Annotated in this window: 48 protein-coding genes (1 of these 48 cut by a window edge); 22 read left to right on the plus strand and 26 right to left on the minus strand. The window is 60.3% G+C overall.

Annotation, left to right across the window (positions count from 1 at the left end; genetic code table 11):
* A protein-coding gene (locus JQ609_RS11255) for a TCAD7 domain-containing protein (RefSeq protein ID WP_212273461.1) crosses the window boundary here: on the plus strand, positions 1-737 show its 3' portion. 1432 nt of this gene lie to the left of the window's left edge; 737 of the gene's 2169 nt are visible here — the last part of the coding sequence; its start codon lies beyond the left edge, outside the window; the stop codon is at positions 735-737.
* A gap of 13 nt (positions 738-750) precedes the next feature.
* A complete protein-coding gene (locus tag JQ609_RS11260; RefSeq protein ID WP_212273462.1) occupies positions 751-2268 on the plus strand; it encodes a triacylglycerol lipase in 1518 nt (505 codons plus the stop codon).
* A gap of 1240 nt (positions 2269-3508) precedes the next feature.
* On the opposite strand, the gene JQ609_RS11265 is transcribed toward JQ609_RS11260, so the two are convergent.
* Positions 3509-3871 (minus strand): nuclear transport factor 2 family protein, encoded by a 363-nt coding sequence (locus JQ609_RS11265; RefSeq protein WP_212273463.1) that lies wholly within the window; start codon positions 3869-3871, stop codon positions 3509-3511.
* A 181-nt stretch (positions 3872-4052) separates the two neighbouring features.
* Between JQ609_RS11265 and JQ609_RS11270 the strand changes: the two genes are divergently transcribed.
* On the plus strand, positions 4053-4448 hold the full coding sequence (locus tag JQ609_RS11270) for a response regulator (RefSeq protein WP_312014837.1): 396 nt from the start codon (positions 4053-4055) through the stop codon (positions 4446-4448).
* Positions 4448-4816: a response regulator gene (locus JQ609_RS11275; RefSeq protein WP_212273465.1), complete on the plus strand. Its 369-nt coding sequence runs from the start codon at positions 4448-4450 to the stop codon at positions 4814-4816. The genes JQ609_RS11270 and JQ609_RS11275 overlap by 1 nt, the downstream gene beginning before the upstream one ends.
* Positions 4817-5178: 362 nt before the next feature.
* On the opposite strand, the gene JQ609_RS35750 is transcribed toward JQ609_RS11275, so the two are convergent.
* Positions 5179-6864 (minus strand): caspase family protein, encoded by a 1686-nt coding sequence (locus JQ609_RS35750; protein WP_212273466.1) that lies wholly within the window; start codon positions 6862-6864, stop codon positions 5179-5181.
* Entirely contained in the window at positions 6861-7379 is a 519-nt protein-coding gene (locus JQ609_RS11285; RefSeq protein ID WP_212273467.1) for a DUF3592 domain-containing protein, read from the minus strand. The genes JQ609_RS35750 and JQ609_RS11285 overlap by 4 nt, the downstream gene beginning before the upstream one ends.
* A gap of 444 nt (positions 7380-7823) precedes the next feature.
* On the opposite strand from JQ609_RS11285, the gene JQ609_RS11290 reads away from it, so the two are divergent.
* The 3 genes from JQ609_RS11290 to JQ609_RS11300 all read left to right on the plus strand — a co-directional run bounded on the left by JQ609_RS11290 (position 7824) and on the right by JQ609_RS11300 (position 11594).
* Positions 7824-8807: an ABC transporter substrate-binding protein gene (locus tag JQ609_RS11290; RefSeq protein WP_212273468.1), complete on the plus strand. Its 984-nt coding sequence runs from the start codon at positions 7824-7826 to the stop codon at positions 8805-8807.
* Between the two features lie 536 nt (positions 8808-9343).
* Entirely contained in the window at positions 9344-10564 is a 1221-nt protein-coding gene (locus JQ609_RS11295; RefSeq protein ID WP_212273469.1) for a vanadium-dependent haloperoxidase, read from the plus strand.
* Between the two features lie 4 nt (positions 10565-10568).
* Positions 10569-11594 (plus strand): hypothetical protein, encoded by a 1026-nt coding sequence (locus tag JQ609_RS11300; protein ID WP_212273470.1) that lies wholly within the window; start codon positions 10569-10571, stop codon positions 11592-11594.
* Positions 11595-11829: 235 nt separating this feature from the next.
* On the opposite strand, the gene JQ609_RS11305 is transcribed toward JQ609_RS11300, so the two are convergent.
* The 4 genes from JQ609_RS11305 to JQ609_RS11320 form a co-directional block, all read right to left on the minus strand.
* Positions 11830-13125, minus strand: coding sequence for a cation:proton antiporter (locus JQ609_RS11305; protein WP_249127866.1), 1296 nt, complete (start codon positions 13123-13125; stop codon positions 11830-11832).
* A gap of 509 nt (positions 13126-13634) precedes the next feature.
* Positions 13635-14609, minus strand: a complete 975-nt coding sequence (locus JQ609_RS11310) for a L,D-transpeptidase (protein ID WP_249127888.1) — start codon at positions 14607-14609, stop codon at positions 13635-13637.
* A gap of 11 nt (positions 14610-14620) precedes the next feature.
* Positions 14621-15694: a glycosyltransferase family 4 protein gene (locus JQ609_RS11315; RefSeq protein WP_212273472.1), complete on the minus strand. Its 1074-nt coding sequence runs from the start codon at positions 15692-15694 to the stop codon at positions 14621-14623.
* 621 nt (positions 15695-16315) lie between these two features.
* On the minus strand, positions 16316-16543 hold the full coding sequence (locus tag JQ609_RS11320) for a hypothetical protein (protein ID WP_212273473.1): 228 nt from the start codon (positions 16541-16543) through the stop codon (positions 16316-16318).
* Between the two features lie 799 nt (positions 16544-17342).
* Here JQ609_RS11320 and JQ609_RS11325 point away from each other — a divergent pair.
* Positions 17343-17873 carry a PRC-barrel domain-containing protein gene (locus JQ609_RS11325; protein WP_212273474.1) on the plus strand — a complete coding sequence of 177 codons (531 nt, stop codon included), beginning with the start codon at positions 17343-17345 and terminating at the stop codon, positions 17871-17873.
* 84 nt (positions 17874-17957) lie between these two features.
* On the opposite strand, the gene JQ609_RS11330 is transcribed toward JQ609_RS11325, so the two are convergent.
* Together JQ609_RS11330 and JQ609_RS35020 are read right to left on the minus strand one after the other, a co-directional pair.
* Positions 17958-18923 carry a lytic transglycosylase domain-containing protein gene (locus JQ609_RS11330; protein WP_212273556.1) on the minus strand — a complete coding sequence of 322 codons (966 nt, stop codon included), beginning with the start codon at positions 18921-18923 and terminating at the stop codon, positions 17958-17960.
* Between the two features lie 390 nt (positions 18924-19313).
* Positions 19314-19781 (minus strand): hypothetical protein, encoded by a 468-nt coding sequence (locus JQ609_RS35020; protein ID WP_249127869.1) that lies wholly within the window; start codon positions 19779-19781, stop codon positions 19314-19316.
* Between the two features lie 438 nt (positions 19782-20219).
* Between JQ609_RS35020 and JQ609_RS11335 the strand changes: the two genes are divergently transcribed.
* The gene (locus JQ609_RS11335) at positions 20220-21284 is read left to right on the plus strand and encodes an AI-2E family transporter (RefSeq protein WP_212273475.1); all 1065 of its coding nucleotides are present in this window, start codon (positions 20220-20222) and stop codon (positions 21282-21284) included.
* A 940-nt stretch (positions 21285-22224) separates the two neighbouring features.
* Here JQ609_RS11335 and JQ609_RS11340 read toward each other — a convergent pair.
* From JQ609_RS11340 to JQ609_RS11355, 4 genes are all read right to left on the minus strand, one after another.
* Complete coding sequence (locus tag JQ609_RS11340) at positions 22225-23901, minus strand: primase-helicase family protein (protein ID WP_212273476.1); 1677 nt, start codon at positions 23899-23901, stop codon at positions 22225-22227.
* 38 nt (positions 23902-23939) lie between these two features.
* Positions 23940-24188, minus strand: coding sequence for an AlpA family phage regulatory protein (locus tag JQ609_RS35885; protein ID WP_212273477.1), 249 nt, complete (start codon positions 24186-24188; stop codon positions 23940-23942).
* A gap of 276 nt (positions 24189-24464) precedes the next feature.
* The gene (locus JQ609_RS11350) at positions 24465-25256 is read right to left on the minus strand and encodes a hypothetical protein (RefSeq protein WP_212273478.1); all 792 of its coding nucleotides are present in this window, start codon (positions 25254-25256) and stop codon (positions 24465-24467) included.
* Positions 25253-26521: a site-specific integrase gene (locus JQ609_RS11355; protein WP_212273479.1), complete on the minus strand. Its 1269-nt coding sequence runs from the start codon at positions 26519-26521 to the stop codon at positions 25253-25255. The genes JQ609_RS11350 and JQ609_RS11355 overlap by 4 nt, the downstream gene beginning before the upstream one ends.
* 390 nt (positions 26522-26911) lie before the next feature.
* Between JQ609_RS11355 and JQ609_RS11360 the strand changes: the two genes are divergently transcribed.
* The 5 genes from JQ609_RS11360 to JQ609_RS11380 all read left to right on the plus strand — a co-directional run bounded on the left by JQ609_RS11360 (position 26912) and on the right by JQ609_RS11380 (position 33579).
* The gene (locus tag JQ609_RS11360) at positions 26912-28198 is read left to right on the plus strand and encodes a DUF2157 domain-containing protein (RefSeq protein ID WP_212273480.1); all 1287 of its coding nucleotides are present in this window, start codon (positions 26912-26914) and stop codon (positions 28196-28198) included.
* Positions 28198-28809, plus strand: coding sequence for a GDYXXLXY domain-containing protein (locus tag JQ609_RS11365; RefSeq protein WP_212273481.1), 612 nt, complete (start codon positions 28198-28200; stop codon positions 28807-28809). The genes JQ609_RS11360 and JQ609_RS11365 overlap by 1 nt, the downstream gene beginning before the upstream one ends.
* A gap of 107 nt (positions 28810-28916) precedes the next feature.
* A complete protein-coding gene (locus JQ609_RS11370; RefSeq protein WP_212273482.1) occupies positions 28917-31244 on the plus strand; it encodes a DUF2235 domain-containing protein in 2328 nt (775 codons plus the stop codon).
* A gap of 320 nt (positions 31245-31564) precedes the next feature.
* On the plus strand, positions 31565-32827 hold the full coding sequence (locus tag JQ609_RS11375; RefSeq protein ID WP_212273483.1) for a sorbosone dehydrogenase family protein: 1263 nt from the start codon (positions 31565-31567) through the stop codon (positions 32825-32827).
* A 173-nt stretch (positions 32828-33000) separates the two neighbouring features.
* On the plus strand, positions 33001-33579 hold the full coding sequence (locus JQ609_RS11380) for a c-type cytochrome (RefSeq protein ID WP_249127871.1): 579 nt from the start codon (positions 33001-33003) through the stop codon (positions 33577-33579).
* Positions 33580-33638: 59 nt separating this feature from the next.
* Here JQ609_RS11380 and panE read toward each other — a convergent pair whose 3' ends face one another.
* The 4 genes from panE to JQ609_RS11400 form a co-directional block, all read right to left on the minus strand.
* Positions 33639-34559, minus strand: a complete 921-nt coding sequence (panE, locus tag JQ609_RS11385; protein WP_212273485.1) for a 2-dehydropantoate 2-reductase — start codon at positions 34557-34559, stop codon at positions 33639-33641.
* Positions 34560-34652: 93 nt separating this feature from the next.
* Positions 34653-35390: an SDR family oxidoreductase gene (locus JQ609_RS11390; protein ID WP_212273486.1), complete on the minus strand. Its 738-nt coding sequence runs from the start codon at positions 35388-35390 to the stop codon at positions 34653-34655.
* Positions 35391-35524: 134 nt separating this feature from the next.
* Entirely contained in the window at positions 35525-36130 is a 606-nt protein-coding gene (locus JQ609_RS11395) for a 2-hydroxychromene-2-carboxylate isomerase (RefSeq protein WP_212273487.1), read from the minus strand.
* Positions 36131-36253: 123 nt separating this feature from the next.
* Positions 36254-36844, minus strand: coding sequence for a DUF2239 family protein (locus JQ609_RS11400; protein ID WP_212273488.1), 591 nt, complete (start codon positions 36842-36844; stop codon positions 36254-36256).
* 180 nt (positions 36845-37024) lie between these two features.
* On the opposite strand from JQ609_RS11400, the gene JQ609_RS11405 reads away from it, so the two are divergent.
* Positions 37025-37690: a glutathione S-transferase family protein gene (locus JQ609_RS11405; RefSeq protein WP_212273489.1), complete on the plus strand. Its 666-nt coding sequence runs from the start codon at positions 37025-37027 to the stop codon at positions 37688-37690.
* A 93-nt stretch (positions 37691-37783) separates the two neighbouring features.
* On the opposite strand, the gene JQ609_RS11410 is transcribed toward JQ609_RS11405, so the two are convergent.
* From JQ609_RS11410 to ggt, 3 genes are all read right to left on the minus strand, one after another.
* Entirely contained in the window at positions 37784-39154 is a 1371-nt protein-coding gene (locus JQ609_RS11410; protein ID WP_312014839.1) for a serine hydrolase, read from the minus strand.
* Positions 39155-39185: 31 nt separating this feature from the next.
* A complete protein-coding gene (locus JQ609_RS11415) occupies positions 39186-40076 on the minus strand; it encodes an NAD(P)-dependent oxidoreductase (RefSeq protein WP_212273490.1) in 891 nt (296 codons plus the stop codon).
* Positions 40077-40306: 230 nt separating this feature from the next.
* A complete protein-coding gene (ggt, locus tag JQ609_RS11420) occupies positions 40307-42055 on the minus strand; it encodes a gamma-glutamyltransferase (protein WP_212273491.1) in 1749 nt (582 codons plus the stop codon).
* 128 nt (positions 42056-42183) lie between these two features.
* On the opposite strand from ggt, the gene JQ609_RS11425 reads away from it, so the two are divergent.
* Entirely contained in the window at positions 42184-43572 is a 1389-nt protein-coding gene (locus tag JQ609_RS11425; RefSeq protein ID WP_212273492.1) for an MFS transporter, read from the plus strand.
* Between the two features lie 69 nt (positions 43573-43641).
* On the opposite strand, the gene purH is transcribed toward JQ609_RS11425, so the two are convergent.
* The 4 genes from purH to JQ609_RS11445 all read right to left on the minus strand — a co-directional run bounded on the left by purH (position 43642) and on the right by JQ609_RS11445 (position 48662).
* Positions 43642-45234, minus strand: coding sequence for a bifunctional phosphoribosylaminoimidazolecarboxamide formyltransferase/IMP cyclohydrolase (gene purH / locus JQ609_RS11430; RefSeq protein WP_212273493.1), 1593 nt, complete (start codon positions 45232-45234; stop codon positions 43642-43644).
* On the minus strand, positions 45227-45376 hold the full coding sequence (locus JQ609_RS11435) for a hypothetical protein (protein ID WP_212273494.1): 150 nt from the start codon (positions 45374-45376) through the stop codon (positions 45227-45229). The genes purH and JQ609_RS11435 overlap by 8 nt, the downstream gene beginning before the upstream one ends.
* 67 nt (positions 45377-45443) lie before the next feature.
* Entirely contained in the window at positions 45444-47198 is a 1755-nt protein-coding gene (locus JQ609_RS11440; RefSeq protein WP_312014840.1) for a heparinase II/III family protein, read from the minus strand.
* A gap of 117 nt (positions 47199-47315) precedes the next feature.
* Positions 47316-48662, minus strand: a complete 1347-nt coding sequence (locus tag JQ609_RS11445; RefSeq protein ID WP_212210285.1) for an RsmB/NOP family class I SAM-dependent RNA methyltransferase — start codon at positions 48660-48662, stop codon at positions 47316-47318.
* A gap of 205 nt (positions 48663-48867) precedes the next feature.
* On the opposite strand from JQ609_RS11445, the gene JQ609_RS11450 reads away from it, so the two are divergent.
* From JQ609_RS11450 to JQ609_RS11465, 4 genes are all read left to right on the plus strand, one after another.
* Positions 48868-49092, plus strand: a complete 225-nt coding sequence (locus tag JQ609_RS11450) for a DUF1674 domain-containing protein (protein ID WP_212273496.1) — start codon at positions 48868-48870, stop codon at positions 49090-49092.
* Between the two features lie 599 nt (positions 49093-49691).
* On the plus strand, positions 49692-49904 hold the full coding sequence (locus JQ609_RS11455; protein ID WP_212273497.1) for a hypothetical protein: 213 nt from the start codon (positions 49692-49694) through the stop codon (positions 49902-49904).
* 177 nt (positions 49905-50081) lie between these two features.
* Positions 50082-50807, plus strand: coding sequence for a DUF3800 domain-containing protein (locus JQ609_RS11460; protein WP_212273498.1), 726 nt, complete (start codon positions 50082-50084; stop codon positions 50805-50807).
* 272 nt (positions 50808-51079) lie between these two features.
* Positions 51080-51661 carry a thermonuclease family protein gene (locus tag JQ609_RS11465; RefSeq protein WP_212273499.1) on the plus strand — a complete coding sequence of 194 codons (582 nt, stop codon included), beginning with the start codon at positions 51080-51082 and terminating at the stop codon, positions 51659-51661.
* A gap of 160 nt (positions 51662-51821) precedes the next feature.
* Here the strand turns inward: JQ609_RS11465 and JQ609_RS11470 are convergent, their stop codons facing one another.
* Positions 51822-52334, minus strand: coding sequence for a L,D-transpeptidase (locus JQ609_RS11470; RefSeq protein WP_212273500.1), 513 nt, complete (start codon positions 52332-52334; stop codon positions 51822-51824).
* 425 nt (positions 52335-52759) lie between these two features.
* Between JQ609_RS11470 and JQ609_RS11475 the strand changes: the two genes are divergently transcribed.
* Positions 52760-53593: a DUF6600 domain-containing protein gene (locus JQ609_RS11475; protein WP_212273501.1), complete on the plus strand. Its 834-nt coding sequence runs from the start codon at positions 52760-52762 to the stop codon at positions 53591-53593.
* A 13-nt stretch (positions 53594-53606) separates the two neighbouring features.
* A complete protein-coding gene (locus JQ609_RS11480; protein ID WP_212273502.1) occupies positions 53607-55139 on the plus strand; it encodes a DUF6600 domain-containing protein in 1533 nt (510 codons plus the stop codon).
* A gap of 243 nt (positions 55140-55382) precedes the next feature.
* Here JQ609_RS11480 and acs read toward each other — a convergent pair whose 3' ends face one another.
* The gene (gene acs / locus JQ609_RS11485) at positions 55383-57335 is read right to left on the minus strand and encodes an acetate--CoA ligase (protein ID WP_212273503.1); all 1953 of its coding nucleotides are present in this window, start codon (positions 57333-57335) and stop codon (positions 55383-55385) included.
* Positions 57336-57671 lie beyond the last annotated feature (336 nt).

Raw genomic sequence — 57671 nt, forward strand, 5'->3', positions numbered from 1 at the left:
CAACCCCCCCGACCATCATTGACGGATCCGCAATCATTCGCATCGAAAAGCCGCCCGCGCAACCACCCGGGTCAATCGATGTGCGCGATATGGCTGTGATGGCTGGCTTTTACAAAGCCGAATCCGGCTTAAAGCGGCTACCTGCAGCCGAAGATGAGGCTGCTAAGCTCGTTGCGAACTACGATGCCATACCATTGGCCGCATCGGCACAGGCATTGAGCCAGCTGCTTGGGAAGAAGCTCGAGCACAGTTTCAGGCAGATTGGTGGAGTTGGCGCGGTGCACTTCGCCGGCCATGGTGAATTCAATCCGACTCTTCCCGATTCATCTGTGCTTTTCCTTAGCGATGGACATCCGCTGTCTTCCTTGGTTTTCCGAAGCGCAAAGTATGGCGGTGCGGAGCAGCCGCTGTTGTTTCTGAATGCTTGCATGATTGGCATCGGCGGAACACTACTCGGTGACATGGGCGGCTTTCCGGGAAACTGCTTGCGAGGAGGCTTTGGCGGCATATTGGGCGCGCTATGGGAGGTAGATGACGTCGTCGCCGCTAAAGTAGCGCTCGAATTTTGGCGGCGTGCGTTACCCTTGGACGGTACCGACGGGGAGCCGGTGGGACGTATTTTGCGTGACTTGCGCGCAAACTTCTCCGGCAATGGCACTACTGGTCCGATTCCGACCTGTTTGTCCTATGTCTATTATGGTCATCCCCTTTTAAGGCTTCGTCGTCAAATAGCCTGAGGATCATGCAAATATGTCTCAACTCACAGGCTCATCACAGGCGATCTCGCTTGGCCAAGGCTACGCTATTCGAAGCCCCGGTATTCGCGGCACGGCCGACCTTGTCATTCCGCGCAGTGCTGCTGACCGCAGCCGCAGCCGCCTTCCAGAGGATGGCACACAAGCACTCGATACAGCCCTGGCGGCGACAAACGTCACAGAGGTACGGACTGTCGAATTACGCCTGGTGTCAACGTCCCCGCTCGACGCCGCGCGTGCCCTACGCGGGATGGATGGCGAGGAAACAGTCGAACTTGAGGTGCCAGACTTGGGCCCAGAAGCAGGACAAGTTGTCCTGTCTTGTGATGAAACAGGGGTGCTCAGATGGCACCTTCCGGTGGATGAGCGACTGCGACTGCAAAGCGCCGTAACGCGCGGTGCCGGGGGGGTCAAACGGTTTCGCATTCCCGCCAGCCAACCGCGACCGGCTTCTGCCACCGACCCAGCCAAGCGTAGTCTGCTCGGAGTTATTGGGAGAAAGCTGCTGAAAATTCTCGTCTACCCAATAACCGATCCAGTGATCGGAGCGATCAGCGAGTCTTTCGCAGAGCGATGGGAAGATAAGTACAGGCCCTACGGTTTACGCAGTTTCGCACCCGAGGGAAGAAGAACAGCGAATGTCGGCGCGCTCATTCCCGCTGACTGGGATCGATTACGCGACGGACGCGCGCTCCTTTTTATTCACGGCACGTTTAGCACGTCCCATGCCGCCTTTGCGCAGATCCCAGATGCAACATTCGCCACACTCTATGAGCGATATCATGGCCGCGTATTCGCCTTCGATCACTTTACGATGTCTCACGATCCAAAGCGCAACGCCGAGTGGCTGCTTAGTCATCTTCCGCAGGGGCGCTCGCTAGAGATCGACATCGTTTGTCACAGCCGCGGGGGGCTCGTTGCCCGCACTCTCGCTGAGAGTCCGTCAGCGTTCGGGCTAGACTGCAAGAATATCTCGGTACGTCGCGTTGTCTTCGTCGCCGCACCGAACCACGGCACCGCTCTCGCTAACGCGGACCACATGGTGAGAATGGTCGATCGCCTTACGACGTCCCTCAACCTTTTTTCGAGCGGCCCAGTAAGCGAAACGCTTGAGGCGTTGATCACGGTCGTCAAGGTTATCGGTCATGGCGCATTAAAGGGCTTGGATGGCCTAGCCGCAATGCGGCCGAACGGCGAATTCTTACAAGCCCTTAATCAAGGCGGCCAAGCTTGCGATAGTTACCACGCTGTCGCTTGCGATTACCAGCCGACGAACGAAGGCCTTCGAGCCCTACTTACTGGCGCGGCCAATGCTGTCGTGGACCGCGTATTCGAGAAGGTTCCGAATGACCTGGTCGTGCCCGAAGCAGGCGTTTACGAGGAGAATGGCTGCATGACATTCCCAATACCCGAAATGCGCCTTCTGAAAGTCCCGAGCAGCGCCGGGGTTATCCACACAACCGTGTTTGGCTATCCTCCACTAAGTGGAAAAATCACCGAGTGGCTCACCTGAATAACTGGATACGCAACGCCAACGACCGACCGAGCCGTCGGCGATCAGGGCTGTTGATCGACATCCGATCGAGAGCGTGCGCGACCCAAGAAGGTCCGCTGTTAGGCGGATGGTGTTGCAAAAGTCTTTTGCGGCATGCGACTCAAATTCCTTAGAGCCATAGGCGCGACGATCGAATAATAACGTGGGGGGCCATCGCTCAAGACAACGGGCCTGAGGCTGCATTGACCGGCGATTGTCGCTTATTTCGTTCTTTCGCGAAAAATTAGCCGCGTGTCCTTTTGGGTCTTTTGCAACACTATCAGGCGCGAAGCGGACGTTAATGAGCTTAATGCAGAGCTCAACCTATGCAGGGTTGAGGTTGCTGCACGAAGTTCGGCTCATTCTGCTGGTTTTGACTTTCGACGCGTCATTCGGGGAGCGCCAGGGGAGTACAGGCATCCTTTGCGTCAGAGCACATTGATCGGTACGTCAGCATCGTTGGATGTCTGGAAATAGGCGACTGGCGGCTTGCGTTTCGGCTGCTGTTATATCACAACGTGCTTGTCCGTTCTGTCATTAGCGTCGCTTGACCGCGTGCTCCAGCCTGATCCCCAAAGCAGACGAAGCACATGAGGGCCGCCGCTTCCTCGGAAGTCCACATCGCTCTTGAGAATTCGCGCGACATATGATGCCTGCTTGAGCGTCCGATTCGTTCTCGCCGCGAGTGGTCACGTTGCTGGCGTCATCATCCACCCGCCCGCAACAAACGGAGCCACTGGGTGATGATGACCTTGGCTGCGAATCGAAAGTTGGTTAGGAGCTGCAGACGAGAAAGCCGGAAGCTGTGGCCCGACTGGGATTCCTGGATGAAGCGGCATTCGAGCGGGAGGACTCCTGCCCCGGTGCAGGCCGGCAGCGCGAGCTATCACATCATCGAGCCAGCGCCCGGTCGTTACGTGAAGCAAAAATCAAACTGATTCGATCGGTTGCTGTCAGCGCTCTGTGCGAGTCTAGTTCAAACCGGCACATTCAATTTCACCTGCGCGCCCGACAAGCAAAATGGGCTGGCTGACTAACGTATCGCGCACCGGAGTGCCACTGGTCCGGTCAAACCGACGCGGCCTAAATGGCCACACATTAACTCGACACCATCAGATCAAAGTTGCGGGATGCCGGGCCACGCAGTTGAGCCTTTCGCCTTCGCGCGCCGGCAACCGCGCCGTATGCCGTGTCTGGGAACGCCAGCGCAAAATGACGTTCAGGCCGCGCAACGTTGGTTAATCGCGGCGCACTCGGTGTGGAGTATCTCTCCTGAGGCTGTAAACCGGAACAGCGAGCGCTCTAGTTTGCCTTCGTAGTTGCGATAGTCGAGGCAAACGCCGTCGGCTGTAAGCGTCAGGTCATTCATTGCGAATGCTGCCGTAGACGCCATCGCAAGCTTGGGTGCCCAGTAAGCAGCGATCGATGCCCGTCCGATTAAGGTCACCCTATCGCAGCTGCATTCAAGCGTCGCCCGCTCGTCGTACATATCGACCAAGGCGTGGAGATCGCCGAGCCGACAGGCATCGAGCCAGTCAACGACGATGGCGAAAGGATCGAACTCATGCGGTGGTATCGGCATCGGTGCCCATCCTGTCCCTCATGCCTCCCGGCGCAAGCTCATATAGGTTTCATCGTGAATGGGGTTGAATGGAGCTACCGTAAGAATACGGACTATCCGGTATGTTCACTTTTGTACTTTCATGCGGAACTACCCGGTCCCGGCGACGTTTGTGCATGGAACTTTCGATGGGCGGGAAAAAGTGGCAAATTCAGAGCTTCCTGTCGTCCTCATCGTCGAGGACGACCCTACAATACAAGTGATCGTTGAGGACGCTTTGAAAGAAGCTGGCTTTGAAACGGCAATTGCACCGTCGGCCGAAGAAGCCGTGACCCTGCTCAAGGGGAAAGTGATGAACTACCGGGCGCTGGTCACCGATATCAATTTGAAGGGGCGCATGAACGGCTGGGAAGCCGCGAAGCAGGCCCGGCATATCGAACCTGAGTTTCCGATCGTATATATGACGGGTGCTGCCGCCGGTGACTGGGCGTCTCACGGTGTGCCCCACAGTATCCTCCTTGAAAAGCCATTCGCGCCCGCACAACTAGTGACCGCGGTCTCTCAGCTTCTCAACGCGGCTTCGCCAGGACAAAGCTGATGCAGGGCGCCTCGGTGTTTTTAGTCGAAGACGAGGCCCTAATACGAATGATGATAGTCGAAATGCTCGAAGAGCTCGGGCATCGAGTGACCGCCGAAGCCGGCAGTGTTGCGATTGCCGAGCCGCTTGCTCGGACGTCCGCATTCGACTTAGGGGTTTTCGATATCAATGTCGCGGGCTTCAATATTAGTCCAATAGCCCAGATCGTTGCTGCGCGCGGTCTCCCGTTCATATTTGTCAGCGGCTACGGTCCCGAAGGACGGCCTGAAATGTTCACTCACAAACCAGTGCTGCGCAAACCGTTCTTGATTTCCGATCTTGCGACAATGATCGATTCGGCTTTGAGCGAGAACGGGCGGCACGACTGACAGCAGGCCCATGAAAGCCGGGTTGCCCGGAGAAGCACAGACGCTCGCCCGTTGCCGGACATCGTGCCGCAATTATCGCCTGCTATCGAGCGCGCCGAACTCCGGCGCGGGTCGCCAATGCGGATGCCAGGAAAGCGTGGGCCCAGCCGGCGTAGGGGAAAAAAGCCCGCATTTCTGCGGGCTTTTTGTGAAGCGCCTCATCCGAGCCTGCGCGGATCATATCAAGCCCAGCGTTTTCACACAGCCAAGGTCAAAGCTCCCCCTCGACAGCCCCTCAACGGCGCTTACGCTTTCGTGTGCGGTCCGGCAGCGTCTAACGCTTTCTTCCGTTTCATCCGCCCGGCACCCTTCAATCCCCGGCCTTACCGGTTGGCCGTTGCCGCACTGCGGAAGTAGAAGGGCTCGCTCGGCAGCGAGCCATACACGAACGGTTCCTGCTGGCGCCCGGTCGCAGCCATCACGTCGTCGCGAACGAAGCGGAATAGCATCGATATCTCTAAACCCGGCTGCTTCAATCGCTTGAGCAGCGCCTTCATGAACGGACTGTTACCGTCGTCCCCATCATGCGCCACCTGGCCGGCTTTCGCAGCATAAGCGATCATGGTACCACCTTCGGGCTCGACGCGCGCCAGGCCTGCCCCCAGCGAACGCGTGCTGTTGGTGAACCGCATCTGCGGTGCGAATGGATTATTGCGACAGGCGTCCAGCACGATCAGCCGCAAGCCCCGCACGCCCTCGATCGCGGCGCTTAACTCATCGATCGACACCGCTTCAAGGCGAACATCGCGATCGGTCTTGAATTGCGCATCTACAGGGGCGAGCCAATTGACGCCTCCCATCTCGAGCCCATGGCCGGCAAAATAGATCACAGCCCAGTCGGCTGTTTCGGCGTCCGCTGCGAATGCTCTCAGCGCCGCGAACATCTGTGCGCGCGAGAGGTCGCGCAGGAGCGTCACCTTGCGGAAGCCAAGCGCATCGAATTCTGCCGCGAGCGCTTCCGCGTCACGGCCGGCATTCGTGAGCGGTGCAACGTTCTGATAGGTGGTATTGCCGATGATGAGCGCGACCCGGTTGCTCCGCTCTCGCGCCGGCTCCGCGGAATTCTCAAGACGCGGCGCCATCGCGCTGTCTAGTTCGCGCACCAGTTGCTCCGCCTCGCGGAACACACCGGCGGCGTCCGGACTGGACAGCGGCAGCCGTCGCGCGGTGGCCAGCGCATCCCGCGCGGCACCCACATTGTTGGTGCGGGCCAGTGCCACGCTCTTGAGGGCATGCGCTTCGGCGTTGTTCGCGTCGATCCTCAGCAGCGCAGCCAACACAGGTAGAGCTTCCGCATAGCGCTTCAGCTCGACCAGGGCTTTACCGTTCAGCAGGCCAATGTCAGCGTGCATCTTCTGCTGTGAAAAGGTCGTGGTGACCCGGGTGGCGCGTGCCCGCGCAATTTGATGAAGGGCCTCATCGGGGCGGCCGACCTGCAGCAGGAAGTCTGCCCGGTTGATAAAGTTGTAGACATCACCCGATTGCAGCCTCGCCGCCTGATCGAGATCGGCCTGACTCTCGGCAATTTTGCCACGCCGGACAAAGGCCGCAGCGCGGTTACGCAGCGCCCCGGCGCGATCCGAATTGGTGTTCGCCAGAGCGAGCGCGCGGGTCGCGTCCTTAATGGCGAGATCGAATTGGCCAAACCCGCTGCGTATCGTGCTCCGGTTCAGCCAAGCGTCGACGAGGGATGGATTGTCTTCAAGTGACCTGTCGCAGCTCGCCAGTGCATTCCGATAGTCGTGCCTTAGGATGTAGTGGTAGCAACGCGTGTAGTGGGCGGCGGCGCGTTCACCCATCGGTATACCCCGCGTGTTGATGATCGCCAAGCAGGCGCCGAGCGCGGCCTCGCCGTCTTTGTTGCGGCATGCCTCCCACAGCGTCGACCTCTCGCTAGGAGCCGCGATCGCGTTAAGGGTGGGCAGCGAAAGCAGGAACGCCAGCAGGAACGTCATGCCGCGGGCCGGCAGCAACACGCGCCGATGCGCAATCTGCCGGAGTGCGATCACGGAGTGGTCCTGCCGAAAGCTGCACTCGCTTCCGATGCGGGCCGGGGGACGGCAGCCGTCTGCTGGTCGAAAACCCGCGATGCCCAGCTACACATCACGATCATAAATATCCCGATGGCGCCGAAAATCGTTCCGATGAAGCTCAGAATGATTGGCATCAACCAGAGTGACAGCAGGCTTCTGATCATGGCCGCGTCAGGTACCGCCGGGTCATAGACCACCGAGACGACCTCGCCGGTCCGGTAGGCTGGCGGATAGGTCCGAAGGCCGGACTGAAACTGGTGAGTTCCGCCGTCCGCCGTCTCAAAACGCACAATCGGTGAGAATACGTAGCCCTTATCGTCGCTGTCGCGCATGCGCACCATCTCGACGACCACGCCCTCCACTTCGAGGGTGCGCGCAAGCCAGCTCTTCGTACTCCAGACGGACCAAGCGGCTGCGACAAACAGCAGCAGGCCAATCGGTATCAGCACGAACTTGCCAAGCCGGTTCAGAAAAGTCGTCGGGTCTTCCATGGACTGGTCCTGCGGCAGGTACGGGGCGAACGTTTAACTGCATCTGTCTGAAGGGACGCCGAAAGGTTCAATGCGCAGCCCAGTAGCTCGGAGTGGTTTTGCCTCTTCCAGGTATCCGCGAGTCGCGTGGTTAGCGATCAACGCGATCGTGGCTGACCCCTGGAACCGCGCGCCACGGCCGGATGGCGGTGGCCATTCCATTTCGAAGGTGTTGCTTCGAAAATCGGCACCTCAACAGGCCCAGTCTCCTCGGCAAATTCACGTCGGGCCGCCGCAAGCGGCTTGGGTGTTCTCGCTGCATCTACAAGCGGGCCCGAAACCGGGCGTTTTGAACCGCATCGGTCCTGCTGCCATGAAGGCGCCAGCGGGGTATTGCCTTGCAATATGTTAGATTCTGGCACCCATTGGTGTACGCTGTCACCGTCCATGGGATGGAGACTCGATATGCTGCGACGAGTTTTCATCGCAGGAGTAGCGGCCACTGGTGCTTTGTCGTCATTTTCGCTGCGCACAAATGCGCAACAGCCGGCGGCGAGTCGCCCCCGCATTGGCGTGCTGATCTATGGCTCGCTAGAGCGCAATCCGAATACACAAGCACTTCTGGAGGGCCTCCGGCAGGACGGCTATGTCGACGGCCAAAACATCACCATCGAGTACCGGTATGCTCAGGGGCGGGCGGAGCGACTTCCCGCACTCGCCGCGGAGCTGGTCCAGAGCAAGCCCGCTGTCATAATTGCCTTGGGTGGCGATGTTGTGCCACATGTTACGAAGGCGACGCAGTCTATCCCCATCATCTACGCCATGAGTGCCGATCCGGTTCAACTCGGCATTGCCAGGAGTTTAGCAGGGCCTGGGGGGAATGCGACCGGCGTCACATTTTTGTCGGACCATCTCGCAGCCAAACGGCTCGAAATCCTCAAGGAGGCGGCTCCCCGGATTGCGCGCGTTGCACTCGTCCGCGATCCAGGCCACCGCGACAACGAGCTGCCGGTGGCAGAGCGCGCAGCAAAGTCGCTTGATCTCGATCTCATGCCGGTCGACATCCGCGATCCATCCGAGCTTGACCGGACACTTGAAACGGCGAGGAAAGCCGACATCGACAGTCTCTATGTCGTTTCTTCGCGGCACACGGATGCCAACGCGCCACGGATCGTCGAGTTTGCTAACCGGCATCGTCTTCCGATGGTAGCTGGATGGGGTGCATGGGTTCAGGCCGGTGGCTTGATCTCGTATGGACCCAATGTTGGGGAAATGGTCCGTCAGGCGTCGCGTTACCTCGAGCCTGTGCTTAAAGGAGCAAATCCCGGAGAACTTCCCGTGCAGCAACCGACACGGTTTGAGTTGTTCGTGAATTTGAGGACGGCCAAAGCGCTCGGCCTTAACATTTCGGAGGCGTTTTTACTTCGTGCCGACAAGGTGGTCGAGTAATGACCCAGATGCCTTTAGCAGTGGCAGACCCACTCCTTGAAGGACAAGTGTCGCCTTGCCGAATAGACGAATGGGTCTCAAGGCAGGGGCCCACCGCCGACGCAATCGCTCCAAGACAGTTTGCTCACGGCTGTTGAGCCGCGCGTGTGACGTTGCGCGATCATCCATTACCGTTTTGTCTGATAATGTCCGATTAAAGCAGACAGTCACTGCCACGCCAACTTCTAGGGACGCAGTAATTTGAATTGGGACACCTTCGTTGTCCAATCTGTGCATTTGCGCGATCCATCCTTGTTTTCATTACTGTTGAACCTTCGCGCGGGTCCGCCTGACCCACCCTAAGGGACTTTTGAAGAACCGGAGTAGGTTCTCATGGTGAAGCCATCGGACGATTACCAGGTTCGTGGCTGTCGCAACCGTGCGGTCGCCTTCGGTTTGGGCGAACGGGATTGTAGTCTACCGGTACACGATGATTAGGGAGGTACGTTCACACCACATTAGGGCGTTCGAAATTCCAACTTTTGAGGGAGGCAATGATGAACGTACTGAAATCTGCATTCGTCGGCATGGTCCTAATTTCAGCCAATACGATAGCCCGCGCGGACGTGATCGGCGACTGGAACAACACGGCAGTTGACGTGATGAAGGCGGTCAACGTTGGCGGTAATCCGTGGACGCGCAGCATGGCGCTGGTGAATGTATCCATGTCTGACGCGGTCAACTCGGTGCAGAACCGATATTCCCGTTACGTACCAGAGCTTCCAACTGACCCGAACGCCTCGGCGGAGGCCGCGGCCGCCGCCGCTGCCCGCGAAATTCTCATGCGCCAGTACCCCGGCCAGAAGGAGCGAATTGAAGCGGCCTTCGCAGAAACGATGAAAACTATTCCGGACAATCCCGCCCGGGCTGCGGGTATTGATTTAGGTGTGAAAGTTGCGGACGCTGTTTTCACGGAACGGCAGAGCGACGCGACAAACACGCCCGACACATATCGTCCGCTCACGACGCCTGGCGTGTGGGTGCCGACCACGCCGCCGCTCTTTCCTCAGTATGCCACGGCCAAGCCTTGGGGCATGGAAAGCGCGAGTCAGTTCCGCCCGGGTCCGCCTCCGGCACTCAACAGTGCGCTTTATGCGCGCGATTACAACGAAACCAAGGAAATGGGCGGAGTGAAAAGCACGAAGCGCAGCGACACGCAGTCCGACGTCGTGCGCTTCTGGACACAGGCGAACCTTGGGCCCGCATGGTTCCAGGCTGCCAGGCAGGCTTCCGCCCGTCATAACCTCTCCCTGCCAGAAAGTGCGCGAGTATTCGCACTGATGTCGATGGCTCTCGCCAACTGCTTCATCCTCGATTGGGACGCCAAATTCCAATACAACTTTTGGCGGCCGATCACCGCGATCCGCAACGGCGACCAGGACAGCAACGATGCGACTGAACGCGAGGCCGGCTGGCTGCCTCTGAACACCACGCCGATGCATCCGGAATACCCGTCGCAGGCGGGCATCAACGCGGGTGCGGCGCGAACCGTTCTGGAAGCTGTTTTCGGCAACGGGACGGAGGAATTCGTCGCGACCGACATTTCCGACGCCCGCCTTTCGCGCAAATTCACCAGCTTTGCGCAACTGGCCCAGGAGCACAAAGAGGTGCGCATCTGGGGCGGCATTCATTTCCGCAATTCGCTGGACGTCGGAGATGCGATGGGTCGCAAGGTCGCTGATCATCTCGTAGCAAACTACATGAGGTCGACGAGGTAGGCCCATGCTCGGAGCCATCTCAAGGCACCTGCTTACTGGCGGCGCGTTGTTGCTCTCCGTGTTCCTTGCCGCTGATGCGGCGGAGATCGACGACGATCTACCCGATCTTGCGGATCAGATCAAAGCGATGGCCTCGGAGGTCGCACTCGAGTTGCAGGAAATTTGTCCGCCTGCCGCCCCCTCGGATCAGGCAGCCTTCGACCAATGCCGGCGCCGCCTGTTCGGCGACTCCGCGCTGCGGCGGAGCCTCGCGACGAGGCTCCTGTGGGGCCGTCGGAATCAGGACGCCGGGGCATCGCTCAATAACACCAATCTCACGCAATTTGCGCCCGATGTGATTGCCGGCCTCTACCTCCCGCTGTTCATGTTCAGCGGCGAGTACGGCACCGAGTACGTCGAGTGCGAGCGATTGTACCTGATCCGTCTGCGTGCAGGGTTCCGCAACCAGTTGCAGCCTGGGCAGTTTCCGTATCCGTTCTGGCATCAAGAGGCGAAGTGGGGTGTTTATCAGTCCGCCAATTCGGTTCTGCTCTGGGTCAATCCCAAGACCGCGAAGATCGTCATCGGGCAATTTAGCGAGCGGGGCAGCGATAGCCCGGTTGTCTCCAGCGAACCGGTTTGGCCCAAGTTTGACGGCAAATGGATGTGGATGGACAAGGAAGGAAGCATTCAGCCGCGTGTAACGCTCTTCGATGGCTTGTTCCGACAGAACAATCCCCATCTGCCAATGCTCGACTCCACCTACAGGACGCTGGCGCTGCGGATGCGCGACGCGCAATGCGACAATTGTCACGTGCCGAACAACCCCATGCCGATGCGCCGCTTAGTGCTTATGCACACACCGGCCCACGCGGCAGGCGAGATTGCGCGGTTAATGACCGCGGTGCGTGAGGACAGGATGCCGCTGGACGATACCGGCGCCGAACAGCCGCTCGAACCTGCGCTCAAACGTGCGCTGCTCGAAAGCGGCGCAGCTTTCGAAGAGTCGGTGATGGCTGCAAAGGATTGGGAATCGGGGCACCGGGATTGAAAGGCACGCGACAGATCGGTCGCTGAGCTCGTCCGCACGGGATTACGGCGCTGACGTCTACTCATGGCAGATCAAGCTTCCGTCGCGCGGCCTTAACCTTCAGAGGGTTAGGCTGTGTGACAGTTTTCGGCTCTTTAGTAACCTGCTCTTCATCAAAGCGCTGGCTGGGGGAGCGTAAGGGGAGTGGAGCGAACGTTTGGATCGGCAATAGGCCAACAACATCAGAAGCTGTAATCTAATCACTGCTTCGGTCGCGCTGTCGTTTGGCAAGCTTCTTCGATTCCATAGCGGCAATACCGCGCCGTTGGCGTCGATCGATCAGGCGCATCACCGGCGTCACGGTTACGCCATGCAATACAATCGAGATAAGTATTATGAAGGCCGCTGTACTCCAGACCACATCGACCTTGTCAAAATTCTCCTTTTGGAGAGCGTATGCCAGATAGTAGATAGTTCCTAATCCTCGGATGCCGAAGAAGCTGATGACAGCACGTTCGGTCGGCGGACAAGCAGTTCCTGCCAAACACAACCAACCAGCTAATGGACGCACGAGAAAGATTGCGAGCATGGCGTAGCCGACCGAACTCCACGTAAGGGCGTTGAGAAGTCCGCCACTCGAGATGGCTCCCCCGAACCCAACCAGCAAGAGCATCATCAAAAGACGCTCAAGTTGCTCGGAAAAATCATGAAGCGTTTGGTGATATTTATGATTGCGCTCTGCGGCCCTTAGAGCCAAACCCGCAACGAATACTGAAACGAAGCCGTAGCCGTGCAGCGCTTCGGCAATGCCGTAAACGGCAACCGTTATTCCAAGCGCAACAAATCCGTCTCCAGTCCGTGAGAGTTTGGCTCGGTTCGGCATTCGAAAAACAAGCCACCCCAGAGCATACCCCAGCAACACTCCGACCCCAACCCCGATGCCAAGACGCCAAACCACTTCGATGCCGATCCACTGGAGCAGCCAGGGTTCGCGGGTGCGTCCGGCGTGCGCCAAAGCGATGGCGCACATTACGAAGGGGAATGCCAGTCCATCATTCAAGCCGGCTTCGGATGTAAGCGCAAATCGAGCGTCATCCTCCTCCCCGGATTTCGGAGGTCCGACTTGCACATCACTCGCTAGAACTGGATCGGTGGGAGCAAGAGCAGCGCCGAGGAGCAAAGCCGTAGCGGCGCCTAAACCCAACATTGTGTATCCGAGCCACGAGAGTGCAAGAATCGTAACTGGCATGGCTATTGCCAGAAGGCGCCATGTCATCATCCATGACCGCCATCCGATCCTGCGATCGATCTTGAGAGCTGCTCCCATCAAAGAGATCAAGATCACCAGTTCCGTAAGCCGTTCGACGGCCGGCAGTGTGACATCAGGTCGCGGAACGTAGCCAGTTAACGGAGAGGCAAAAACAGCGGCACCGATTCCAACGCAAGCTATTGGCAGCGAGAGAGGCGCTTCACTCAGAACCATCGGCAGCCAGGCAGTCAGAAGCACTAAAGCTCCGAAGCCGATCAGCAACAGGATGTAGGAATCACTCAACTCTGCTCCGCCCATATTTAACGGGAACAACTATTCCCTCGCGGCTGGTAACCTAACGGCACTGGCCTCAGAGGATACCGAGTGCGATCTTGCGATAACGCCTAGGCTCCTTTGATTTGCGAATTGCTTCACGTGAATCCAGCTTTGGTCACGGTCGACCATCCAAGCTTACGAGGTAGGCTAAGAATAGATCGTCGGATGGTTTTGCCGTCTTAGCCGCTTCCCGGTAGGTCTGCACTTCAATCGCGTTTGCCGACCTCACTTTTAAACTTGATCCGCTCGTGTACACGGGTCTTCCGTTCGATTTGAGGAGAACGAGTTCATCAAGGAACCATGCTTCTCTACACAGCTCCCTCGCTTGTCTCTGTCCGCTCGCTTCGAATGCCACGACGGGCGTTCCGCCGATTTCGATAGCAAAGACCGGACGTAGATTAGCCATCGGAAGAAGCCCTTTGACTGATTCAATCGCTTGCCGCTTCTCACCAGGCCGTAGTGTGCTTTGCCTCCGATCAACGCGGTCCGTCTGAGAATGCGACGGTGGTCCCTTTCGTGACGCTGGCCGCGACACGCTCGGCATCCCAGTTAGTTAGACGTACGCAGCCGTGCGACTCGGCCTTGGATATCTTTTCGGGCCAAGGCGTGCCATGAATGCCGTAGCTTTCGGCGGACAGACTGATCCAAACCGTGCCAACGGGATTGTTGGGCCCGCGCTTAATGGTGAAGGGTTTGTCCGAGCGCACCCCCTTGAAGCGGTACTCTGGATTGTAGCGGTATGTCGGGTTGCGACTGATCTCGGTAACTTTCACCGTTCCATCGGGAGACGGCTTCTCCTCACTTCCAACGGTAGCGGGATAGAAGCCGATCATCGTTTTCGATTTGTCGAAAAGCATAAGCGTCTGTCGCTTCTTGTCGACCTCGACCCGGTCAGCTTTGACGGTCGTTTCGGAACCTCCGCCCCCGGTGTCCACGACAACGATGGTATCGCCGGCGCGGTCGAAGCGCTGACCGGGATTGAGCACCACGAGCAGCTGCTCGCTCATGTGAAACTTCTCCGCGAGCCCCTCGCGCGGACTGGTATAGTTGAGTAGTAGAATGTCCTTCATATCTTCCAGCCTGGCCGGGAGCTTGGGCAAGAACGGGCCAGCGACGTCCTTCTCGGTGATAGTGTAGTTGGCGGTCACGGGCCGATCGTCCGCCCGCAGTGACTTCCAGGCGTCATCCATCGGGCTTTCGGCGTTTGGCAGCTGCCTAGCTTCCGCGTAGGCCCGCAACGCCTTCCTGGCGTTCTCTCCAAACTTGCGGTCGATCTCGCCAGGCGAGAAATGGGCCCGGTCGAGCAGGACTTGCAACCTTACGCCCGCCGGGGTGGGCTTCGCGGTGGAAAGGGTTTTCTTTGATGGCTCGGCCGCATTGATTGCCGCTGCGGTCAACTCGGCACCTAGCGCGGAACTAGTCAAGCTCGCGATAACGAGGCCGATTGACATGAGCTTGGCTATCATGATGGGCACAGGCGTAATCCTAGAACGCTCGGGCGTTTGCGCGATCCTCCCGAGATCAGCTTCTGGAACTGACTCTCGTATTCGCCCGCCATGCGGCGGGAGGAGAACCGATCCTCAAAGCGCTGGCGGATCACCTTTCTGTCCAATAGCCCAATTTTGCTCACCGCTGCGACAGCCTCTTCCTCACTCTCGACGATAAAGCCCGTCACCCCGTTTTCGACAACTTCCGGCACGGAGCCGGAGCGATAGGCGATCACGGGCGTTCCGCACGCCATCGCCTCAATCATGACCAGGCCGAAAGGCTCCGGCCAATCGATGGGAAACAACAAGGCGGTCGCATCGGCTAGAAATGGCTGCTTCCTGGCTTCGTCAACTTCTCCGACGAGTTGCACGCTTTTGCCATCGATGTGAGGTTCGAGGCGCTTTCTGAAGTACACCGTCTCAGCGCGCGGTATCTTGGCGGCGATGCGCAACGGCTTTCCGGCGGCGCGTGCGATGCGGATCGCGTCTTCCGGCCCCTTCTCTGACGTCAAGCGCCCGAGAAATGCCAGATAGGATCCCTGTTCGAATGACGGTTGAAACAGGTTAACCGGAAGCCCGTGCTGGATCGTACCAAGCCAGTTCGCTCCCGGAAGCGGCAGTCGTTGATGATCCGAGATCGAGATTAAGCCGGCGTCGGGGAACTCGCGAATGACATCGGGCAGTCCAGGAAGGTCCAGCCGGCCGTGCATGGTCGTGAGAAATGGCACTCCCAGCCGGCCAAGCAACGGAAGGGCAAGCCAGTCGATGTGCGAATGGATCACGTCGAAGTCGGCTGCTCGTTGCGCAACCGCTTCCAGTAGTACAGCGCAAGCTGAATTGGGATCGACACCTTTGCCGCCGAGGCGCAGCGCTCGTGGCCAAACCGGGTGAAGCTCTCCGCGGGTCCTGGAATCGCCGCTTGCGAAGAGGGTCACGTCGTGACCTTGATCAACCAGCTCATCGACCAGCCAAGCAACGACCCTCTCCGTACCACCGTATAGCTTCGGAGGGACGCTCTCTGCCAAAGGTGCCAATTGCGCAATGCGCATCCAAATCAACCTAAGTACCGAAAACTGATCGTAGCCCTATCAAGATCGCCGCAGAAGCAAGCTGTGAAATGGCCAGCAGCGTCCAAGTTGGTCTTGCGGTTTCCTGTGTTATCCCTCTGAGCAGTTTTTGAAATCGGTTCACCACTCATCCTTTGGAAAGCGTTCGAGGTAAGTGAGGCCAGAGCACGTCAGCTCTTCGGCGTTGCTTTGCCTCGCCTCCGACCTTCCTTGCAAATGGCGCTCAAGCAAGCATCGCCTGCCGTCTCGGGCGTCAACGTCACGGTGTCTAGCCAAGTAGACGGTCCAAGCTGCATGTGCAGCCTTCCGGACTTCATCTCCCATCTCGAGCTCCATCAAATGGACGTTGGAAAACAACTCGAATTGTGTTGGAAAGTTGCATATTTTTCCCGAAAGCGAGCGTTCGGCTCTTCGGGGACGCGAAATTGGCTTTAGCCGTACCCTACGCTGAGGATTGAATCTGGGCGATCTCAGGCTGCGACGGACTCCGTGCAAGATAAAACCCTGCCGAGGGAGAGCCTCGACAGGGTCCACGCAGATGAATCGATGGGGGCAAAGCGGGGAGCTTCGCTCCATCGAGGCTCTGCGCACTTTCGACGATTATTAGTCCGTACAAACCTTCATGGTCTTCATGCTGGTTTCGGCTTCGGTTCTGGTCTTGAACACGCCGTTGTCAACGACAGTCGTTGTGGTGGTCGTGGGCTTCTTGTCGACAATGGTGCACTTCTTGGTGCTCGCATCCCTCACCACATAATACTCGGTCGCTGTCTGCGCAAAGGCCGACGTAACCGTAAACGCGACGACAGCGCCTGAAAGCAAAAGCTTCTTCATTGGGAATTCCTCCAGTAGTCTTCCTCTGGATAATTTTAACGCCCCCATTTGCCACTTGTTCCCGCGATCTTAATGACCGTAAAAGCCGCTGCCAGCGCGTTCCGTGGTATCCAGGCCGAACGCCATGATAGGGGCGTCCTCTCGCCCGCGGCGGTGCCGTTGTTCCGTTGCTGCCGAGCGCGAGCTTCGGCTTGGCGCTTTGCTTTTCGCTCCGCGTAGCGGTGCTTCCTGTCGCGCTCTTCAGCTTCGGGCTTCCGGCTGTCTGGCTTTTCGGGGATTGCCCATACTTGCTTAAGGGCTTGCGGTTGTGCCACCTCCGAAGTCGACGACTGCAGTTGGGTGGCTGAGCCGCTTCTGCGGACGTAGGGAGAATGACGCGGACAGGATTTGGAATTTCAGCGCGAGTTTGGTACCCGCCCAGCTCTATCATCAGGCGCTCCCGAAGCCGACGGCGAGAAGGACGAAGGCGGTTCCGGTTCCCGCAAAGAAAGTGCTTGTGCTTTTTCCCTGATGATCACTCCAGTCGGGCAACCAACGATCGCGAGCTTTTGTATTCCTGCGCAGGAAATTGGTGAATGCAGGCTCGCTTTGATTGGGTGTTTGCGAACGGAGGAATCGGAGCGGGAGCGCGGCTCCGCCTGCTATCCCTGGAGGATTATCGAGGCGAAGGCCGCGCCCGGGCCACTGACCTGGCCCGCCAAAGCAGTGGATTGCTGCGACGCTCGTTCCTCGCGGCGTATGGAACTTCCGCCATCGCGTGCCGTTCTGGATTTACCTTAAACCACTGAAGGATGATCCTATGAAGACACTCCTGGCCATCTCCGCGCTGACCACTGCACTCGTGTGTGGTCCGGCACTTGCCCAAAGTCCGCAGCCTACCGATCGCAACGCTCCCGCGGCTACGACGACGACCGACGCTTCCGGGACTAAGCTGTTACTGAAAGACAGTTGGCGGGCATCGAAACTGATGGGCCTCGACGTTTACAACGAGAACAACGAAAAGCTCGGTGATGTAAACGAGATCATCTTGGACCAGAGCGGCAAGGTAACTGCCGTCGTCATCGGGGTTGGCGGCTTTCTGGGCATGGGCGAACACGACATCGCCGTGTCGATGGACAAGCTGAAGTTCGTTGAAGAACCTGTACGCACCTCGACCACGACAACCACCAGAGAAACAACTACGGGAGCCACTACGACGGCACCCGCTAACTCGACTACCACAACGCGCACGACCGCCTCAAACGACTGGATACCGGATCATGCCGTGATGAGTGGTACCAAAGAGCAGCTCAAGGCGCTGCCGCAGTTCAAGTATTCTGACTACAATTAAGTTCGCAAACTGTCGTGGAGGCGATCAATCGTTTCGCCTCCATGGCAGTATCTTGAACATTGGTGCCTTACCCAACTTTGCCGCTCACTGTCGGCTGGCTAGTGCGACCCTTACGTTGCGAGGCCGCTCTGGTTTTGATGCCAAGGGCTTATTACTTGCCAACGTTTTGAAAGCGGTCGTCTTTGATCCTTTCGACGAAAGGACCATCCTCGCCTTTGCGCGCTTAACAAGAGCCGACTTTAACGCTGCTTGTTGCTGCGCCGCTTCTTCTGCTGCGGCTTTTCTTATTGCGTCACTCGTGAGGGGCGCCAACCTTACCGGCATAACGTCAACCCATTTTTCGGACGTTAAGCCGCCCACCCCTTCGCATGGGGCACCACGGGGCAACTGAATTGACAGACTCAGCTCCTTAGATTCGTCTAGCCATTTCTCAGCAACATTTCCTGTTATAATTCGCACATAAGCCCGCGTTTCCTGCGGGAGTGAACCGCGCCGCGCCAACCACTTTTGAATGCGACCGCTACCCGCATTGTATGCGGCAGCGGCAAGACCCAGATTGCCGAACTGATTGTGCAGCTTTCGCAGGAGTTTCGCCGAAGCGGGAAGCGCTTTAAAAGGATCGAAAGGATCGTCTAACCCAACTTCTACGGCTGTAGCAGGCATGAATTGCGCAACGCCCTGCGCGCCCACACGGCTTACAACGTTTGACTGAAATTTGCTCTCTTGCCAGAGCAGGCGAGCAAAAAACGCGACGGGAATACTGCTTGTCTCTGCAGCTTCCCTGAGAGCTTGGCAAAAATCCTTTTTAGAGCCGTCTTGCTCAAGAACTCGCTCTTCTAAATTAGTAATGCCGTCAAAGTAACCACTGGTATGCGCCTCTTTCGCAACTGCTTCCAGGTGTCGTGAACCTTGGCTTTCACTCCTGGTTGGTTCGATGTCCGTAGGTGGAGATTGTAAATTCTGCTGATAATCATGATTGAGTTCAGAACTAGATTCAAAGCTGACAGTCATTGTCACGAACACAATGACGACAGCGACTAAAAATCGCATTTCCAAATTTTCCCGGTTTGGTGAGACCGGTGAGATGCCCGCGGATAGAGACGATTTCTTCGTGTGAATGGGGCGAATAGAAGATTTTCGTGTTCCGGCGACGGAACTACACGCTTAGCGACATCGGTCTTCCCGACGTTTGGCGAGTGTACATGCGGATGCCTTTGCCGACTGTCATCGCGGCCCCAACGAAAGCGAACTGATCGCGATTACTAACACGGATTGCCGAGCTGGCTTGGGTGCTAACGGCAATCCGGATCATGCAAGCGCCGCAGCCGCCGCAGCAAGAACTAGGTCAATTGGATTGAGAGGGTTGCATGAAAATGGCGATCCCACCACAGATAAACGGACACCGCTGCGACGTGAACGACGAACTGTCGTCGACAGAGCTTATTGGCTCAGCGATAAGCTAATGCGGGTCACAACAGCATCCCACTTTCGTTCTTCTGCGGCGGGATAGTTTATCATTACGCAATTCATATATGCGCCTACTCGATTACATCGATTGTACCAAGTGCGCCCGTTCCGAACGCTGGATACTGCGAAAAATCGCGGCGTTACTCGCTTGTACTGAATGTTCGCTGGCGGCCGCCTTTTGGCGAGAAAGGTGGCAGGTGAATCATTGTCGGGGTTCGGGACAGACTGCACCGTCAAATCTGCGCGGCGGTCACTCGTAAAGAAACGGCGCCCAACTCCACCCTCCGGTGGGCCCGCGTCCTCTGTGAAAATATCCACCGGAATGTCCACTTTGGCTCCGGTGCTGGGAATAAGGTATATCTGCCATTCCGCGCTTGCCGCGAGTGCCGGGGTGAAAGTTAAAATAAAAAGCAGAGCCGTCACTGAGCGAATTGGGCACATCACGACTCTCCAACTACAGCACAGGTCTCCGGTACATCTTCCTGAAGCTAAAATCAGGGGCTGTGCATAATGAGAAAGCCGTCGCCGCTCGTCGGTTCCTGGTAAAAATGCTGGGGTATATCAATTCCAGCCCTTCTTTTGGGCCTCGTACCGCCCCCACTCCACCCCTCCGCGCCCAAACTATCCTTCCTGCTGCCTCCAATTCCGAGCCTCATCTGAAGATTGAGCTTCGGCTACTAGGGCATCGGTTAGGAACCGATGCGTTGTCTGTTTGTTGGGCTGCCGTAAGCCACCGGTTAAGAATCCGGCACTGTAGCGCCGCCTCCCGTGGCGGGGCACGCCCAGCATCCGTGCCCATGCACAAATCTAATCCTTCAATTGATTGGGTCTCAGATTTGGGTGGTTGGGGAAGAACGTGGCGTGAGAAGGAGTGCCGGAGTGCACAGGATTGAGCGTCAAGCTTTTCTGCTGCTGCTTATCGCCGTCACCGTTGCCTTTGGATGGATACTCTACCCTTTTTATGGCGCCATCCTCTGGGCGACGGTCATGGCCGTCATCTTTGCGCCTCTGAATCGCCAGCTCCAGAAAAGGATGGGTGAGCGACCGAACCTAGCTGCATCTGTAACGATCCTCATCATCATCGCCATGGTCATTTTGCCGCTGGCCTTGATCGCGGCATCGCTGGCGCGAGAGGGCTCGAGCTTTTACGCCAAGATGAAGGCCGGAGAGTATAATTTCGCCGGCCAGGCCCAGCGGGTGTTTGATGCACTGCCAGGCCCGGCCAGAGCTGTGCTGGATAGCTTCAACATGCCGGATTTCTCGGCCCTTCGCGACTCGATGGCGTCGGGCGCCGTCAAAGGTGGGCAGGTTCTGGTGCCTCAGGCGCTCACAGTAGGCATGAACACCTTCGATTTCCTGATTGGCCTTGGCATCATGTTGTACCTCCTGTTTTTTCTATTGCGTGACGGTCGGGCCCTCGCGCTAAGGCTCACGGCGATGATTCCACTTCCCGGCGATCAGAAGGTCACGTTGTTCACTAGATTTGCCGAGGTGGTCCGCGCAACGGTTAAAGGGAGCATCCTAGTCGCCATTACCCAGGGCGCGCTTGGCGGCCTGGCATTTTGGTTTTTAGGTATTCAAGCGCCCCTCCTATGGGCAGTGTTGATGGCATTCTTTTCCCTGATACCCGCGATCGGAGCCGGCCTGGTGTGGGCGCCCGTCGCAATTTACCTATTGGCGACCGGCGCAGTATGGCAGGGTGTTACTCTTATCCTGTACGGGCTGTTCGTCATTGGTTTGGTGGACAATCTGCTGCGTCCATTCCTCGTCGGGAAGGAAACCAAACTGCCGGACTATGTCGTGTTGGTTTCCACGCTGGGCGGCATTGAGGTGTTCGGTCTAAACGGCTTCGTCCTTGGACCGTTGATTGCAGCCACTTTCATGGTGAGCTGGGAAATTTTCTCGGCTTCGAAGCAACGGCTAGATGGCCGCTCTACCAGTTGACGCAATGCCCGGCCAGGATATCCCCCTCGGCCACATGATCGACAAGGCAATGTGCCGGTTGTCCGCACTTAGCGGACGTCGCCGCGTTACCTAAGTCGCTTCGCGCGCCAGGAGGAGTCATAGGCGCCGGGGGCAACTAAGCGGCCGAAGGGCAAGATACCCTTGCGGCAACTCCTTGATTTTCGGATGGACGCCCGGTCTACTTGCGAATAGGTGAAATCGACCTTCACTCGATTAAGACAAACTTATCAGAAAGCGGAAGCTGCAGCCAATCGCTTTCAGAATCAACAATCCCGCTTCAGACTCACTCCCCCTGCGCTCCCCGGGCTAATCTCGAAGGCAATTTGGCCTCAAATTCAACAAATATTTTGACCGGAGCCCAACCTTGAGAGGAGTGGGCTCGCGCGCGCGCGTGTAGGACTGCAGATGATAGGGGTTGCTCCTCGCGTTGCACTTTCCGTTTGCGCTTATCAGCCGAATATCGTGCTATAAAGTCCCGAAATACCGTGTTTGCAGGCGTCGAGCCCGGTGCGCGCGAATACGATTGGAGATAGAGAGAACCGCCGATCCACAGATAACTTTCAGGCTCTACAGGAATTTCCGGCTAGCGGTTCAATCAGGCGGAGCCCGACAGAGTGACCTCCCTATTCCGCATCGGTGCGGCTTTGATTTTGGCGACTTAAACCCGACTTAAGCGAAATACCCGAGATTTGTTAGCTATTCTGTTTTCCAAGTCGGTTAAGTCTATAAGTCTAAAAGATTATACGATTCAACGACGACCACGGGGCAAGGTGTGAGCAATCGTTATCTAAAAACTTACGCCCAGCCGCCTTATCGACTTTTCGACGCCCAACAGCGGTTGCAACGATTGTGAGACATCCATTCGCCGTCCGCGAGAAACACGACCCAGCGGTCCTCGCGCCTGAGCGTTCAACACGAGCTAAAATGGTGGATCGGTTGGGAGCTCATCGGCTTCGGTCCAGCTAGCAATAACCTCGGGCCATTGAACCGTGCGGCCAAAATGAGCCTCCCAACGCTTACGGCAAACATCGAGAGGGGGCAGCCAGAAACCCCGAGCCTGTCGTCTCGCAGAGCCCTCACCCACGTACTCTCGGACGCCTTTTGCCGCGGGACCAGCGAGCAGCCGAAGGAAATCGCCTATCACTCTCTGATGCTCTATACCCAGCCTATAAGCCTCTACCACCGCTACAGTCGAGACAAAGACCATACCGCGTCCAGAGTCTATCTTATGCAGACCGGGTACATCCCCCTCCCGAAGCATGTTGTAGACGGCCATCTGAGGCTGCGTCAGACTTAGGTCTTTTTGCGTCTGCAGGGCTGCCGTGACCGGGCGCGACCACATCCGAAATTTCTTCTCACCGACACACCGCCCCCAGTAAGCACCGGTAAGCCATCGGAAAAACGCGCGCCGCCCGCCTGTTCTCCATTCATCATGCATGCGGCCGAAATACTCGTGATTCTGATTATTTTCGCCGGCATCAACCCTTAGAACAAGGTTGCGTCGGTCATCACGCTCCGCCTGAATTACGTGCTCATCATTCGACGCCATAACTAATCGGAACTGTTTCGGCGCCCGGAAAGTGTCTACACCTTTCGGCTCGACGAGAAAGTCCGGTCGGGTAATAATCGTTTTTAGCTTCGCCGCATGCTTCTTATTGCCAGCGAAAAAGGCCTCATCAGCAAAAACAAGACTTTTGTTCTGTAAGTGCTTATTGAACTTGCCCGTGAGCTGTTCAGGATCGTCCAGGGTGATCGCGTGATTGCCGAAGAACTCCGTGATGAATTGAACCCATAGAGACTTGCCGGAGCCTTGAGGCCCGATCAGCACTATTGCGGTTTCGCAGGGCCCGGGGTTCCAAAGCGCATCCGCAACCCATCCCAAAAGATACGTGAACACGTCGTCATCGCCGCCGCACATATTATTTAGCATGTGGTCCAAGAAAGTGTCGCAGTAGCCGGAGGGCATGAATGGGCCGTCGAACGGTCCTTGTGTAATTTGAACGGGCCCATCTATTCCGAGCTTGAAATCATCCCAACCCGGCGTCAATCCGCTCGGCCAACCTTGCCACAGGTTGCAAATGTCAGGCATTTCCGACTGGTTAACTCCCAAACGGTAGTCGACCTTGTCAAACCTGCGGGTGAGCGGATGATGAAGCCAATGATCCACAAGCGGTACAAACTTCTTTTTATCACCGTCCGATACGTCCACCACCTTCTCGATATGCGCATTTCGGAATTCCGCAAAGCTCATGGTGACGAGTTCACCAGTCTCATCGAACCAAGCTACACGCGCGTTATGGCCGTAGTCGCGAATAACAAACTTCGGTCCAAGCTCATCTCTATGCCTCTCCCGCATCGCCTCTATGAAATCATTTAATAGGGAGAGCTCTTCACCAGTCAGGCGCACGTGATTCAACCAGTCGCCTAAGTTGGGCTCTTGGCCCAGTAGGCGACAGCGTGTCGAATAAGCTTCGATGGTCAGCCGATTTCGGAGGATCCAGGGATCTCGTCCAACACTTTTGTCGATCTCTTCCGGACCAGGAGGTCGCGTGAAGGCATCCGTATTAACCAAGGCAAGTTCTGAATCGTGTGTCATGCTAGTAACCGCATTTTTTGTTTAGATTACCCGGAGATCTAACCATTTCGGTCGCGTCGCGAGCTGACCGCTCTTTGTGCATGAAGTCGTCGCGAGCTTCCGTCATCCACGCGTTCGATCCGAGCCTGCATCCAAGCGTCAATGTCGGACTCAAGAAAAACAACTTTCCGCGGGCCAAGGGCTATCGGTTTAGGAAAGGTGCCCGAGTTGATTCGTTGGTAAATTTCTGATTTTGACAGACAGATCTTTTGGACCACTGCCTTCCCGTCAATAAACCGCTTAGACATGATATCCTCCTCCTATTGCTTACTCCTGAGTACTACAGCGCTGGATTGACGACGGCGAAGAACGCAATAACGCATGTGGATCGCGCTGTTTGCGTTGCTCGCTGGGCGTGAGACGCCTAGCGGATAGAAATCGTAAGGGATATGGAGGTTGTGCTCGTTGAGCGAAGGAGCGCGTGGAGGGTATCGCGCATCATCTAGAATAGATCTCGGGGCAGCACTGAGTGATCGCTTTAGCGCCCAGGGCCGTTGAGATCTAACCTCCCGACGCCGACGTTCTCAGCCTTTACCGCGGGCCGGGAAGACAAGCTGCGGCCGCAGATATTTGAAAACGCCGATGTTGTCTGGAGGCGCGAGACGAAATTTGTTCGGATCGTAGTTCGCAGATTGTAGGCTCCGCATTATCCTTGCCACATCGAGCTTGGTGTAATCTGTCGTCAGCGATGCAATAGCTTTAAAAACAAATTCGTGTGCAACGCTGAAGGCAAATCTCTTCGCAAAGTCCAAGCCGATGGATTTTCTCATCACCTCATCCCAATGCAATTTGAGTTCATAGGCAAACGCGCGGAGAGCGGACGTAGTCTTTTGGTCCAATCGGTCTTTCTTCTTACCAGCAGGAATAACGAGTTCCGCCTCCGCGCACTTGTCGGCGGTCTTATGCATAACCCGAACTATTCTATCTAGTTTAGCCACGAGCACTTCGACCGGTTGGTGAGGACGGACAGCTAAAAGCTCTTCGTTTTGGCCAAGCTCATCAACGGCCGAAAACCATTCAAATTCGGAGGCAAGATCCTTCTGAGCCAGCTCAGTCATTTGATTCCAAGCTCGAACAACCCCGGAGAAACTTTGTGCGAAGCGCCTTTGTTCCTCGAAAACCGATCTTAAGTTTTTGTAATGCGCTTCGAAGCGCAACTGCTCTAGTGCTTTGAAATAAGCTCGTTCAGCGCGTTGGAGGGCTTCCTGAAGCGCAAGCTTGTCGTCGAAGGGCTGCAAGCTCTGGCGAATGCCGCGAGAAGCCTTGACCCGGATTTCGGCGAGCTCTGATACTATTTCTAGGCCAAACGCGCTCAATTGACTAGCTCCATGAGATGTTTGGCATATTCAATCAAGGCGCTTCGCTTTTCTTCAAAGTAGCCATACTTGTTGTAGGTCTTTTGCAGCCCAGGTTTTGCGTGACCTAGTACCGCATCACGGACGTCCTGGTTGAAGCCCAGCGTCGCTAAACGCGTCTCACATGTTACCCGCAGATCGTGAACTCGATACCGGACCAGAGCCGATGCGACATTCTGATCGATCATTGCCTTCTTAACGGCTTCATCTAGGCGGACTTTTCCTTTCGAAAACCCTGAGATGGGGACGCGTCCATCCGTGGTCGAAAAAAGGTGGTAATCGTTGCCGGACCAGGTGGGCAAATTCCCGACTATCGCCAGAGCTTCGTTGGAGAGGGGCACGATATGGTCGCGGTCGCCCTTGTAGCGGGCCTTCGGCACCTCGAGCCAATTTTTGTCGAGATTGATTTCAGACCGGCTTGCGCTAGCCCATTCCGTGCGTCGCTGGCCGGTTAGGAGAAGCAACTGGTAAAGAGGGCCAAATGGATAACCTAGCGATGCAGCCGCCTGCCAAACGTATCTGATTTCCTCGTCGCTCAGTGCCCGTCCGGCTTCGTCGCTTGCTTGAAGGTCGCTGCGCTTCAGGCCATGAATGGGGTTGTCCGCAATTATCTCGCGGTCGACGACCCAGTTGAAAAAGCGGGAAAGATGCTTTCGTACCTCTCGGGCGCTTCCGTGCTTGCCCTCCTTCACGAGGCCATCAATCAGCTCGTGGATGTGGGAGCGCCTGATATCGTGGACGGGGGTATTGGCCCACAGTGGCAACACGTTGCGGCGCAGCACGCCGTCAACGTTCTTCCAGGCTGCGATGTTCGGTATAATTTCGATCTCCATGAACCGCTTGAAGACTGCTTCGAAAGTATTGACGGACCGGATCAGGTTTTTTTCCCGCCTTTCAGTTCTGAGATCGCGACCCTCCGTTGCTGCCTGCATGATGTCGCGAGCCTGCCGCCGGGCGGCTGTGAGCTCCAACGGCGGGGTCGCCCCGAGGGTAATACGGTGCTGCTTTCCTGCCAGCAGCCGCCCTTTCGGGCTGGTGCCACCTTCGCCCAGCACACGATAAATTACGCTGAACGATTTCACGTTGCGGGGTGTTACGCGGAGCAGCAAACCGGGACAGGCTTCGTCCTCGACTTCCATGCGCCCACTGGGCGGAGCGGCAGTCTTGTCATATCGAAGCCGCTCGACGCCCTGCTGGGTGAACCGTTTTCGGTTGAGGCTCTTCATTTCTGCTCCCCCGGGGAGTGCTGGGGGAGTGTAATCGGACGTTTTCCACGCGAACTCATCCGAACTCCCTCGAACGTATCTTCAAATAAGATCAGAGGGTTGGCAAACCTGAGCTTTTCTTATGGTTACTAAATGGAACCGAAGAGCTTAACCTTGCCAAGGTCGGGGTCGAGGGTTCGAGCCCCTTCGCCCGCTCCAAGATTTCTCGCATGCCAAACCGATGATTGAATGACAAGCCGCCGTCAGGCGGCTTTGTCGTTTGTGGCGGCGGGCGACCTGCCGCCGCGGCCTGCTTCTTCCACCGAACCTGCATGCCATCTTCTGATACCAAGGATTGCAGCGTCGTCTTGTGCCGCGCCGCAAGGATCGTGACACACGCGAGGCTGGCAATTGTTTGAACGGGGATATCGGCAGCGCCTTGAGGCGGACCTGGTCAAATGGGTCGCAGAGGGCGTGATCTCGGGCGACGCGGCCCATTCCATCCGCAAGGCGCGATTTGGCGAAGAGGCGACCTCGCGCCTGCCCGCCATCTTCGCGATGCTCGGCGCCCTGATGCTGGCGGCCAGCGTCAGCGCCTTTGTTGCCGCGAACTGGCAGGAGATTCCACGCCTGGTTAGGCTGGTCGGCATTCTCACGCTGATTGCGGCTTGTTTTCCCGTTGCCCTGCTACTCGGCCGGCGCGCGATCCCCTGGGGCGCCGATGCCGCCGTGACGTTCGCCACGCTGTGCTTTGGCGCAGGCGTGGCGCTGGTCGGCCAGATGTATCATCTGCCCGGCGACTGGCCGGCCGGCGCCATGCTGGTGGCGATCGGCGCGCTCATCGCGGCGGCGCTGACGGGCAAGAGCGGCCCGCTCGTGATTGCCTTTGCGGCGATGGCGGCTTGGACGCTCGGACGGTCCGACGACGCGCAATGGCGCGAAATTCATTGGCCGTTCTTCTTGCTGTTCGTTCCGGCGTTTGCATTGGCGCTGGCCCGCGAAAATCGCCTGGTGGCGCACGCGGCCGTTCTGGCGCTGAGCGTCTGGCTGGCCTCAACGATCTGGTCGCCGGCGGATCGGCTGATCCATGGCGGCATTGCGTTCTCGGTAGCCTATATGGCGATCGGGCTGCTGGCGCTGGACCGCGACTGGCCCGCCGAGTTCCGGGCGCTCTTGCCATGGGGCGGCTGGGCCTTCGGCGTGCTGCTCTGCTTTGAAATCGAACTCGTTCTGGAAAAATATGTCCGCTTCGAGCACGCCATCGATGCGCATCTCGGCCTTGCCTATGTCGCCGCGGCGCTCGCGATCGCGGCCCTCGCGGGATTGGCGCGGGGCAGGGACAAGGGGCGGCTTGTGATCATCGCGGCCTGCGCCATTGGCTTGACGATTCCGCTGATGCTGGCGGGCGGCCCCGCAATTCCGAGCCGCGTGCTGATCCCCATCGCCGTGCTCGTCAGCGCTGTGGCCTTGATCGCAGGCGGCCTGCTGGTCGGTTTGCGGACATTTTTCATGGTCGGCTACGCGGTGTTCGGCGTTTCGATATTGATCCTGCTCTGGCGCACGGTCGGCACATTGCTCGACCAATCCCTGTTCTTCCTTGCCGCCGGTGTCGTGCTGCTGGGTCTCGCCTTGGGGGCGCGCAAACTCGCAAGCTGGTCAAGCCGTGCCAATGAACAATCCTCTGGGAGTGCGGCCTGATGAGTACCGTCGACAGCCTGATCGGGCGCGTGCCGCTGCTCCCGCGCTACATCCTCGCCGCGCTGCTGCTCTGCGGACTGATCCTCGCGATGGTCTATCAACGCGCGGAAATATTGCGAAACGGCCAGGAAGTCCGGCTCGAGATCGTGCCGGTCGATCCGCGCGATCTGTTTCGCGGCGATTACGTCATTCTCGATTATCAAATCTCGTCAGTTGACTTGCCGAAGGACTCAACGAGTGAGTTCAAGCGGGGTCAAAAAGTATTCGTGACCCTGCGGCCCGACGAGACCGGCAAGGCGAGGGCGGTCGCGATCTCATCCGAGCGGCCGGCGGTGTCCGGCGCCGATATCGTCATTCTGGGCACGGTGGACGCGGGATCGGTTTGCCCACCCAACGAGAGCGGGCTGAGAGTTTGCAAACCCGGAATCCGTGCCGCCCTCGTGAAATACGGGCTCGAAAGCTATTTCGTGCCGCAGGGCGAGGGCAAGAAAATCGAGACGACCGAAAAGGCACGGCTGGAGGTGGTCGCGGCCGTGACGCCTTCCGGCCAGGCCGCGATCAAGCGCCTGCTGATCGACGGCAAGCCCGTTTATGACGAGCCGCCGTATTGACAGGCGGCGCCCTGCCCGCGGAACGCTTCTCAATTCGAAGAGAACGTGTCAACCTGTAGTTACCCTAGGTTGCATGTTCATTTCATGCCGCGGGCGAGGCATGTCCCATGAGCCGAAAAATCATCCTGCTGTCCGACGGCACCGGTAATTCCGCCGCAAAAGTCTGGCGCACCAATGTCTGGCGCACCTTCGAGGCGCTGGATCTTTCCGGCAATGACCAGGTCGCGTTCTATGACGACGGCGTCGGCACCTCGTCGTTCAAGCCGATGGCGATCCTTGGCGGCGCATTCGGTCTCGGCCTGCGCCGCAACGTCATCGCGCTCTACAAGTTTGCCTGCCGGAATTATCGCGACACGGACGACGAATTGTTCGGCTTCGGCTTCAGCCGCGGTGCCTTCACGATCCGGATCGTGATGGGGTTGATCGACAGCCAAGGGCTGGTCAAAGCCGATAACGAAGCCGAACTGCATAGTCTCGCGAGTGCGGCCTACCGCGCCTATCGCCGGGATCGCTATCATGACCTGAGGCTGGAAGCACCCTACCAGTGGTTCCGCAACAAGTTCGGTCCGCACTACCCGCCCAAGGAGGTTCGCAGGAACGTCAAGGTCAGGTTCATCGGCGTCTGGGATACGGTTGCCGCCTACGGCATGCCGGTCGACGAAATGACCCGCGGCATTCATAAATATCTCTGGCGGCTCGAGCTGCCGGGCAAGCATCTGTCCGCGAGCGTCGCGCGCGCTTGCCAGGCGCTGGCGCTCGACGAGGAACGCACCACCTTCCACCCGCAGCTCTGGGACGAGACCGCCGGCACCAATGGCGGCGCGGCGGTGGTGGATCCCACAGCAAAGCGCTTCATCAAGGACGAACGTATCAGCCAGGTCTGGTTCGCCGGCGTGCATACCAATGTCGGCGGCGGCTATCCCGACGATGCGCTGGCCCACATCCCCTTCGTCTGGATGATCACCGAGGCGAGGCGCTGCGGGCTCAGATTCAAGTCGGATTATGCGGGCCAGCCGCCGAGCCCCGACCACATGATATCAGATCCCGATACATTCAAGAACGCGATCTCGAAGCGCGACAAGGACGGACGGCTGTACGATCCGCGCAAGGGCCTTGGCGGATACTATCGCTACGGGCCGCGCAAGCTGGTGCCGGCCTTCTATCCGAAGAAGCTGGAAGAAGACGAGGTCGACGTCGTCAGCGCCAAGATTCACGAAAGCGTCTTCCGGCGCATCGAGAACAACGCGCATGGCTACGCGCCGGTCGGCCTGCCGCCATATTACGACGTCGTCAAGGAGGACGGCGAGATCGTCGCGCCCGACAAGTTCAGCATCGCGCCCGCCACGCAACCCTTTGAGACGAGCGCCGCCGCGGCGCAGCGCGCGTTGGCGCAGGAGCATGTCTGGAACTGGGTCTGGCTGCGCCGCATCACCTATTTCGCCACCGTCGGCGCGACGCTGTGGCTGCTCGTCTTTCCGCTCATCAGCAGCGCGCAACGCTACGATGAATATACCAGTCCGATCCGCTGGGTGTCCCACCTCGTACGCTTTGTCGGCGGATTCCTGCCGGACTTTGCGACGACCTGGATCGACGGTTACGCGCGCGCGCCGGGCTGGTTCGCCTTCATCGCTGTCCTGGTCACAGGCCTGCTGGTTCTGTCCTCGAAGATCGCAGGCCGCACGTCGAACCTGATGGCCTCGATCTGGCGGAAGTCGCCGGGAGCGCCGTCAGCGCTCCCTGACAACTGGATCTATGATCTGCGCAGCAGCCCGCTTTACATCCGCATCCAGGACACTTTGAAGCAAAGGATCGCTCCGGGCTTCTTCGCGGCGGTGTTCGTCTATCTCGGATTTGCGCTTGTCAGCCACCTTGCTTACGACGGCTGGGACATGGCCGGATATACCTGCGTGCATCGCGATTCCGATCCGAAACCCGCGGTGCTCGCCGTCAACCAGACCGCGCGCGTCGAATTCGAGACGTCGGATTTGTGCAAGGCGACCGGCATCCTGCTGCAGCATCGCGGCCGCTATTATGTGACCATTCAAGCCGGCGGCAAAAACGGCCAAGACAAGCAATGGTTCAATGGCCTTGCCCGCATCGGCACGCCGGTCGGGGGCTTTTCCAGCAAAGAGCGGCCGCAATGGTACGAGCGCGTCTATCTCTGGCTATTGCTGCCGATGCGGCGGGAATTATCCAAGGACTGGTTCCGCATCGTTTTGCGTTTTGGTAACGTCGGCGGCGAAGAAGACTCCTACGAGCCCGATCCCTACGACGACATTATCCAGTTCAACATCACGCCGACGATCGCGCCGAACGGCAAGGAAGAACTGTTCGTCTTCGTCAACGACGCCGTGATCGGCATCCCCGGTCTTTACGATTTGCTCTACCGCAACAACCGCGGCACCGCCGTGCTGACGGTGAAGCGCACGCGGTAGCGCTCTCATCCCGTGGCGATCCTCGCCTTCCGGATCAAGGTGCTTCGACGCCCGGCCACCGTTCGATCCGGCCGCGGCGCTGGCTCGAAACGAATATTGCGGTGCAGCGCGTCCCTTGCAAAAAGTCCGAAACAAAACCGGACGAAGAATATTTCCACTCAATCTAATTTCGTCTGACAGGGTAGCGCAGCCTACGCTTCTCTCCTGCAATGGATGTGCTACCATTTTAGGGTCTATTCCACCTCACCTGACCAAGTTCGCCTCGAACGTTCAAAATAATAACAGGCGCAGCCGCACAAGGCTGCATAGGGAGTGACGCGATGAAATCGGCTTTCCATCGATCTGTTCTTGCGCTCACGGCGATCCTCGTTGTCGCGGGGGCCAGCCAGGCCAACGCGCAACAGAAGCCGCTCAAGAAATACGAATCCGGCACCAAGGAATTCTGGACCAACCCGCCGCCCGACTGGTTTCTCGGCGACGAGACCGAGGCGCAGCGGGGACAGGCGCCGCCGTCCGGCCCGCCGACCGGCGCAACCGACGCCGAACTCGCCAAGCTGATCCCGAAGATCAAATTGCCCGCGGGCTTCAAGATCGAGGTCTACGCCTCGGGCGTGCTTGCGGCGCGGCAGATGGCGTGGGGCGACAAGGGCACGCTGTTCGTCGGCTCCTTCGGCCTCGGCAACGTCTATGCGATCAAGGACAATGGCGGCAAGAAGGAGGTCAAGACCATCCTCAAGGGCCTCAACATGCCCACCGGCCTCGCGTTCCGCGACGGCGCGCTCTACGTCATCGCGGTCGACAAGCTGATCCGCTACGACAACGCCGAAGCCAATATCGACAATCTCGGCGCCGGCAAGGTGGTATATGACGACATGCCGTCCTACGCCGCGCATGGCTGGAAATACATCGCGGTCGACAAGGAGGGCTGGTTCTATCTGCCGTTCGGACCTCCCTTCAACATCGGCATTCCGCCGACCAGCGTCTCGCAGATCCGCCGTGTCGATCCCAAGACCGGCAATGCGGAAATCTGGGCGCTCGGCGTCCGCAACAGCGTCGGCGGCGATGTCGATCCGCGCACCGGGCGGCTCTGGTTCACGGAAAACGCCCGTGACTGGATCAGCGACGACTTGCCGAGCGACAAGCTCAACATGATCTCGAAGATCGGCGAGCATTTCGGCTATCCCTATTGCCACCAGGGCAATATGCCGGATCCGAAATTCGCGATGGGTCACAAGTGCTCGGAGTTCACGCCGCCGGTGCTCAATCTCGGTGCGCATGTGGCGCCGCTCGGCATGAAGTTCTACAGCGGCAGCCAATTCCCCGCCGAGTACAAGAACAACATCCTGATCGCCGAACACGGCTCCTGGAACCGGAAAAAGTATCAGGGCGCCCGGATCAAGCGCGTGATCGTCGGTCCCGACGGCAAGAACGCCAAGCAGGAAATCTTTGCTTCCGGCTGGCTCGAAGGCGACCAGGGCTATCTCGGCCGGCCCAACGACATCATCCTCGACAAGGACGGCTCGATCCTGGTGTCCGACGACTGGGCCGGTGCGATCTATCGCATCAGCTACGCGAAGAAGTAGGGCGGAGATAATAGGGGCTGCGGTTGCTCGGGAACGAGTGGCCGCAGCTTCGCGTTTTGGAATGGAACATGCTCGTCATGCCCGGACTTGATCCGGGCATCCATCAACGCAAAATTTCTTGAAGAGAGATGGATGGCCGGGTCAAGCCCGGCCATGACGACGGGAGAGCTATGATGCGACTTGCGTTTACCGGGATGCTACTAGCAGCAGCGATGATCTGCGGCCCCACCCATGCCGCCGATATCGCCGCCGGCAAGGCGAAAGCCGAATTGTGCGTCGGCTGCCACGGCGAGAACGGCATTTCGCAGATGGAAAACATTCCCTCGCTGGCGGCGCAGCCGGACATGTTCATCCAGTGGCAGTTGGTGTTCTACCGCGCCGGTGCCCGCAAGAACGAGCAGATGCAGCCGATCGTCGAGCAGCTCAACAACGAGGACATCCGCAATCTCGGCGCCTATTTCGCGCAGCTCCCGCCGCCGAAGGCGCCGCCTGACGACAAGCCGGATCTGTCGAAGAAGGGCGCGCAGGCGGCCGTGGGCGGGCGTTGCGCGTCTTGCCACCTGCCGGACTACGCCGGCACGAAGGCGGTCGCCCGCGTCGCCGGGCAGCGTCAGGATTATCTCGTCAAGGCGCTGCACGACTACAAATCAGGGGTGCGGTCCGGCGGCGGCATGGCGGCGATGGCCAGTGTCGCCTATTCCCTCAGCGAAGAAGAGATCGAGGCGCTGGCGCATTATCTGGCGCATTTGTAATTGCTGTCGTCCCTGCTCAAGGCCGGGACGACGCCAAAAATAGATCCCGCGGCGTGTCGCTACCCCCGCTGCTTTTCATACGCCTTGAGATGGGTGTAGGCGATGCGCAGCTTCGGCACCGGAATTTTCGCGGCGTCGGCGCGGGCGACGAGATCGCCGATGACGTGATCGGCTTCGACCGGAAAGCCTCCCTTGATGTCGCGGAACATCGACGCCGTCATCGGTGAACCTTCGGCGGTCAGCAAACCGCGCGTGCGCTGGAAGAACGGGCCTGTCGGCTCGTGACCTGCGGCCTTTGCGATCGCGCTGGTCTCATCCAGCATGCCGAGCAGGAAATCCCTGCCGCCCGTCACCGCCAGGATGTTCCCCACCGAAGTGCGCATCAGGCAGGTCGATGCCGCCAATGAGGCGAGGAATACCCACTTCTCCCACATGTCCTGCATGATGTGTTCGCTGGCAAGTGCGCCGATATTGCCGCTGGTGAAGATTTCCGAGATCGCACGGACGCGGTCCGACATGGTGCCGTCGCGTTCGCCGAAATTGAGCGACTGCATCGGCGCCAGCTGCACCACCTCGCGCGCCTCATTGAGCGTCGCGGCAATAGCGCAGAGGCCGCCCAGCACGCACTCCGCGCCAAATCTTTCGTCGAGCACGTTCAAGTGCAGCATGCCGTTGAGCAGCGGGATGATCGCCGTATTTGTGCCAACCGCCGGCGCAAAGGATTTTATGGCGTCATCGAGGTCGAACGCCTTGCAGCTCAGCAGCACGACGTCGAATTTTTCCGAGAGCTTGTTGGCCTGCACCGTTGGCGGATTTTTCAGCGTGACGTCGCCGCCAGGGCTCTTGATGACGAGGCCGGCGGAGGCGAGTTCAGAGGCGCGTTTGGGCCGCACCAGAAACGTCACGTCGCGCCCGGCCTGAAGCAGCCTGCCGCCGAAATATCCGCCGATGGCGCCGGCGCCGACCACGAGAATGCGCATTGGTTGGTATCCTGTTGTTGTTGGTTTTTCTTAGGAAGCGAATGGCGAAGAGGGAAGAGTCCATTCGCTATTCACTACTCGCCATTCGCCACCTTACCACTTCTCCCCGAACGGACGAATCTCCAGCTCGAACGTCCAGGCGCTGCGCGGCTGCTGGTAGAGCTGCCAATAGGACGCCGCGACCGAGGCCGGTGGCATCAGCAAATCAGGATTATCGAGGGCTTCCTTGCCCCAGAGCTGCTCGCGGCGCTCGCGCACCCAGGCAGTGTCGACGCCGGAATCGATGATCAGATGCGCGACATGGATGTTCTTTGGCCCGAGCTCGCGCGCCATCGATTGCGCCACCGCGCGCAGGCCGAATTTGGCGCTGGCAAAGGCGGCAAAACCGCTGCCGCCGCGCAGGCTCGCGGTCGCGCCCGTGAAGAAGATGTTGCCCTGGCCGCGCGGCAGCATCAGCCGCGCCGATTCCCGGCCCGCCAGGAACCCGGCCCAGCAGGCCATCTCCCAGACCTTTCGAAACACGCGGTCGGTGGTCTCAAGGATCGGGAAATTGACGTTGGCGCCGACATTGAAGATGCAGACCTCCAGCGGCGCGTGCGCGTCGGCGTCGTTGAGGAAGGCGGCGACCTCGTCCTCCTTGCGCGCATCGAGCGAGCGCGCCACGATCGACCCGCCGGCCGCTTCGATCTCTTTCTTCAGCGGCTCCAGCTTGGCGCCGTCCCGCCGGCCGGCGAAAACGGTGAAGCCTTCGGCGGCGAATTTCTTGGCGATCTCGCTGCCGATGTAGTCGCCGGCGCCGATCACTGCGACGGTGGCGTTTCGTTTTTGCATTGGTGAACTCCACATCTGTTTCTGTGGCGCCGTCATTCCGGGGCGATGCGCAGCATCGAACTACGATGTGCAATTGCACATCTGGGAATCTCGAGATCCCGGGTTCGCTGCGCGCCCCGGGATCACGCTACGCGTCATTTCCCCGAAACCATCTCCTCGACTTCGCGCAGCTGTTCCTTGCCGAAGAACATCTCCTTGCCGACAAAGAACGTCGGCGAGCCGAACGCGCCGCGCTCGACCGCGGCTTGCGTGTTCTCGATCAGCTTTGCCTTTACATCCGCGTCCTGTGAGCGGGCCAGTAGCTTGCCTGCATCGAGGCCGGAGGAGGCCAGCGCCTTCGCGGCGACTTCCGGGTCGTCCATTTTCTTCGGCTCGACCCACATGTGATGAAACGCAGCTTCGACATATTTCTCGAACACACCTTCCATTTGCGCCGCGACCGCTGCTCGCATCAGGTTCAGCGTGTTGACGGGAAAAAATGGATTCCAGGTGTAGGGCTTGACGCCAAAGCGCTTGACGAAGCGTTCGGTCTCGATCGCGTGGAACTCGCGCTTGTTCTTGACGCCGGCGAGCGTTTCGGCCGGCGACTTGTTGTTGGTGGCCTTGAAGATGCCGCCGAGCAGCACCGGGACATACTCGAATTTCGTGCCGGTCCGCTTTTCGATCGCCGGGATCGCCTCGTGGCTGAGGAAGGCGTTGGGGCTGCCGAAATCGAACAGGAACTGCGGATTGGAGCTCACGGCATCCTCCTGACGGCTTCTTATATGATTACTATCATCCAAATGAGCCTAGCCGGTCGATGCTGCGAGATCAACAGATAGAGCGGGCTGACGCCGTCAGCCCGCTCCATCGTTTTCGCGAAGTCATGTTCCCTGCGCGGCCTGGTCGCTGTAGGCCAGCTTGACGATGTGGTCGCGCACATCCACCGGCCAATCCGCGATCAGTCCGGCGAAGCGGCGCCGGTCGTCGGCGAACAGAGCGCGCGAAGCTTCCTCGAAATTGGCGAGATTGCCGGCCATCGCAGACATGAAGTGGTAGGCCGCATCGCGCGCCGCGCGCAGGCGGTCGCGATCACCGTTGATGCGGCGGGCTTCATCCACCAGCTTGCGCAAGGCCACCGACGCGCCGCCGGGCTGGGTGTTCAGCCATTCCCAGTGCCGTGGCAACAGCGTCACCTCGCGTGCCACCACGCCGAGTTTGGGCCGGCCGCGGCCGCGCGGCTCCGCCGGCCCGAGTTCGGGAGCCGGAGCCTCGGGCTCGGTGCGTGGAAGCCTCGCGACGATTTCGTCCTCGCTGCCGCGCAGGTCCAGATCGAGCGGTCGGCCGCTGCTGTCGCTGAAGATGTGGACCGAGCCGGCCATCCGGCCGGCCCGCTTGATGGCGAGCGCCACCTGGGCAAGGGAGCCGGTAATGAAGCGCCGTTCGCCTTCGAAGGCGGTAAAGCTTTGGGTCATTTTGCGTTTCCGAAACAGCCACATGGGATAAATATACCCGGGTATATTTGGTCTGTCAATATTACCCGGGTATTTTGTTCCTCAGCCCTATAATATGCCGTCCTATTGTCTAGGGCTGGTAAGTCGCAAAATCGGCCAAGGCCTGATACGGGAACATCCGCAATTCCCGGAGGGACAGCCATGCTGACGGTGCACCATCTCAACAATTCCCGCTCGCAGCGCGTGCTGTGGCTGCTCGAAGAGCTCGCCGTGCCCTACGAGATCGTGCGTTATCAGCGCCAGGCCGACATGCGCGCGCCGAAAGAGCTGCGCGCCATTCACCCGCTCGGCAAGTCGCCCGTGATCACCGACAACGGTAACACCATCGCGGAGTCAGGCGCGATCGCCGAGTACATCATAGGCACCTATGGCAACGGCAAGCTGATCCCCGCAACGAATACGCCGGAGCGGCTGCGCTACACCTATTGGCTGCACTATGCGGAGGGCTCCGCGATGTCGCCGCTGCTGCTCAAACTGTTGTTCACGCTGATGCCGAAGCGTGCGCCGGCGTTGCTGCGGCCGCTGGTGCGCAAGGTCTGCAACACGGCGCTGACCACACTGGTCAATCCGCAGCTCAAGCAGCACATGGATTACTGGGAGAGCGAACTGGCGAAAAGCGAATGGTTCGCCGGCAACGAATTCTCCGGCGCCGATATCCAGATGAGCTTTCCGCTCGAAGCCGCCGCGGCGCGCGGCGGGCTGGAGCAGGGACATCCGAAGGCAATGGCGTTCCTCGAACGCATCCACGCCCGTCCGGCCTATGCCCGCGCGCTGGAAAAGGGCGGGCCGTATGTGGTGGGGAGGTAGCTCCCCCGTCATTGCGAGGAGCAAAGCGACGAAGCAATCCATCGGTCCGCTATGCCGCACTATGGATTGCTTCGCTTCGCTCGCAATGACGCCTCACGGCCCTACCGCCGCGATCACTTCCTTCACCAACCTGGCGAGCCCTTTGATGTCGCCTTCCGGATCGACGCTGTCGCCGAGACGCACGACGACGAGACGCTGTGACGGCATGATCACGATGCGCTGGCCGAGATCGCCGGCTGCAAAGAACGCGTCGCGGGAGATACCGAGCCGCACGCGCTCCTTGGCGCGTTCATGCTCGCTGCGGTTGGTCAAAAAGCCGGCGCCATAGTCGGTGTCGAGCGTGGCGGCGGCGGAGAAATCCACCCAGTCCTCGTGCAGCAGGCGTTTGCCGCCGACAATGCCGTCATTGACAAACAGCAGTCCGAACCGCGCCCAGTCCCGTGCGCTCGCCAGCATGTTGGTCGATCCCTGCAGCGTGCCCATCGCGTCGAATTCCAGCGTGACGTTGCGCATGCCGAGAGGATTGAACAGTTCGCGCCACGCAAACGCCAGGCTCTGCTCCGGTCCGCCGACGGCATCGCGAATGATCCGCGCCAACAATTGCGTGGTCGGGCTGGAATAGGCCCACCGCGTGCCCGGCGGCGCGACAAGCGTAGCGTTGACCGCGAAGCCGGCCATGTCGTCGGTCAGATAGACCATCTGGCCGAAGCTGCTGGCCTCATCGAGTGCCAGCCCGGTGGTCATGCGCAGCAAATGCTCGACCTCGATCTCGCGCCTGAGATCGCCGCGCCATTCCGGTATCGGCGCGGGCATCGATGGCGTGACAAGGCCTTGCTGGGTCAGCACGCCGATCAAGGCATTGGTCACCGACTTGGTCATGGAAAAGCCGGGCAGCGGCGTGTTGACGCCGATGCCGCTGGCGTAGCGCTCGGCGATCACCCTGCCGTCATGCACCACGACGACAGCCTTGGTGCGCCGGAACGGCGGCTCGGCTGGCTCCTCGAAGGCGTGATCGAGCGCGGCGTTCAATGCCGGATTGGACGGCGCCACGACATCGGGGCCGGCAATCTCGCCCAGCAGCGGCGGCGATTTCGGTACCTTCAATGCGTCAATGTCGCTCCTGAGGATGTACGGCTCCTTCGTTCCGTGCCGCAGCACACAGCCGAGGCCTTCATGGTAGACAGCGCGGCTGCCGAACATCCATGCCGCCGACGCATCGACACTCATCGCCGTGTGATCAACGTGGAATCGCAGCGCCGTGCGCAGGCGGCGCAGTCCGGGACGCTCGATGGTTTCCGAAAACACGGTTTGCGGATCGAGGCCGGAGACGAAGGTCTTGGCGCAGACATTGTGCGCGACCAAGCCGGTGGCGATGCGGATCGTGCGATCGGGGCGGTAGATGATGCAGGCCGTCGCCGACACGGTCAGCAGCAACGCGACAGCGGTCCAACTTCGCCAGCCCACACGTCTCTCCGCTATCAATCCGTTTCCAGCGCTACGGCTTCGCGGCGGCGACCGAGGGCAGCGCCTGTACGGTGACGCCGGGCGGCGGGACGTCATCATCAGGGACGAAGAAGTCCGGCATCAGGGCTACAGATTTGTCGACGCGGTAAGGTTCGAAATCGCGCACGCCACTGGCATAGAGCACCTTGTCGTCGATGCAGAACTGCCCGGTGAATTCGCGGGACGGCTTGGTGAAGATGACGTAAGCAGCGTCGCCCATGATTTCAGGCGTGCGGCTGGCGCGCATCATGGCGTCGCCGCCGAGGAGATTGCCGACCGCGGCGGTCGCGATCGTGGTGCGCGGCCACAGCGCGTTGACGGCGACGCCTGCCGATCTCAGTTCACCTGACAGCCCGAGCACGCACATGCTCATGCCGAACTTGGCCATCGTATAGGCGGTGGAATGCTCGAACCATTTCGTCTTCATGTCGAGCGGCGGCGACAGCATCAGGATGTGCGGGTTTTCGGCCTTCTTCAGATGCGGGATGCAATATTTCGACACCAGGAAGGTGCCTCGCGTATTGATGCCCATCATCAAGTCGAACCGTTTCATGTCGGTCATCTGCGAATTGGTCAGGCTGATGGCGCTGGCATTGTTGACGCAGATGTCGATGCCGCCGAACTCGGCCACGGTTTTCTCGATCGCCGCGATCACCTGCGCTTCGTCGCGAATATCGCACAGCACCGGCAGCGCCTTGCCGCCGGCGGCGCGCACCTCGTCGGCGGCGGTGTAGATGGTGCCCTTGAGCTTTGGGTGCGGCTCGGCGGTCTTGGCCGCGATCGCGACATTGGCGCCGTCACGCGCGGCGCGCAGCGCTATCGCCAGCCCAATGCCGCGGCTGCCACCGGATACGAACAGCGTCTTGCCTTTGAGGGATGTCATGGGAGGACTCCATTATCGACGCATGGTTAGGGACGCGCAAATGGTCGGGCTCCCTCCCCCCTTGCGGGGGAGGGTCGGGGAGAGGGGTGGCGTCATCGGCACCGCCCGTGTGAACCCCTCTCCCCGACCCTCCGGCCGCAAGGGGGAGGGAACACACCTTTGTTCACGGCGACACTTCAGAAAAACAATCCTACGCCGATGATGCGATCAGGCAAATCGGCGGCTTTACGTCACTGCCCCGCCGCCTCTGCACCACGCGTACGCGGATCGGGAGCGCCGAGCAGGCCGGTGGGCGTAACGGCGATCGAATTGGCCGAGGTCTGGCCGAGCGGCACGATCACCTGATGCCCTTTGGCCTTCAGCGCATCGAGCGTCTCCTGCGGAAAGCCGCGTTCTGCGCGCACTTCGTCGGGCATCCACTGATGATGCACGCGTGGCGCGGCGACGGCAGCCGCAACATCCATCTTGTAGTCCAGCGCGTTCACGACGACCTGCAGCACCGCCGAAATGATCCGGCTGCCGCCGGGCGTTCCCGTCACCAGCACCGGCTTGCCGTCCTTCAGCACGATGGTCGGCGACATCGACGAGAGCGGCCGCTTGCCGGGGCCGGGCAGATTGGCCTCAAAACCCACCAGCCCGAAGGCGTTGGAGGCGCCGGGCGCGGCGGTGAAATCGTCGAGTTCGTTGTTGAGCAGCACGCCGGTGCCGTCGGCGACCAGGCCGACGCCATAGGGGAAGTTCAGGGTGTAGGTGTTGCTGACGGCGTTGCCACGGCTGTCGACAACCGAATAATGCGTGGTGTTGCTGCCCTCGCGTTGCGGGGTAATCTTCAAGACATCGGCCGACGGCGTTGCGCGTTCCGGATCGATGCTGGCGCGTTGCCTCGCCGCATAATCCTTGGCAAGCAGGACCTGCATCGGTGCGTTGACGAAATCGGGATCGCCGAGATAGCGGGCGCGGTCGGCATAGGCGCGCTTCATCGCCTCGATCATGACATGCAGCGAGGGCGCCAAGCCCTGCTTCATGTCGGACATCGGAAAGCCTTCGAGGATGTTCAGCGTTTCCAGCAACACCGTGCCGCCCGACGACGGCAGCGGCATCGAGACGATGTCGTAGCCGCGGTAATTGCCGCGCACCGGCGCGCGGAGCAGCGCCTGATATGATCTCAGATCGTCCGGCGTCATGATGCCGCCGGCACTGCTCACCGCCTTCGCCAGTTTTTCGGCAACCGGTCCTTCATAGAAGCCGCGCGGGCCCTGTTCGGCGATCGCGGTCAGCGTGGCCGCCAGATCAGGCTGGATCAGCCGGTCGCCGTCGCGCAGCTGCTCACCATCGGCACGCGAGAAAGGTTTTGCGGAATTCGGCCAGCGCGCCATCCGGCGATACATGTCGGAGAGGGTATCGGCCATGTCGTCGGCGACGATAAAACCGTCGCGGGCCAGTTCGATCGATGGCTGGATGGTCTGTGCGAGGGTGAATTTGCCGGAGCCGTATTTTTCCAGCGCCAGCGCCAGGCCCGCCACGGTGCCGGGCACGCCGATGCCGAGCGCCGAATTGCGCGATTTGTCGGTGTCGGGTTTGCCGTCGGCGCCGAGATACATGTCGCGCGTGGCGGCTGCTGGCGCGGTCTCGCGATAATCGATCGCGACGGCTTCGTTGCGCTCGGCGGAATGAATCACCATGAAGCCGCCGCCGCCGATATTGCCGGCGCGCGGGTAGGTCACCGCCAGCGCAAAGCCGGTCGCGACCGCGGCGTCGACCGCATTGCCGCCCTGCCGCAAAATGTCGGCGCCGATGCGGGCCGCGAGTTTTTCCTGCGCCACCACCATGCCCTGCTGGGCGGATACGGCGCGCACCGTGGCAAGGTCCGGCGGTGTATAGAGGCGGCGTTGCTCCTGCGCATACGCCGCTGTGCTGCATGCAACAACGAGCGTGATGGTCGCCAGCGCGCTACGCCACTTATTCGTGCAGAAAATCATCCAAAATCCGCCGCAGTTGGAGCCGGTGTAATGCCTGGCAATCGCACACGCATATAATCGCATGCTATATGGGTTCGAATTCGACGGGCAAAACGCCTTGTCGTGATCGATGAAGGAAATTCCTGGGCATGACGGTGATTTCTCCGCAGGCATCTGGCGCTGATATTCCAGGAAAATATCCGCCCCGCGCCGCCGTCGTCAGCTGGATCTTCTTCGATTGGGCAGCCCAGCCCTATTTCACGCTGATCACCACCTTCGTGTTCGCGCCGTATTTCGCGGGCTTCGTCGCGCCGGATCCGGCGACCGGGCAGGCGCTGTGGGGGTTTGCCACCGCGGCCGCGGGGCTGTTGATTGCGCTGATGTCGCCGATCCTGGGCGCGATTGCCGACGCCAGCGGCCGTCGCAAGCCGTGGATCGCGGGATTCGGCTTGCTGCTGGTGATCGGATCGAGCCTGATGTGGTTCGGAAAGCCCGGCGATCCCAGCATTATCCCGACACTGCTGCTGTGTTATGCGATCGCAAGTGTCGGCGTCGAATTCGCCACCGTGTTCAACAACGCGATGATGCCCACGCTGGTGCCGCCGGACAAGATCGGACGGCTGTCCGGCACCGGCTGGGCCACCGGCTATGTCGGCGGCATCCTCAGCCTGATCCTGGTGCTCGGTTTTCTCGCTGCCAACCCTCAGACCGGACGCACGCTGTTCGGCTTCATGCCGCTGTTCGGCCTCGACCCGGTGACGCATGCTGGCGACCGCATCACCGGGCCGCTGACGGCGCTATGGTTCATGCTGTTCACGCTGCCGATGTTTTTGCTGACGCCGGATTATCCGGCAAAGCTGCCGGTGCGCGCGGCGTTGCGCGAAGGTTTGAGCGAGCTGAAGCAGACGCTGCGCGAACTGCCGAGGCAGAAGTCGCTGGCAACGTTCCTGCTTGCCAACATGATCTATACCGACGGGCTGGTGTCGCTGTTTGCCTTCGGCGGCATCTATGCGGCGGGCACGTTCGGCTGGCACACCATCCAGATCGGCACCTTCGGCATTGTAGCTGCGATCGCGGGCGTGTTCGGGGCCTGGCTCGGCGGCAAGCTCGACGACCGCGTGGGGCCGAAGCGCGTGATCGCGATCAGCCTCCTGGTGCTGCTGCTGGCGCTCGCCGCCATCCTGCTGGTCGACAAGGATTCGATTCTGTTCGCGAAGGTGGACCCGCCCGTCCCCGGCGGACCATTATTCGCCGGGGCTGCCGAGCGCGCCTATCTCATCCTCGGATGTCTGATCGGCGGTGCTGGCGGTCCCCTGCAGGCGGCGTCGCGCACGCTGCTCATTCGCCTCGCGCCGCAAGATCGCATCGCGCAGTGTTTCGGGCTGTTCGCGTTGACCGGAAAGGTCACCTCGTTCGTCGGACCGCTGCTGATCGGCGTGGTCACGGCGGTGACCGCGAGTCAGAAAGCGGGGATGGCGCTGCTGGTGGTGTTTTTTGTTGTTGGGCTGGCGCTGTTGTGGCGGGTGAGGGAGAGGTGAGGTTGCCGCGCTCTCTCAACACGTCGTCCCGGCCTTGAGCATCTGAGCTCAAGGCCGGGGCGACAGTAATCAATGCCGGAAATGCCGCACGCCGGTGAACACCATGGCGATGCCGTGGTCGTCGGCGGCCTTGATCACCTCGTCGTCGCGCATCGAGCCGCCGGGCTGGATCACAGCGGTGGCGCCGGCTTCGATGCAGGCCAGCATGCCGTCGGCGAACGGGAAGAACGCGTCTGAGGCGACCACCGAACCCTTGGTCAACGGTTCGGCGAGCTTGAGTTCAGCCGCCGCGTCCAGCGCCTTGCGGGCGGCGATGCGGGCGGAATCGACCCGGCTCATCTGGCCGGCGCCGATGCCGACGGTGGCAAGATCCCTGGCGTAAATAATCGTGTTGGATTTGACGTGCTTGGCGACGCGGAAGGCGAATTTGAGATCGCGCAGTTCGGCGTCCGTGGGCGCGCGCTTGGTCGCGACCTTCAGCGCCATGTCTTCGATCACGGCGTTGTCGCGGCTTTGAACCAACAGACCGCCGGACACGGTCTTGGCGGTGAGGCCCGGCTTGCGCGGATCGGGCAGGCCGCCGACCAGCAATAGCCGCAGATTCTTCTTTGCGGCGACGACGGCGATGGCTTCCTCTGTCGCGTCCGGTGCGATGATGACCTCGGTGAAGATTTCAGTGATCGCGCGCGCAGCGTCGGCGTCGAGCGTGCGGTTGACCGCGACGATGCCGCCGAACGCCGACGTCGAATCGCAGGCCAGCGCCCTCTTGTAAGCGCCGAGCAGATCGCTGCCCTCGGCAACGCCGCAGGGGTTGGCATGCTTGACGATGACGCAGGCGGCGGTGCGGGCCGGGTCGAACTCGGCGACGCATTCATAGGCCGCATCGGTGTCGTTGATGTTGTTGTACGACAGTTCCTTACCCTGGAGCTGGCGCAAGGTCGAAACGCCTGGCCGCTTGTCGGGCGTGGCGTAGAACGCCGCGGTCTGGTGCGGGTTCTCGCCGTAGCGCAAGGACTGGATCAGCTTGCCGCCGAAGGCGCGGAAGTCCGGCGCGTCGTCCTTTAGCTGAAGCGCGAACCAGTTCGAGATCGCGGCGTCATAGGCGGCGGTGCGAGCGTAGGCTTTTGCCGCGAGGCGGCGGCGCAGTGTCAGCGAGGTCGCGCCGTTGTTGGCGGCGAGCTCGTCGAGCACGGATTGATAGTCGCGGGCTTCGACGACGACGGCGACGTCGTCATGGTTCTTCGCCGCGGCGCGGATCATCGCCGGGCCGCCGATGTCGATGTTCTCGATGCAGTCTTCGTAACCGGCGCCTTTGTCGACGGTCGCCTCGAACGGATAGAGGTTGACCACCAGCAGATCGATCGGCGCGATGCCGTGCGCCTGCATCGCATCCGTGTGTTCCTTGTTGTCGCGGATCGCGAGCAGGCCGCCATGCACCTTCGGATGCAGCGTCTTGACCCGGCCGTCCATCATTTCGGGGAAACCGGTGAGGTCGGACACATCGCTGACCTTCAGCCCCGCGGCCGCGATCGCTTTTGCCGTGCCGCCGGTGGAGACCAGATCAACGCCGTAGCCTGCAAGCGCGCGGGCGAATTCGATCAGGCCTGTTTTGTCGGACACGGACAACAGAGCGCGGGTGACGCGGCGGGGATGGTCAGTCATGGCAGGTTTCCTGGCAGGTTCGCCAGCCCGGTAGCATGGTTTTGCCGGTCATGAAACCGCGGCCGATGCCGGAATTCGGGAAAATACCGGGGATATTGGCATGCCAGTTTTCGACATAGCGAGGAGCAAAGCGACGAAGCAATCCATCTATCCGTTATGCCGCGCTATGGATTGCTTCGCTGCGCTCGCAATGACGGCTCGCGAATCCCCTACAGCGGCAATTCCGGTTCGCGCCTGGCGTTGCGCCTTGCGTTGGTCGCCGCGGCTGAGGTCGAGGAACGCACAAAATTCCAGCGGATCGAGGTTGCCTGCCGTGAATCCTGCCGGATCACGATCTGGGCGGTGCGGCGGGGGCCGTCATTGCCGGCCAGGAACACGCTGTCCTCGAGGTCGACCTTGTCGTCGAGCGCCTCGAAGGTCCAGACGTCGCGGTTGGGCAGTACCAGCATGACACCGCGGGCGTCGGAAAGCCGGCTCGCCTTCACGGACGGGTGCAGATGAAACCGCAAGGCAAAATCGCTGCCGTTGCCCTTGAAGCGCGAGCCCGGTGCCGGCGACAGCGTGTCCTCGCCGTCGAGCCGCGCGCCGTCAGGCGCCATCATCAGCACGCGGCGGTGCACGACGCCAAATCGCGGCAGATAGCCGTCATGCGATGTGGTCAAGAGATCGCCGTTCTCCACCGCCTCGCGATAGCTCTCCACATTGGCCGGGCCGCTGGTGACAGGCGCACCCTGCAGCAGCCGTTTCATCGCCGATATCTCGACGAACTGGCAGGACGACGTCTCGTGATAGGTCAGGGTCGAATGCGCCGCGGTAGAGCGCGCAAAGGCGCGCCAATTGTCGCGGCCGGTCGAGGGCATGCCGCAATTGACGACGATCCGGCTCGGCCCGGAGGACAATTCGAACGCCAGGCAGCCGGCATGCGCGTCCTGGCTGATATTCGGCGGCGGCGGCGGACCGGTGTCCATGATGACCGTGGTGGCGCCGGCGTCGAGGCGCTGAAAGCCGGTATGCGGCATGTGCGCCATCGGCACGCCGTGGGTGTCGTCATAGGCCAGCAGCGTCGCCACCAGATCGTTCGGCGCGTTGCTCATGCCGTTGAACAGCGCAAAGGCGCCGTCGCCATGACGGAAGAAGCGCAGCATCGGCATCATGCGGTCGATCGCGTTCAATAGCGCCGGCGGCGGCGCGATATTACGCGCGGCAAAGGTCTGGCGCAGCGGCAGCATGTCGCTGAGCAGCTCGACAAGCGCGCCGGGATTGCGCGAGATGTGCCCGCCGTCGGGCAGGATCTGCCGCTGCAATTCGTCGGACAGCCGCCGTGACGCCGAGCGGATATGTTTGGCCTGGTTTGCGAGGCACAGCGAGGCGTAGCAAAGCGCGATCAGCACCTGCACCCGCGGCACGCCGTCGGCGATGTCGAGCATGGTGTAGCGCAGATAGCGGATCTCGCGGGTCAGCCCGCGCAGATATTTGCGATAGAATTTGCCGTCGGTATCGCCGAGCACCAGCGGGGCCTGCGACAACAGCGAGATGACGCGGCGCGCCAGCACATCGGCGCGGCGCTCGAGCGGCCGCTTGCGTCCGGGATTCGAAATCCAGTCGTCGACCAGCGAACGGGCATTGGCGCGGGTCAGCGCGGTGTCGGCCGCGCGCAGATGGCGCAGCCAGCCGAAGCCGAGCAGCGCCACTTCCCAATCTTCCGACGGCGGCTCGAGATCGAAGATCGAGCGGCCGTGGCAGGTCACGATCTTGCCGGCGAACACGAAACGGCCGGCGTAGATTTCGGCGGCGCGGGTGGCATCGGCGGTGCGCAGATCATGCGGGGCGATGATCAGCCGGTCGGCGCGGCCCGGCCAGAGCCGCGACAGCCCGACGGTACTGCCGCTGGCGCGCGCGATCACGCCCCGCGTAAAGCGGCTCGCGACCAGCGTCGTAATGCGTCTGCGTTGAGCGACCGACACGCCTGACCTTGATGGGAGGAGATCTTGTGGCGAATCCTTTGTAATCCGGAAACGCGCCCAAAACACCATCTTGAAAGTGCGCGAATCACCCGATGGTCGCGAAAAACAGGTGCAAAATCAGGATTTAACCAGCCGCGCGGCGTAAAATCCATCCAGCCCGCCAAGCCGCGGGTCGTCGTGGGGCAGATGGCAGGGCAGGGTACGCAAATCGCCATCGGCCGTGACGATCTCGGCAAGGCCTGCGACCTCGCCGGCGTCGACCGGCGCCCGGCGCACGCCTGATTCGGTCGCGAGCAGCGCTGCCACCGCCTGCTCGCCTTCCTCCGGTTCCAGCGAACAGGTGCAATAGACCAGCGTGCCGCCCGGCTTGAGCAGCGCGACCGCCTTTTTCAGCAGCCGGAGCTGCAGCGCGCTGAGCGCCGCGATGTCGGTTTCCTGCCGCAGCCAGGCCACGTCGGGATGGCGCCGGATGGTGCCGGTCGAGGTGCAGGGTGCATCCACCAGCACGCCGTCGAACGTGGCGTCGCCGCCCGGCCATTCGGCGCCATCGGCAACGACGTCATTGGCCTGCAGCGACAGCCGCGAAAGATTGTCGCGCAGCCGTGTCATCCGAGGCGCCGAACGATCGACCGCGGTGACGCGTGCGCCGGCTTGCGCGAGTTGGGCGGTCTTGCCGCCGGGCGCGGCGCAGAGATCGACGATGCTCTTGCCGTTGATGTCGCCGAACAGCCGCGCCGGCAGTGCGGCGGCGGCGTCCTGTACCCACCATTGCCCCTCGGTGAAGCCGGGCAGCATCGTCACGGAACCCTGCAACAGGGTGCGCACCGTTCCGGTCGGCAGCGTTTCGCCGTGCAGGCGGGTCGCCCATTGCGGCGCGTCCGACTTCACGGTGATGTCGAGCGAAGGTTCATGGCCGATCGCAATGGCCATCTCGCGCGCGGTGGTCTCGCCATAGGCCGCGATCCAGCGCGCCAGCAGCCACGGCGGAATGTCCAGCGTCTGCGCCTTGACCTCGTCGATCAGCGGCTGGCCTTCGCGCGCACAACGCCGCAGCACGGCATTGACGAGGCCGGCATATTTCGCGGCGCGGCGGTCGGATTGCACCAGCCGCACCGACAGGTCGACGGCGGCATGATCGGGCACGTCCATCCAGAGAATCTGCGCGGCACCGATCAACAGCGCGCTTTGCGCGCGCGGCGCGTCGGTCGGAACGCCGCGATTGAGAAGGCGCGACAACAAATGACCGAGCGTGCCGAGCCGCCGCAGGATCGTTGCGACCAGCCGCCGCATCAGCGCGCGGTCGCGATCGGCGAGCGATTTCAATCCGGGATGGGCGCCGGCGCCGTCGAGTTGCTCGTCGAGCGTGCGGTGCTTGTGCAGCACGCCGTCGAGAATGTCGGCCGCGATGCGCCGCGCTGCGAGACCGGGAACTTCGGCAGGAACTGCGAATCTTGAAGGGGGCATGAAGAAGGAATATCTCGGAAGGTGCTGAACAGGGTTTCGGCGCATGCCATCGAAGTGAAGAACTTGGAAATGAAAAACTCCTTTGGCATGCGAATATGCCAAATGTAAGAATCACACCGCCGATTTCATGATTGTGATGCCGGCGTTGCGTTCATCCGTTTGCTAATGAGATGCGCCGCAGGAAAGTTTTGCCGGAAATTTTGCGATGACCGACGACCCCCGATCACCGTCTGCAGCTCTTCCCGGCGCCGCCCCCGGCAAGTTGCTGACGCCGGCCGCCCAGCGTGCGCTCGCCGAGGCCGAAGCGCGCCGGAAAGCCGCTGAGGCCAACGCTGCTCAACCGGCACAAAAGGAATTGCAGGGTCCGAAGGGGCCGGAGCCGACCCGTTACGGCGACTGGGAGCGCAAAGGCATCGCCTCGGACTTTTGAGGCGAGGAACGCTTGCCGGAATAGCCGACTCAGTAAGGTAGACTTTACGAAACAGGCGCGGCGCTTCCTGCGTTGCCGCATAAAATTGCCAGAACCAGAGCCTCCGTTGGCGCCGGTGAAGATGGATCGCCCTGTGAATAACGGGAGCAACCTTCTCGCAGCCGGTGAATCTGCAAAGACTCACATATACTTGGTCAGGTCGCAGGGCAGGGGATAACTCATGCCACACGTGCGTGCTCTACGATATTTAGTTTTTGATTCAGGAACTCGTACTAGTCCTTGACGGGTGTAACGGAGCTGCCTTAGCTTTTGTCCTGTTCGGCGCGAGTGTGTTTTGGGTCCCCGCCGGCTATCCCAAAAAGGGTTCCGGTCAGCAAGTCGATCAGCCGTAAGGCTGATGGAGACCGAAGACGTGCGAGGTTCTGGGACCGACCTCGCCACAAATGATAAAGCCGGACCTTTGGCAAGGCCCGGCTTCACCTAAACCGCAGGCTTGGACGCATTGCGGCGTGTCTCTTGGCAAAGACCCGTGTAGACTCTCGCACGGGTGACGCGCTGTCAATGCATCCAAGCTCCGATTCAAAAATATTGGAGCTACCATGCAAAACAACGCCACCGAGAAGTTAAAGCCGTACCGCCTTGCCTACGAAGACGCCATTAATGTTTGGCTTCGCTATTGGCATGGCGAGTTCCAGCACAACATCGCAGCTTCTTACGGCGTCAATCCCGGCCGTGTGAACGATGTACTGAAAGAGCGTGCGCACTACGGCAGTAAAGCTGCCGCAGCAGTACGACTTGAGACCGCTGCATAAGCACTGAGAGAAGCCCGGCTCCCTATTTGCCGGGCTTCTTTCGTTTGGCCTTGCGGCATTCGCTTCTTCTGCACATCGGCCATGTGTCCGGTAATGCGCGAACGACGGAGGGCAGCTTGCAGCCGCTGTTCCGCGACATCGTCGCTGTATTTCTCTTCTTTGCTTTTAGGCTCCGCTATGCGCGTCCCTGCAAAACCAGAAGATATTCTGGAAGTTTACGTAGATGAAAGTAGCCAAACCAAGCACCGATACCTGGTGCTTGGTGCCGTTGTTGTCCGTCTGACCAGTTCGCAAATCATCAACGATATTATCGCGAAGGCTCGTTTGCCGGAACTCCCTAACAACGAGATGAAGTGGACGAAAGTATCCAAAGCGAAGCTGCCCGCCTACAGGCGTGTGGTTGACGCATTTTTCGATAGATCTGAGTCGATCCATTTTCATTCGCTGTTCGTGGACACGACGAAGCAAGATCATAAGAAATTCAACGGGGGCGATAGCGAAATAGGCTTCAACAAGGAGGTCTATCAGTTGGCGAACAAAGTGAGCCAGCTTTGCCCGAACGATTACTTTCACATTTACCCGGATTATCGAGACACAAAGAGCACGCCAGAAGAGTTGCGCCTTATCTTGAACCGAGGCGCCGCCAAGCGCGGCGACCCTCGCGATTGGCCAATACGACGCATTCAGTTCCGAGATTCCAAAGACGTTCAACTGCTACAGTTGGTCGATATCCTGATCGGTGCAATTGCATTTCAGTTGAACGGCCATGACAAGGCACCAGACGCCAGCGCCGCAAAGGTTGAGTTGGCCAAGCACGTAATGACGCGCGCCGCCATCACTGACATAACAAAAGGCACCGGCCGAACCGGAAGGTTCACCGTATGGCCGCGCCGACTGAGGTAAGGGTGGTCCCTAGTCCATAGACTGAAGTCTTTGCTCCTAAGAGCAAACTTTCAGTCCTCACCTTAGGGTGAGCGCCACTGCCTAGGCAGTGGCTTCAGACTAGGGAGTTGGAATCAATATAGCTACCCGATCTCGGCTTGTGAATCCCGGGGACAACTATATTTTATGCCTTAAATTACAATAGCTTAACCAGTCTTTAATTCTTGGGCGCGCCAGTCGAACCGGTCGATTCGGCCGAAACAAAACAGCATCTAGCGTGCGTGATTGGGAATATGTCCCCATATAAAAGAATAATCACCTATCGGACGCCGCATCGAAGTGGCTGGCGGCGCCGGTTGTCGGCGGCGCTGCCCTGGGTTTTCGTGATCGCCGTCGCCGCGGGGATGCTGCTGCCGTATTGGGTGCATTGGCCGTTTCCGCCCGCGTCCGACAGTCAGGCCGCGCGCGACGCCGAGACGATCTGGAAGAGCGCCGGCCGTCCCGATCTGCGTCACGCCGTCGACGTGATCCGGACCGTCGATGGCGACACGTTCGAGGCGCGGGTGCATTTGCCTGATGGCCTTTCACTGAACACACGGGTCCGCCTGCGCGGCATCGACACGCCGGAGTTAAAGGCGTCCTGTCCGCAGGAATTGCAGATGGCTGAAGCCGCGAGCGACGCGCTACGCGGCCTGCTCCGCGAAGGCGCGGTCACGATCTCGAATATCGGGCCGGACAAGTATGGCGGCCGGGTGGTGGCCGATGTGGCGACGAGGAGAACCACCAGCGTCTCGGCAGCGTTGCTGGCCGGGGGTCATGGGCGCAGGTACAGCGGCGGTCATCGCAACGGCTGGTGCGCGAACGCGGGCAAGTAAGAGAACAAGTAAAAAGAAAAGCCGCGCTGTTGCGCGGCTCTTTGTAGTTCGTCATTCCGGGGCGATACGCAGTATCGAACTATGATGCGCAATTGCGCATCTGAGAATCTCGAGATTCCGGGTTGACGCTACGCGTGCCCCGGAATGACAAGGGTCGCGATCAGCGCGTCACCGTCACCTGCGTGCCGACCGAAACGCGCTGGTACAAATCGGTGATATCGGCGTTGAGCATGCGGATGCAGCCATAGGAGACAAAGCCGCCGACCGATCCCGGTGCGTTCGTGCCGTGGATGGCGTATTCGCCGCCGGCGAGCGTCATTGCCGCGACGCCCATCGGGTTGCTCGGCGAGCCGCCGGGAATGACGTTGGGCATGTTCGGCTTGTCGCGCTTCACTTCGGCGGGCGGCGACCAGGCCGGGTTCTGATACTTGCCGTCGATGCGGGTGGTGCCTTCCCACTGCTTGCCGGCGCGGCCGACGCCGACCGGATAGCGTACCGCGCGGCCCTGATCGAGAATGAGATAAAGGCGGCGCTCGCTGGTCTTCACGACGATCGTACCCGGCGTGTAATCGCCGCGGACACCGACGATCTCCGGCCGCGCTTCTGCCGCCGACGACATCAAAATGCCCATCCCGATGGTGGCGGCCAGCGCCACCGCAATCCTCATCGACATCAATTTCTCCCGCCCACTTTACCCCGTCAGGGGGTCCTCAAATGCCAACGCAAACCTATCAGAAATAGGGGTTTGCCGTCTCACCCACGCATTTTTAACCGCGTGTCTTAACCGGATGGTTTCCAAGCCGGCGGTGAGACCCGTTTCGATGGCGAAACAAAAGGAAATGTTCGAATTAAAGTAAATGACTTGAAAACAACACTCGTCCGGAAACGTCCCCGGGCAGCGGTCACCGCCCTGACGATTGCGTGAGCCGGCTAGGTCCGGGCGGAGTACCCACGAATTGCCCAAACGCTCCGCCGCCGGTGTCGCCAGGTACCGGCCCCCCGACATGACGAAAAATTAAGCCGGGTAAACCTGAACGCGGCGTCGCGACGATGCGGCTACTGGCTGCGGCCCATTTCCGGGGCGCAGGAGTTCGGCTCATGCGAGCACTGGTTGAGATAATTTTGCTGCGCCGGGGCGTCCGCGCCGGCGGCGGTCGCCTCACGGCACTGCTGGCCGCAATGCTGCTGGGGCTATCAGCGCTTTCGGCGGGCGCCGCGGCGCAACCCTCCTACGACGTCAGGGAGGAGGTTCGCGACGAACCGGTGCAGGGCGAAGCCCGCGCGGTGCTGTTGCAGTATGGGCGTTTCGTGCAGCACGCCCGCTTCGGCGAGGTGTGGGTGCCGACGGTCACGCCGCAAGGCTGGCATCCCTATCCGCCGTGCCAATGGGTCAAGACCAAACAATTTGGCTGGTACTACGACGACAAGACGCCGTGGGGCCAGATCGTGCACCACTATGGCCGCTGGTTCTGGGATCAGCAGATCGGCTGGGCCTGGGATCCCGGTTCGCAGTTCAGCCCCGGATGGGTGGTGTGGCGGTCCAGCCCCGAATGGACGGGCTGGGCGCCGATGCCGCCGGACCAGGCTTTCCAAAACATGTCTGCGGATCAGTTCAACAGCAGCAATCAGTGGATTTTCGTCGAGACCGCGAAGTTCAACGCGGGTTGCGACGCGACGCAGACAGCGCCGGTCGAGCGCATTCCGGTGCTGCTGCGCCAGACCAAATGGATCACCGCCGTTGAATATGTCGACGGCATCGTCGTCATCGTGCTGCCGCCTTACCTGATCGGGCCGTTCGTCAATGTGCAGATCGGATTCGGTCCGTGGCCCGCGTGGTTCATGGTGCAGATGATGATGAATTCCAATTTCGTGTGGCAGAAGACGTTGAACCCCAACGTCGCGCAAGTCTGCACACCGTCGAACGCGAAGTGAGGGAGCAATCATCATGACCCTCGCTCGAAAAATCTCGATCAATGCCAGGACGATGCTCACGGCGATGTTCGCCGCGGCGCTTGCCGCCCTCGTATTGTCAGCTTCGACGCCATCCGCTTTCGCGCAAGCGCCTGCGCAGGAGTCCACCCAACACTCTGCCAGCGCCGCGCCGCAACAAGACGCTGCGAAGCTAAGGGACGAATTCCGCGGCGTGCTCACGCAGTACGGCCGGTTCGTCCAGCACGCCAAATATGGAGAGGTGTGGATCCCCACGGTGACGCCGCAGGGATGGCGTCCCTATCCGCCCTGCAACTGGGTCAATACCCGCAAATACGGCTGGTACTACGACGACAAGACGCCGTGGGGCGCGATCGTCCATCACTACGGACGTTGGGTGTCGGATGCGCAGATGGGATGGATATGGACACCAGGTGCGGAGTTCAGCCCGGGTTGGGTTGTCTGGCGCACGTCGCCGGAATGGGTCGGCTGGGCGCCGCTGCTGCCCGATCAAGACGTAAAGACGGTTTCCACCGCTGACTTCAACAGCGCCGCTTACTGGATCTTTGTCGAGACGCAGAAGTTCGCGCAAGGCTGCAATGGCGCGGCACCGCCGCAGCAGATCCCGGTGCTGCTGACGCAGACGACCTACGTGACCGACGTCAGGCTCGTCTACGGCATCACGATCATCGTGTTGCCGGGATACGTAGTCGGTCCGTGGATCGACATCGACATCTTGTTCTCGCCGTGGCCGGCCTGGTTCGTCGCGCAGAATTTGATCGACTGGAATTTCATCTGGAACAACCTCGCTGTCATGAGCGTGGTGGCTCCGGACTGCCCGCCAGTGAGTCCGAAGCAGGGCGGTGGAGCAAAGCCGTTGCCGGTCCACAACCCTGTGTCGCCGCTGCCGCCGCGTCTCGATCAGCCGATCGACAATGGTCCGCCTGTGGTCGTCGTGGTCCCGCCGGTGTGCCCGCGCGGCACGGTCATGGATCATGGTGTGTGCCGGTTGCCGGACTTCTGCCGCCCGGGAATGGTGCGGGTGGGCCATCTGTGCGTATTCCCGACGAGGCCCGATCCGTTGCCGAAGCCGCCGGTGACCGAAAATCCCTGCGCCGGGCTCAGCGGCATTGCGCTGCGGCGCTGCCTCCACGCGCACCGGCCACATAGCGGTGACGGCAAACCGCCGGTGACGGGTCCGGTTACGGGTACCGGCGACGGCCGGCCGGTGGGCAATCCACCGTCGTCAAACGGCGGCCATACCGGACACAACCCGATTGGCGGCGCCTCCGGGACAGGCAAACCCGGTGTGCGGATTCCGAACGTGATTCGCCCCAACGGCTCGGGTGACAATGTGCGGATCAGGGAGCCGGTGCAGTTGCCGAACCGCCTGCCGCCATCGACTTCAGCGCCGATGCGGCCGAATCCCAGTCCGGTGGTGATGGCGCCGAGCGGTGGCCTCAACAAGACAACCATCGGATCTGCGCCGCCGATCGCGCCCCGGCCGGTGCCCGTGACCGCGCCGGAGAGGAAGACTCTCACGCGGTGAGGATGAAACAAAAAAGGGCTCCAGTTATCCCGGAGCCCTTTTCATTGACTGCCGTACTATGGCCTCCCCACAGACGTCATCCCCGCGCAACGGCTTGCCGTTGTCGCTGGAGGTGCGAGCCCTCTTAGGCGAGCCTCGAAGGATGGGCCACGGGCCGTCTATCCTTCGACGCGCGCAAGAGCGCGCACCTACGGGTGAACGCAATTCCGTTCATCCCGGGGATGACGGCAACCCTATTGCGCGCTACGCCCCCGCGCCCTTCTTGTTCTGCCGGTTGTGCACGAGATCGTCGACCACGGCGGGATCGGCCAGCGTCGAAGTATCGCCGAGGCTTGACGGTTCGTCCTCGGCGATCTTGCGCAGGATGCGGCGCATGATCTTGCCGGAGCGGGTCTTCGGCAAGCCCGGGGCGAACTGGATCAAATCCGGCGAGGCGATCGGGCCGATGTCCTTGCGCACCCACGCCACCAATTCCTTGCGCAGCGCTTCGGTCGGCTCCTTGCCGGTCATCAGCGTCACGTAGGCGTAGATGCCCTGGCCCTTGATGTCGTGGGGATAGCCGACCACGGCGGCTTCCGAGACCGCCTCATGCGCGACCAGCGAGCTTTCGACTTCGGCGGTGCCCATGCGATGGCCGGATACGTTGATGACGTCGTCGACGCGACCGGTGATCCAGTAATAGCCGTCGGCGTCACGGCGGCAGCCGTCGCCGGTGAAGTACTTGTTCTTGTAGGTCGAGAAATAGGTCTGCTCGAAACGCGCGTGGTCGCCATAGACCGTGCGCATCTGGCCCGGCCAGGATTTGGCGAGGCAGAGATTGCCCGAGGTTTCGCCGTCCAGCACCTTGCCGTCGGCATCGACGATCTCGGGCACCACGCCGAAGAACGGCCGCGTCGCCGAACCCGGCTTGAGTTTTGTCGCGCCCGGCAGTGGCGTGATCAAAATGCCGCCGGTCTCGGTCTGCCACCAGGTGTCGACGATCGGGCAACGCTCGTCGCCGACCACGCGGTGATACCATTCCCAGGCTTCCGGATTGATGGGCTCGCCGACCGAGCCGAGCAAACGCAGGCTCTTGCGCGAGGTCTTCTTCACCGGATCGTCGCCGCCCTGCATCAGCGCGCGGATCGCGGTCGGTGCGGTGTAGAAGATGTTGACCTTGTGCTTGTCGATGACGTTCCAGAACCGCGAATTATCCGGATAGTTCGGCACGCCTTCGAACATCAGCGTGGTCGCGCCGTTCGCCAGCGGTCCATAGAGGATGTAGCTGTGGCCGGTAACCCAGCCGACGTCGGCGGTGCACCAGTAGATGTCGCCGTCGTGATAGTCGAACACGTATTGATGCGTCATCGACGCGAAGACGAGATAGCCGCCCGAAGTGTGCAGCACGCCCTTGGGCTGGCCGGTGGAGCCTGACGTATAGAGGATGAACAGCGGATCTTCCGCGTGCATCGGCTCGCACGGGCATTCCGTCGTCACCATCTTGGCGGCTTCGTGATACCAGAAGTCGCGGGTCGGGTTCATGTCCACAGTGCCGCCGGTGCGCTTGACCACGACGACCCAGTCGACGCCGCCGCTCTTGGCAATCGCGGCATCGACATTGGCCTTCAGCGGCACCTTCTTGCCGCCGCGCAGGCCTTCGTCGGCGGTGATGACGACCTTGGACTGGCAATCGGTGATGCGCTGGGCGAGGCTGTCGGGGGAGAAACCGCCGAACACCACCGAATGAATGGCGCCGATCCGCGCGCAGGCCAGCATCGCATACGCCGCTTCCGGGATCATCGGCAGGTAGATGGTGACGCGGTCGCCCTTCTTGACGTTCCTGGTGCGCAGGATGTTGGCCATCTTGCAGACTTCGTCGTGCAGCTGGCGGTAGGTGATATGTTTGGACTCGTTGGGATCGTCGCCCTCCCAGATGATCGCGGTCTGGTCGCCGCGCTTGTCGAGGTGGCGGTCGATGCAGTTCCAGGCGACGTTCAGGACGCCGTCCTCGAACCATTTGATCGAAATATTGCCGGGGGCGAAGGAGGCGTTCTCGACCTTGTGGAACGGCTTGATCCAGCCGATCCGCTTACCCTGTTCGGCCCAGAAGGCGTTGGGGTCGGCGACCGAATTCGCATACATCTCGCGATACTTGGCGTCGTCGATGAAAGCGCGCTTCGACCAGTCTGCCGACACGTCGTAAATCTTCTCGGACATTTTCCCCTCCGCTGATTGCGAGCTCTACCCGTAAGCGGTCGCAAGCCGTCTTGATTATTACGATGATTAGGCGTCGCAGGGGGCCCGGACAAGGCGGAAACATCTGCGACCTTGGTCGGTTTCCCGCGCTCCCGCAGTGCCCCGGCCGGCCCGGTCCGGCCATCACTTTCGCGTTTTGGTGCGACCCAAAATCAACGTTATCGCGCGAATGGCTCCCATGACCGGTATCTAATAACCGTTCATCGCGGAATCGGGACTCGCAAAGGGGTTCGTTACCCCCTAAATGGCCTTTCCGGGGTGCAGGGCCCCGCCGGAACCAAGCCGTAGCAAGCGGCA

Origin of the sequence: Bradyrhizobium sp. AUGA SZCCT0169 (assembly GCF_018130085.1) — a bacterium.
Lineage (GTDB): Bacteria > Pseudomonadota > Alphaproteobacteria > Rhizobiales > Xanthobacteraceae > Bradyrhizobium.

What these genes read in the sequence shown, in the direction of transcription:
- JQ609_RS11290 (WP_212273468.1), top strand. Translation starts at nt 7,824, where the DNA reads ATGCTGCGACGAGTTTTCATCGCAGGAGTAGCGGCCACTGGTGCTTTG.
- JQ609_RS35020 (WP_249127869.1), bottom strand. Translation starts at nt 19,781, where the DNA reads ATGTGCCCAATTCGCTCAGTGACGGCTCTGCTTTTTATTTTAACTTTC.
- JQ609_RS11300 (WP_212273470.1), top strand. Translation starts at nt 10,569, where the DNA reads ATGCTCGGAGCCATCTCAAGGCACCTGCTTACTGGCGGCGCGTTGTTG.
- JQ609_RS35885 (WP_212273477.1), bottom strand. Translation starts at nt 24,188, where the DNA reads ATGTCTAAGCGGTTTATTGACGGGAAGGCAGTGGTCCAAAAGATCTGT.
- JQ609_RS11405 (WP_212273489.1), top strand. Translation starts at nt 37,025, where the DNA reads ATGCTGACGGTGCACCATCTCAACAATTCCCGCTCGCAGCGCGTGCTG.
- JQ609_RS11330 (WP_212273556.1), bottom strand. Translation starts at nt 18,923, where the DNA reads ATGCGATTTTTAGTCGCTGTCGTCATTGTGTTCGTGACAATGACTGTC.
- JQ609_RS11475 (WP_212273501.1), top strand. Translation starts at nt 52,760, where the DNA reads ATGCGAGCACTGGTTGAGATAATTTTGCTGCGCCGGGGCGTCCGCGCC.
- acs (WP_212273503.1), bottom strand. Translation starts at nt 57,335, where the DNA reads ATGTCCGAGAAGATTTACGACGTGTCGGCAGACTGGTCGAAGCGCGCT.
- JQ609_RS11480 (WP_212273502.1), top strand. Translation starts at nt 53,607, where the DNA reads ATGACCCTCGCTCGAAAAATCTCGATCAATGCCAGGACGATGCTCACG.
- JQ609_RS11450 (WP_212273496.1), top strand. Translation starts at nt 48,868, where the DNA reads ATGACCGACGACCCCCGATCACCGTCTGCAGCTCTTCCCGGCGCCGCC.
- JQ609_RS11310 (WP_249127888.1), bottom strand. Translation starts at nt 14,609, where the DNA reads ATGTCAATCGGCCTCGTTATCGCGAGCTTGACTAGTTCCGCGCTAGGT.
- JQ609_RS11400 (WP_212273488.1), bottom strand. Translation starts at nt 36,844, where the DNA reads ATGACCCAAAGCTTTACCGCCTTCGAAGGCGAACGGCGCTTCATTACC.
- JQ609_RS11315 (WP_212273472.1), bottom strand. Translation starts at nt 15,694, where the DNA reads ATGCGCATTGCGCAATTGGCACCTTTGGCAGAGAGCGTCCCTCCGAAG.
- JQ609_RS11460 (WP_212273498.1), top strand. Translation starts at nt 50,082, where the DNA reads ATGCGCGTCCCTGCAAAACCAGAAGATATTCTGGAAGTTTACGTAGAT.
- JQ609_RS11355 (WP_212273479.1), bottom strand. Translation starts at nt 26,521, where the DNA reads ATGAAGAGCCTCAACCGAAAACGGTTCACCCAGCAGGGCGTCGAGCGG.
- JQ609_RS11275 (WP_212273465.1), top strand. Translation starts at nt 4,448, where the DNA reads ATGCAGGGCGCCTCGGTGTTTTTAGTCGAAGACGAGGCCCTAATACGA.
- JQ609_RS11380 (WP_249127871.1), top strand. Translation starts at nt 33,001, where the DNA reads ATGCGACTTGCGTTTACCGGGATGCTACTAGCAGCAGCGATGATCTGC.
- JQ609_RS11370 (WP_212273482.1), top strand. Translation starts at nt 28,917, where the DNA reads ATGAGCCGAAAAATCATCCTGCTGTCCGACGGCACCGGTAATTCCGCC.
- ggt (WP_212273491.1), bottom strand. Translation starts at nt 42,055, where the DNA reads ATGATTTTCTGCACGAATAAGTGGCGTAGCGCGCTGGCGACCATCACG.
- JQ609_RS11285 (WP_212273467.1), bottom strand. Translation starts at nt 7,379, where the DNA reads ATGGAAGACCCGACGACTTTTCTGAACCGGCTTGGCAAGTTCGTGCTG.
- JQ609_RS11265 (WP_212273463.1), bottom strand. Translation starts at nt 3,871, where the DNA reads ATGCCGATACCACCGCATGAGTTCGATCCTTTCGCCATCGTCGTTGAC.
- JQ609_RS11325 (WP_212273474.1), top strand. Translation starts at nt 17,343, where the DNA reads ATGAAGACACTCCTGGCCATCTCCGCGCTGACCACTGCACTCGTGTGT.
- JQ609_RS11445 (WP_212210285.1), bottom strand. Translation starts at nt 48,662, where the DNA reads ATGCCCCCTTCAAGATTCGCAGTTCCTGCCGAAGTTCCCGGTCTCGCA.
- JQ609_RS11415 (WP_212273490.1), bottom strand. Translation starts at nt 40,076, where the DNA reads ATGACATCCCTCAAAGGCAAGACGCTGTTCGTATCCGGTGGCAGCCGC.
- JQ609_RS11455 (WP_212273497.1), top strand. Translation starts at nt 49,692, where the DNA reads ATGCAAAACAACGCCACCGAGAAGTTAAAGCCGTACCGCCTTGCCTAC.
- JQ609_RS11340 (WP_212273476.1), bottom strand. Translation starts at nt 23,901, where the DNA reads ATGACACACGATTCAGAACTTGCCTTGGTTAATACGGATGCCTTCACG.
- purH (WP_212273493.1), bottom strand. Translation starts at nt 45,234, where the DNA reads ATGACTGACCATCCCCGCCGCGTCACCCGCGCTCTGTTGTCCGTGTCC.
- JQ609_RS11320 (WP_212273473.1), bottom strand. Translation starts at nt 16,543, where the DNA reads ATGAAGAAGCTTTTGCTTTCAGGCGCTGTCGTCGCGTTTACGGTTACG.
- panE (WP_212273485.1), bottom strand. Translation starts at nt 34,559, where the DNA reads ATGCGCATTCTCGTGGTCGGCGCCGGCGCCATCGGCGGATATTTCGGC.
- JQ609_RS11260 (WP_212273462.1), top strand. Translation starts at nt 751, where the DNA reads ATGTCTCAACTCACAGGCTCATCACAGGCGATCTCGCTTGGCCAAGGC.
- JQ609_RS11365 (WP_212273481.1), top strand. Translation starts at nt 28,198, where the DNA reads ATGAGTACCGTCGACAGCCTGATCGGGCGCGTGCCGCTGCTCCCGCGC.
- JQ609_RS11470 (WP_212273500.1), bottom strand. Translation starts at nt 52,334, where the DNA reads ATGTCGATGAGGATTGCGGTGGCGCTGGCCGCCACCATCGGGATGGGC.
- JQ609_RS11465 (WP_212273499.1), top strand. Translation starts at nt 51,080, where the DNA reads ATGTCCCCATATAAAAGAATAATCACCTATCGGACGCCGCATCGAAGT.
- JQ609_RS11425 (WP_212273492.1), top strand. Translation starts at nt 42,184, where the DNA reads ATGACGGTGATTTCTCCGCAGGCATCTGGCGCTGATATTCCAGGAAAA.
- JQ609_RS11375 (WP_212273483.1), top strand. Translation starts at nt 31,565, where the DNA reads ATGAAATCGGCTTTCCATCGATCTGTTCTTGCGCTCACGGCGATCCTC.
- JQ609_RS11295 (WP_212273469.1), top strand. Translation starts at nt 9,344, where the DNA reads ATGAACGTACTGAAATCTGCATTCGTCGGCATGGTCCTAATTTCAGCC.
- JQ609_RS11390 (WP_212273486.1), bottom strand. Translation starts at nt 35,390, where the DNA reads ATGCAAAAACGAAACGCCACCGTCGCAGTGATCGGCGCCGGCGACTAC.